Genomic DNA, 56832 nt, shown 5'->3' with positions numbered 1-56832 from the left:
AACGCCTGCGGCAAGGGATCGGCTTTTCAGACTGCTTAATTGACTCGCCGCGCCTTGCTGCACATGCAATCGGGTGTCATCAGCTAACTCCATTCCAACCCGAGTATAGACAGCACCTGCAACCTCGCAACGCGACGGCGTAAATCGTTTGAAACAGCCGGGGCTTGCGCTAGAGCCCATGAATGGAGAAGGATGCGAACTGAGTGATGGCAAACCGATATAACGGCGACGTATCAGGGAAGGGGCGGTTATGAAAAATAGGTCTTAGGAGTCAATGCGCGCCAGCTAAGTTATGTCATTCCTATTTCATTGCCTGTTGTTTCCTGGAGTTGTCATGAACACCGCCGCATTGCGCGAGCAGATCCAAAAAGCCCTGCAACATGAGGCCGAGACCGGCCTGTTGAGCCGTCAGTTGACGGCGCAGTTACCAACGCTGCACCCCGCCATTCAGTTGCCGGATGCGAACGCCAATGACGTCCTGGCGAGATTTGTCGCCGCCTACATCAACGAAGTGCCTGACCTGCTGGATGCAGCCAATGTCGTTGCCAGGGAGGCGGGTATCGAGTCGCAAATCAAACCCGTACTGAAAATTGCCGAGCAGTACTTTCTCCAGCCACCGACCATCACGGCCGGGCATGTCGGGCTCAACAGCCTGCTCGACGAAGCCTATCTGGCGCACCGGTTCGTCGAAGAGGTGAACGACCTCTACATCAAGCATTTCGGCCAGCCGCTGATTCCGTTGGACATGACGGTCGCCAACCTGATCGCCCACCAATTGATCGGTGAGGCATTTGCCAACCAGCTCGATGAAGTGGTGCATCACACGTTCGATGAGATGCTCAACGACGAGACGTTTGCGTTGGAGTCGGTGGAAGCCTATCGCGAGAAGCTCAGCAGCCCGGAGACCGGCGCGGCCTGGAAGCGCTGGCCGTGCATGTCCCGTCGCTTGGGCGTGGGCCTGGAGCTGGATCAGCCGGCGGCTTGATCTATCGGGAACACATAACTCCCCTGTGGGAGCGAGCTTGCTCGCGATTGCATTGGGTCAGCCACAGTGTAGTGGACTGACACGCCGCCATCGCGAGCAAGCTCGCTCCCACATTGAGTTTGTGGTCTTCAAGAATTATCTGCCCTACACCCAGCTCCTTTGGGAGTGAGCTGTCAGGCAGAGGCTGCGCCAACCCCCACCGTCGTGCGCAATCGCCCTTCCAACCGGCGCTTGAGCCCGCGGGATTCAATCAGCAGCTTCGAACCCTTGCTGGCGTTCGCCCGGCCCCATTCTTCGAGCAACTCCAGGCACGAGTGATCGATGTAGCTCAGGTTATTGAGCGGCACATGCACCGTCGCGCCTTCGGGAATGGTACCCAGTACCTGGGTCAAGGCCGGAACCTTGAGGAAGGTTGCCGCACCCACCAATCGCAGTTCCATCTCGCCTTCCTGCGGCAGGTCGATCAGGCTGATTTTCAGGCGCGAAGCTTTCCAGGCCAGCTTCACCAGGGTCAGGCCGAAACCGACCAGTACACCGGTCAACAGGTCGGTGAAGATGATCGCCAGTGCCGTTGCGGCATAGGTGAACATGGGCATCCGCCCATAACGACCGAGGCTGCGGAACGCCTTGATGTCCACCAGCTTGAAACCGGTATAGACCAGCACACCCGCCAGGCTCGCCACCGGAATGCTTTGCAGCACGCTCGACAGCAACAGCACGAACAGCAGCAACCACAAGCCGTGGAAGATCGTCGACATCCGCGTGGTCGCGCCGGCCTGGACATTGGCCGAGCTGCGCACGATCACGCCGGTCATGGGCAAGGCGCCGAGCAGGCCGCAGAGCATGTTGCCGATACCTTGCGCCGATAATTCCCGGTCGAAATCCGCCCGTTCGCCGCTGTGCATGCGGTCCACGGCGGCCGCCGACAGCAGGGTTTCGGCGCTGGCGATGAAGGCGACCGCGAAGGCCGCGATCAGCAGCGTTGGATCGGCCAGGCTCAGCAGATCCGCCGGGCGCAGCCAGTCGATGGCTTCGGCCATGTTTTCCGGGACTTCCACGCGCTTGACCTGCAACGCCAGCAGCAGGCTCGCGACGGTTGCCAGGCCGACGCCCAGCAGCGCGCCAGGAATGAAGCGCAGGCTATGGGGCCGGAACTTTTCCCATAGCCACATCACCGCGATCGTCGAAAGGCCCAGCAAGCCGGCCTGCCAGCCGAACGACGGCAAGGCCTGGGCGACTGCCGCAGGGAATGCCGCCAGGTTGTCCAGGCCGGAAGGCTTGGGCGCTGCGTCGAGCATCACATGGACCTGGGACAATACGATCAGCACGCCGATACCGGCGAGCATGCCGTACACCACCGCAGGCGCGGTGACCCGGAACCAGCACCCGAGGCGAAAGCGTCCGGCCAACAGTTGCAGAAGGCCGGCCAACAACAGGATCGGCCCGAGCATGGCCACGCCATGCTGGCGCACCAGTTCGAAAACCAACACCGCCAACCCGGCGGCCGGACCGCTGACTTGCAGCTTGGAGCCCGCCAGAAAACCCACCACCAAACCACCGATGATCCCGGTAATCAGGCCCTTGGCCGGTGGCAGGCCTGATGCGATGGCAATGCCCATGCACAAGGGCAGCGCCACGAGGAATACAACCACCGAAGCCAACAGCTCCCGTGGCAGAACAGCTTTTAATTGAGCAGCACGCATGGCGACTCTCCCGAAGTTTCTTCAGGCATGGCGAGGCCCTACCGCCTCAATAGCGGTAAGGCTGAACCATACAAGGATGATTAGGAGTGGTTTTAGAAGCGCGCTTTGGGCGTCGCCACCGGTATCGGATGGCTGCCATCGAGCGGCAGGAAACAGCCCCGGTCCGCGTCAAAGGCTTTGATCTCGCTGGTCTCGATGTTGTACACCCAGCCATGGATGAACAACTGGCCGCTGGCCATGCGAGAAGCCACCGAGGGGTGCGTTCGCAAATGCTGCAACTGCGCGATCACGTTCTCTTCGGTGAGGACGGGCATGGTCTGCTTCTCGTCACCGCACGGGCAGTTGTCATGGACCATGGTCTTGGCGACTTCGGCGTGGCGCAGCCAGGCCTTGACCGTCGGCATTTTTTCCAAGGTATCGGGGTTGAGCACGGCACGCATGGCGCCGCAATCGGAGTGGCCGCAGACGATGATGTGCTGCACGCCGAGGGCGAGCACGGCGTATTCGATGGCGGTGGAAACGCCGCCGTTCATCTGGCCGTAAGGCGGAACGACGTTGCCGACGTTACGGGTCACGAACAGGTCGCCAGGAGAGCTATGGGTGATCAACTCGGGCACGATGCGCGAATCGGCGCAGGTGATGAACATCGCCCGGGGCTTCTGGGCGGTGGCGAGTTTCTTGAAGAGCTCTTCCTGCTGGGGAAAGATCTCGTGATGGAAATGCAAAAAGCCGTCAACAATGTGCTGCAGCGCTGCATCGGCGGTTTCCGCCTGGGGTTGGGCTGAAGCCGACGCAGCCAACGGCTGTTTATCCTTGTCACTCATGATTCATCCTCTTTGAGACGCCAGTGGCTGGTTAAAAAACATCCAGGTCGAAAGGCTCGACCCGTCAGTCACTCGATGAACAAGGTAGCGGCCGAAACTTAACTCAAACTGAATGGAAGGCTCTAGAACGCATATTACGAGGCGTAAACAAAGCGCCAGGGATGTTTGCGCCGCGCCATCTTCAAAGATCAATTTAAAGCGAACTGTATTTAAATCAATGACATCTGTCGCCCCGGCGGACAGAAGGCATCGCAATCAAGATCGTAACCGTCGCGTCGATCCATTCCCAATCGCTTAATCGTTTTAGCGAAACGCTGCGCCAGCAGATCGGCAAACGGGCCTTCGCCGCGCATCCGTACGCCAAATCGGCTGTCGTACAGCTCACCGCCGCGACTCTGGCGCACCAGGCTCAACACATGGGCGGCGCGCTGCGGGTAGTGCGCCTGCAACCACTCCTCGAACAGCGGCGCCACCTCCAGTGGCAGGCGCAACATGACATAGGCGGCGGTCTGCGCGCCGGCGGCATGGGCTTCGGCCAGCAGGCTTTCGATCTCGCTGTCGTTGATCATCGGAATCATTGGCGCACACAGTACCCCCACCTTGATACCCGCCTCGCGCATGACCCTTATGGCCCGAAGCCGTGCGCTGGGCGCGGCCGCGCGGGGTTCGAGAATGCGCTTGAGCTCATCGTCCAGCGTGGTGAGGCTGATCATCACGTGTACGAGGCGTTGCTGGGCCAGTTCGGTCAACAGGTCCAGGTCCCGCAGGATCAACGAGCCTTTGGTGACGATGGTCACCGGGTGCCGATGACGCAGCAACACCTCGAGAATCCGCCGGGTAATGCGTTGCTCGCGTTCGATCGGCTGGTAGGGGTCGGTGTTGGAACCCAGGGCGATCGGCGCGCACTGGTAGCCGCGCCGGGCCAATTGTTGCTCCAGCACGTCGGCGGCGTTGGTCTTGGCGATCAGCTTCGTTTCGAAATCGAGCCCGGGCGACATGTCCCAGTAGGCATGGCTGGGCCTGGCATAACAATAGATGCAACCGTGTTCGCAGCCTCGGTAGGGGTTGATCGAGCGATCGAAAGGGATGTCGGTGGAAGTGTTGCGGGTGATGATGGTCTTGGCGGTTTCGATGCGTACTTCGGTGCCCTGGGTTGGCGGTACTTCCTGGTACCAGCCATCATCCTCGGCCACCGAACGGCTTGGGGCGAAACGGTTATGCGGATTGGTGGCGGTGCCGCGGCCACGGGGCGGAAGAGGGACGGACATGGGCAATACTCCGAAAGCTGTATGTGCATACAGTATTCGTTGATTGCCATTGCGGCCAGTGCCATTGGGCGGGTTCTATGGATAAGCGAATCGCCTCAGCGCAACCCATAGTCCAGCACAATCCCCACGAAAATCGCCAATCCGGCCCAATGGTTGTGCAAGAACGCCTTGAAGCAGCGCATCCGATCCTTGCTGCGGGTGTACCAGAACTCCCAGGCGAAACACGCGGCAGCGGCCACCAGCCCCAGGTGAAACCAGCCACCGAGCTTGAATGTCGACCCGGCCAGCAACAGGCAGGCCAGGGCCAGGCCTTGCAGCGTGAGGATGATCACCCGGTCGGCATCGCCGAACAGGATCGCCGTGGATTTCACGCCTATTTTCAAATCATCGTCCCGGTCGGTCATGGCGTAATAGGTGTCGTAGCCCACCGTCCACAGCAGGTTGGCGATGTACAGCAACCAGGCGGCCGCCGGCAGATGGCCGGTTTCGGCGGTGAAGGCCATCGGCATGCCCCACGAAAACGCCGCGCCCAGCACCACTTGGGGGTAATAGGTATAGCGCTTCATGAACGGGTAGCTGAAGGCCAAAGCCAACCCGCCCAAGGACAACAGAATCGTCGGCGCATTGGTGCACAGCACCAGCAGGAAGCTCACGCTCATCAGCACCGCGAAGAACACCAGCGCTTCCCTGGAGCTGATCTTGCCGCTCACCAATGGACGCTGTTCGGTGCGCTTGACGTGGCCGTCCACCTTGCGGTCGGCCCAGTCGTTGATCACGCAGCCGCCGGCACGGGTCAGTACCACGCCGAGAATAAAAATCACGATGTTGGCCAGGGATGGCGAACCCTCACCGGCGATCCACAGCGCCCACAACGTCGGCCACAGCAGCAGATAAATACCGATGGGCTTGTCCATGCGCGTCAGTTGCACGAAGTCCCAGGCCCGCGGATTGAGGCGGTTCAAGGATTTGAGCAGTTGCACGTACATCAGCAATTCTCCGAATAGGCGCGGGCGACTGTCCACAGGCTCGGCAGAAACACCTCCGCCACCAGTACGCTCAACGTGCCGCGATCAAAACGTGAACGACGGCCCCACAACGCGGTGGCGCGAACCTCTGCCGGCAACCATTCGCTCGGGTAGTGGCAGACCTCGATCGCCCGACGCTGGAACGCCTGGTCACAAAACAGCAGCTCGCCCAACGAGCGGCTGCCCAGTTCGTCCATCTGCAAGCCGTCGCCCTGCAACGCGCTGCGCGCCGCCACGCTGCGGGCAAACACCCAAGGCTGGCCGTGGCCGCGCAGGTACACCTCGCGCACCCAGCCCTCGCTGCCCTCGGCCAGGTCCAGCGCGGCACACTCATCGGCGCGCAACGGCTGCCAGCCTTCGAACAGCGGCGTCACGCTGAAGTGATCGTCCGACAGGCCGGTCAGGCGCCGGGTCAGGGAGCCTTGGTCAAACAGCCACTCCATGACGCACGCATCCGGGCGGGGCGACAGCAGGTGTTGGGGCAGCCATTGGAGTGTAGGAAATATCGAATTTGTAGGCGGCACAGGGGTCTTGAATGGCAGCAAATGAGGCCGCGAGCTTACCATGCCGGTCGGCGATTTTGGCCGAGCCAACCCGCCGTCGCGCCGATGCCGCTTGCATCTGTCGCGACCGATCAGTACAAAACGGCCCTGAGCCGGAAAATACCGGCCAAGCCTGACATCTTGAGGAAGTATTGGAATGAAGAAGTGGCAATGTATTGTCTGTGGCCTGATCTACAACGAAGCTGACGGTTGGCCTGACGATGGCATCGCGCCCGGCACTCGCTGGGAAGACGTACCGCAAGACTGGCTGTGCCCGGACTGCGGCGTCGGCAAAATGGATTTCGAAATGATCGAAATCAACTGATCGTTTCACCAAACGGAGAGCAACATGAGCGCACCTGTCGTTATCGTCGGCACTGGCCTGGCCGGTTACAACCTGGCCCGGGAATTTCGCAAGCTCGACAGCGAAACCCCGTTGCTGCTGATAACCGCGGACGACGGCCGCTCCTACTCCAAGCCGATGCTCTCCACGGGCTTCGGCAAGAACAAAGACGCCGATGGCCTGAGCATGGCCGAGCCAGGCGCGATGGCCGAGCAACTGAATGCCGAGGTACGCACCCACACGCGCATCAGCGGCATCGACCCGGGCCACAAGCGCCTGTGGATCGGCGAAGAAGCAGTGAGCTATCGCGACTTGGTGCTGGCCTGGGGCGCTGAAACCGTGCGCGTGCCGGTGCAAGGCGACGCGGCGGACCTGATCTTCCCCATCAACGACCTGGAAGACTACGCCCGCTTTCGCGCCGCCGCCGCTGGCAAGCGCCGGGTGCTGCTGCTAGGCGCCGGCCTGATCGGCTGCGAATTTGCCAACGACCTGATCCTGGGTGGCTATGAAGTAGAACTGGTCGCCCCATGCGAGCAAGTCATGCCGACGCTGCTGCACCCGGCGGCCGCCGCAGCGGTACAGGCCGGGTTGGAAAGCCTTGGCGCGCGGTTCCACCTCGGCCCGGTGCTCAATCGCCTGCAACGGGTGGCCGACGGCTTGGAAGCGCACCTATCGGACGGCCAAGTGATCGCCTGCGACCTAGTGGTCTCGGCCATCGGTCTGCGCCCGCGCATCGACCTGGCGGCCGCCGCCGGCCTGGTGGTCAATCGCGGCGTCGTGGTGGATCGTCATCTGAAGACTTCCCACGCCAATATCTACGCCTTGGGCGACTGCGCCGAAGTCGATGGCTTGAACCTGCTCTACGTGATGCCGCTGATGAGTTGCGCCCGCGCCCTGGCCCAAACCCTGGCCGGCAACCCCACCGCCGTAGGCTACGGCGCCATGCCGATCACGGTGAAAACCCCGGTGTGCCCATTGGTGGTTTCGCCACCACCACGGGGTAGCGAAGGCGTGTGGAGCGTCGAAGGGCAAGGCGCCGACATCAAGGCCCTGTGCCGCGACGCCCAAGGCAATCTGCTGGGCTACGCCCTGACCGGTGCGGCGGTGATGGAAAAACTGGCGTTGAACAAGCAGCTTCCAGCCCTGCTGGCGTAAATACTGGCCGTTCTGTCACAAATAACCTGCTTTTGAGGGCACAAACCCCCGCCGGCCACTGGCGCCGGTTGCGGCCCCGTGCCATCCTCACTCCCGTCTGCCGCAGAGTAGAGCCTGCGGCGCCTTAGGGGGTGTTCCGAAGAGAACAGCCCGGACATAACAACAAAAAAACCGTCAAAGGGGCTTCATTCATGCGTAAACCAGAACTCGCTGCCGCCATCGCGGAAAAAGCAGACCTCACCAAAGAACAAGCCAACCGCGTCCTCAACGCCGTCCTCGAAGAAATCACCGGCGCCCTGCACCGCAAGGACAGCGTCACCCTGGTCGGCTTCGGCACCTTCCTGCAACGCCACCGCGGCGCCCGCACCGGCAAGAACCCACAAACCGGCGAGCCAGTGAAGATCAAGGCCAGCAACACCGTTGCGTTCAAGCCGGGCAAGTCCTTGAAGGACAGCGTTAACCCGTAATCGCGGCGAGTACCTCTGACGAGGGAAGGAAGCGGCAACAAAAAAGGCATACCGATGGTGATCGGTATGCCTTTTTTTGTGGCTGGTGGATTGAAATCGTTCGTTAAGCCAACCCATGAATCCGTGGCGAGGGAGCTTGCTCCCGCTCGGCTGCGAAGCAGTCGTCGCTTTTGGAGCTGCCTCACGCTGGAGCGCAGCCCGGCCCAGCGGGAGCAAGCACCCTAGCCACAGCGATTGTGGTTTGGCGGCTATCGGGGATCGACGTTATCCAATGCACGGTTAGCCAGCAACGAACTCAGCTCGATCAATTGCTGGATGCCCAATAGGACATGGCGGTTGGACCCTTCCATATCGAAAGCCAGTTCATTGACCATCGCATCAGCTGAAGCGAGGGTTTCGCTGAGGTTGACCAGCAGGCATTCGTTGTCGATATCTTTTACGACGGTGAATAACTGGCCGGGTTGGATGGTTTCTTTAGGTCTTGGTGATTTGGGCTTTAGATGAAAATCCAATGCTCGCTTAGCGGCATCGTCGAGTTTTTTGGCGTTAAGGCCGTCCAGATAAGGAGAGTTGGGATCTGCTTCTGGAGGGTTTGGAGTGATTTTGAACATAAGCTGGAATCCTTGAGTTAGGCCGCGACCTTTCCCTACTAAAAGAAGGGTGGCGGCTGTGCGCAGGTTAGTAGACCGGGGATTCCAGCATTGCCGGCGCGCCGAAGCGCCCTGCGCACAGTCACCATCAAGGACAGGAATTGAGATACCTGCTTGTTGAGGACTCATGCATCTTGCGGAAAAACCTCGGGCTACTAAACCCGACCACTGATGGGCAGTGGCAGGGAAAAGATAGAGCTCGGGAGCAAGGCGCACAAGCCGGCGAATTCTGGCGTAGTTGTAGGCAAAGGCGCAAGGCTGCGTAGCCGGATTGAGGCTCGTAGGTCAGCGATTAAACCTAGTGGCACTCCGTCGGGATTTGGCTAGGAAATCTGCTTCCGGGTGTCGACGATTGGATCAATTTTGAAACAAGTTAAGCCCCATTCGACCTATCAAAAATAAAAGTAGTACAAGAAAAAACTTTCTTATGAAACCACTCCCGTAGCGTAGCGCTAAAAAAACTCCAGTGAGCGATCCAGCGATATTGCACAGAGCAATAACGCCACCCACGGCCCACAAAACATTTCCAGACGGAACAAAAAATACTAGCGCTGCGGTAAAAGTAACCAAGTTGACCAGCTTTGCAGATGCAGATGCATTTAAAAAATCGAAGCCGAAATATTTGACAAATATGAAAAGCAATAGACTTCCGCTTCCAGGGCCAAAGACGCCGTCATAAAATCCGACCAAACCCCCGAACAACACTCCTAATAGAATCTCCCTGGTTCTGCATTGTTTTCCGGTGTTTACTAGGCCGAGATTTTTTTCTTTGAAAATATATGCGGTCATCGCTATTAAAATAAAAAAAACAACAAACTCCATTATTTTCTTAGGTACTACAGATACCGAAGCCGCCCCTAAAAAGGCACATACAAATGCCGAGGCCATCGTCGGAAGCATGAGCCTCCATATAATTTTTATTCTTTTCAAATAGCTAAATACTGAGGAAAGGTTACCCGCCAAAACCGCTACTTTATTAGTCCCGAAAATTGTGGCTAGACTTTGCTGAGGTAAAGCATGTAAAAGCGCGGGAAGCTGTACGAGGCCGCCACCACCCACTGCCGCATCTATCAACCCTCCGCAGAAAGCGAAAAAGCCCAGCACTATCAAAGCGAATTCATAATCCATTCGTACTACCCTTTCGGAGCTTCCTTTCATAAAACATCTTATTTGTTCGCTTAGTTTAAATGCCGGGGTGCATTTATAATTCGCCGATTAGCATGATGCTGGGCATAAGAAACCAATCGGCGCGCTCCTGGTTGGGGCATGTTTTTGTGTGGTCGAATATTATGTTCGGTGCTAAATCTTATAATTTGCAACTGAGGGGTTTACGGGGCTGAGGTTAAAGCGCGATGCATAGCTTCAAAAGATCGTCCTACTCGTTCGTTGTAATTGAGCATAATACCTTTCAATCGCCCAATTTTAAAATTTAGGCCTACTGTGCGTCCATACGACTGCGCAGCGGCCAAGGCATGCAAACCATGCTTATTCTCCACGTCGCCAGAATGTCCCATTATGTACGCTTTTGCGTTACGAAAATCCTTAGCGTTAGTGCTCAGCGAAGGATCAATGCTGAATAGCTTGTCCTCTATTTTCTGAGCAATGTAGTTATACTCCTGCCCATTCCAAAGTTCTGATGCGATGGATACCATCATTGCATCCATAATGGATTCTTCATGTTCGACTGAATTCAGCGCCGATTTGTGTTCGGCCAATCCAGTTGCATATAGAAACTTCGAAAAATCGTTACACTCTTCAACTTTATATTGGTTTTCAACCCATGTTTTTGCGCCAAAGGCTTTGGCCATGTAATCATACATACCATCATGTCCCTGATGGCCGAGCCCAAAATCATCTTTAACGACTTCATGCATATGTGCCAAGACGTTGTGATAACCAGCTTGTTTCTCGATAGGAACCGATATCGCATCTGCTGATAATCGCATGATAATTTTGCCTGATACTAAGCTGGTGGTTCTGTGAGTTTCGTTCCACCCGTTAAAAAATTTCATAACCGAGGAATCGGCTGTGGTTTTGCATAGGAAAGCGTTAAAGGCATTTTCCGTATGAAATTGAGCTTCCTTTGTAATGGGGTGGAAAAGTACTTCAAGCATCGCGCCCTGCAGATCCGCTATGTCCGTAATCTGCGCCTGTATAGGTTCCCTTCTATGATCGTCACATATAGCTCGTCCAGGTATTTTCAGGTTTTTTACATGCTTTGGCAGCGCCTCAATAAATATCTCACCAAAATCTCGCATGTACTTATGCTTATTTGCCTCAAAACGAATTTGCGATAATGCTGAGCTCATGGCAGTGTTTTTCTCCTTGAAAATTTACTAAATGATTCCTGATCTAAGCGTCCTGTATAAACCAGAATGTAAACATTAAACGACTTGCTCGTTCCCAACAACTGACTTATAGTGATTCTCTATTTCACTTTTAATGAGCATTAGCATGGAGCTTTCGCAGCTAATTATGTTCAAGGCTGTCGCCGATCAAGGTAGTATTATTCGCGCCTCCGAAGTGCTGCACTGTGTTCCGTCAAACATCACAAACCGAATAAAGCTTTTAGAAAAGGAGCTTGGGGTCTCGTTATTCATAAGGAAAGGTAGAGGACTAATCATTAGCCCTTCAGGGCGTTTATTTCTTGGCTATACTAATAAAATATTGTCGTTGTGTCAGGAAGCCCAGAGGGCTCTAAGCGCTGACTCAGAACCAACCGGAAGTTTAAAAATTGGTGCTATAGAGTCGTCCGCTACAGGTAGGCTTCCAAAATTGTTATCAAAATATCACTACACCTATCCTTCTGTGCAGATGCAATTTAGCACGGGGGAGTGGCCCAAACTATTAGATGATGTGGTTAATCATAAGCTGGATGGCGCAGTCATTGCTGTTACTCACCAGCATCCCGAGATTGATAGTATCGAAATTTATAAAGAGGAGCTTGTATTGATAGCTTCTCCAGCGACGGGGTTAATACATGAGCCAGCAAATTTGAACGGAATCAATATGTTTATGTGGCCAGAGGGGTGCCCTTATAGAAAGGCTTTGATAACGTGGTTGAATGCTCATGGTGTGGCTAGCTCCATAACCAGTATAGCCAGTTATGGAACCATTCTTGGTTGCGTGAGTTCGGGGGCTGGTGTTTCCTTAGTTCCGAGGGGGGTATTCGAGCAATTTAATCAGATCGGGAATATTCGAGGCTACGTTTTTGACGATTTACCCTCTGTACCTAATTTTTTTATTTGGAATAAGAATCTTGGGTTCCATAGTGCTAAGGACGCATTCGCGGCTTTATTAAGCGAAGAGCTGGGAGATTTATAGCTATTAACCAAAATTAATGGTCCGTTCGTTCGCAGTCAGGTTGGGGTGACGCCAGAGCCTTGAGCGCGTTTCGCGCTCTAGAGTCAACAACTGCCGAGTTTTTCCACGTCGCTAAAACGCCACTTAATACCGCCCTCACGCTTGAACAGCGCCCCAAATGATAAATGCCAAAGGGGACAGATTTATTTCTCCACATCCATTACACGCTGATAAGCCAGCGCACCCGGAACCCTTTCGACATGGCCGTGCTGCTCACCTTCAGAGTGTTGACTTCAGAGCGTTGCTGGTCGGCATTACGCACAACGCTGGCCTTTGATCCAGCGCGGCGAAACCTCAGCGCCGCGCAGTTGCGTGAGGTTTGGGCCGGTGGTTCGTTTTGGTGGTAGAGGGGCTGGTTGGTATTCCCGGAATATGTACTGGCTGTTGGGCCGCGATCGCGAGCAGGCTCGCTCCCACCGGGGGGCTTGGCTGGGTTGAGGTTTTGGGCGTGCTTGCGATCAGGGCTTGTTCGTTTGCCGTCAATTGGTTGAGGCCAGCGCCTTCAGCGCTGCCTTGCGCTCTACGGTTGGCAAGCGGCCGAGTTTTTCCACCGCGCTGTAAAACGCCAGCCAATCCTCGCCCTCACGCTTGAATAACGCCCCGAACGCCGGCACCCATTGGTCGTACAGGCCGAACGGCAATATTCGGGCGTTGTTCAGGGGCGCGTAGATCCAGGCGTCGTAGCGTTTGTCGCCGGCCCATTGGCTGTCGCGTAGGTGCGCGTAGTCGGCGCGCAGGCGTTCGAATTCCTCGGCTTTGCGTTGGCGCATCTGCTCGGTCGGTAGGGGTTGAGCGTAGAGGGTTTCCAGCCGTTGGCGGGTGTCGAGGATCAACTGGATGAACTGGTCGCGCTGGCGCAATCGGTTGCCGTTGTCCGGCGCCAGGCCGCGATGGGCGCGCCATTGGCGGGTGCCTTCCTGCTCGACGAAGGTGGCGAATGATTCGTTGAACTCCGTGTCGTCCTTCACGTAGACGCGTTGGTGCGCCAGTTCATGAAAGATCAGCGTCGCCAGGCGTTCGTCGCCCCAATGCAGCATCGAACTGAGGATCGGGTCGTCGAACCAGCCCAGCGTCGAGTAGGCCTCTACGCCGGCAATCGACACATCCATGCCTCGCAAACGCTGCAAAGCGGCCTCGCCCCGGGCGGCGCCCTGGCTGTAATAGCCCCGATACGCTACGCAACCGGCGATGGGAAAACAGTGGGTTAGCGGGGCCAGGGAAAACTCCGGGGTGGCGAAGACGTTCCAGACGACGAAGGGGCGGCCGATGTCCGCGTACAGGCGATAGCTCTGGTTGTCGGGCAGGTGCAGGTGTGTGCTGGCGAACGCGCGGGCCTCACGGGCCTGAGCCAGATGGGTGCGCAATCCGGAATCACGGGTGGGGTCGGCAATGACCCGGTCGATGGGCTCGCGTGCTTGCAGCAGTCGCCATTGTCCGCTGGCGAGCTGGCCGTAATAACCGACGCTTGTACAACCGTTGAGTAACAAAAGCAGGAAGGCCGGAAACAAAATCCTGAAAACACGGTCGAGTAACCGATGGCGTGAACGCTGCCTGATCAATTTTGGAATCACCCTGGGAAGTCTGCCTCAAGACTATCTCGCCTGCCCGGAGCTTCGCTATGCGCGTGTTGATGCTGACAAGTGGCCTGTTGCTGCTGACCGGCTGTGCCGGTTTGCCCGATCCAGATCCCTCCCAGGCGTGGATTGACCTAGGTAACCATCGGGACACGGCGTTGCAAGCGTTGGAAGTCGATGACAAGGCATCCATCGACCGGCGTTATTTCGAGGTTCAACCGGGTAGCCATGAGCTGACGGTGCGTTATCAATTTGCCGTGGAGCCGGGCAACATCGGGCCAGATGCCGAGCCGCTGTGGCGCGATTGCCGGTTGAACGTAAAATTCAAGGATTTCAACGCGGGCCAGCGCTATCAGTTGCAAGCCGGCAGTATCGGGTTCCGGCCGTGGGCCAAGCTTTACGACCAACAGCGCAACGTGGTGGGCCAAGGCACGCCGGCAGGCTGCCAGCAAAGCTGATTGGCGCTATGCTCGGGGCCTGACTTCAGGAAATCATCATGCGCCTATCCACGTTGTTTTTGGCTCTTGCGACATTGAGCGGATGCGCGACGAGCCCATTGCCCGAGATGGACCCGAACATGGCCTGGGTCGACTTCGCCACCCCTATGCCGGGCGGCAAGCTGCTGATGGCTGAAAGCCTGGATGGCCAGCGGCTGCGGGACGGACGCTTTTTTCAGGTTTCACCCGGTAGCCACGAACTCAAGGTGCGCTTCGACTTCGAGGTGTTCGGCGCGGGCGGTGGGCTGGGCATGATGAACGACCCGAAGGAACGGCTGTGCTATCTGATCGTGCGCTACGACCATTTCGAGGCCGGCCAGCGTTACCGCCTGGAGGCTCGTAATCTGGCGTACTCCCCCAGTGCCCGGCTCTATAACGCCAAGCGTGAAATCGTTGCCGAGGATCGACAGGCCAATTGTTTGATGTAGCGCTGCCTAGCGGTCGTTCTTCTGGTAGATGATTTTCTTGGTGCCGTTATCGCAACTGCCTACCACCATGTTCTGGTCGTGGACTTCGTCGTTGGTGACGATTTCCAAGGTGTATGAGGACACGTTTGCGGCCTGGATCTTGGCTTCGATCTCTGCTTTCAATTCTTCGCAGGGCTTGGGTGCCGCGAGGGCCGATGTGGTCAGTGCGCAACCGATGACTGCCAAGGCCAAACGTTTCATGCTCGAACTCCTCAATACAGCGCGCACGCCTGTGCGCTGAAACTGCAGACCTGCATTCGACCACAGTTGCCTTCGGGTAAATAGCGGGTAAACCATAGAAGACCGCGGCCTCGGGAGACCGCGACCTTCTCGGTTCGTCAATTCACCAGGGTCGCGTCCAGGGTGATGTCGGCGTTGAGCACCTTGGAAACCGGGCAACCTTCCTTGGCCTTGTTGCTCAGCTCTTCGAATTGCTGTTGGCTGGCGCCGGGAATCTTGGCTTTGAGAATCAGCTTGATCGCGGTGATCGCAAAGCCGCCGTCGACCTGGTCCAGGGTCACTTCGGCGTTGGTGTCGATGCTGTCGGCCTTGAGCCCGGCGTCGCCAAGGATCATCGAAAACGCCATGGAGAAGCAGCCCGCGTGGGCCGCGCCGATCAGTTCTTCAGGGTTGGTGCCCTTGCCGCCTTCAAAACGTGCCTTGAAACCATAGGGCGCTTCGCGCAACACGCCGGTTTCCGTGGAGATGGAGCCTATGCCGGTCTTCAGGTCACCTTCCCAGTGAGCCGATGCTTTCTTGACGATAGCCATGTGTGCCTCCTCATGATTCGGCGCGAGGGTTCGCGCCTGGGTATTTTTCAGTGCCAGGATTGTGAGGATAGACCGGCCGATAAAGTTCACCCGGTCGATTAGTCGACTAATTTAGTAGGAAAATTCTTCGCTACTATTGAAACTCGGGTATATGCCCACATTCATAGGACACACCTAGAGAAACGGCAGGCTTTCGCCTACAGAAAAGCTCGTACGCCGTTGGAGATGCCGGCCCATGAAACAGCTGTCCGAAGTTAAATTTTCAACCCTCGACCTTGTGCCCGTCCGCGCTGACGGCAATGCAGCCCAATCCCTGCGCAATTCCCTGGATTTGGCGCAGCACGTGGAAAAGTTTGGCTACACCCGTTTCTGGGTGGCGGAACACCACAATATGGACGGCATCGCCAGCTCCGCGACGGCGGTGCTGCTGGGCTACCTGGCGGGGGGGACGTCGACCATCCGCGTCGGCTCGGGCGGGGTGATGCTGCCCAACCACGCGCCGTTGGTGATCGCCGAACAGTTCGGCACCTTGGAAAGTCTGTTTCCGGGCCGGATCGACCTTGGGTTGGGACGCGCCCCCGGTTCCGACCAGATGACCGCGCGTGCACTACGCCGCGAACGCTCCGGCAGTGCTGATGATTTCCCTGATGACGTGGCCGAACTGATGCGCTATCTCGGCCCGCGTACCCCTGACCAACGCATCATCGCCATGCCCGGCACGGGAACGAATGTACCGGTGTGGCTGTTGGGTTCTAGCCTGTTCAGTGCGCAGTTGGCCGGGGAGCGCGGTTTGCCCTACGCGTTCGCCTCCCATTTCGCACCGCGGTTCATGCACGAGGCGATTCGTGTTTATCGCAATCACTTCCAACCATCGGCCGTACTCGACAAGCCGTACGTGATGCTCGGGGTGCCTTTGGTGGCGGCTGACACGGACGAGCAGGCCGATTACCTGGCGACGTCGGTGTACCAGCGGATCCTGGCATTGATGCGCGGCCAGAGCCTGGTGCAGCGCCCGCCGGTGGAAACCATGAATGGTCTATGGCTGCCCCATGAGAAGGAAGCGGTGGGGGATTTCCTTGGCCTGGCCATGATTGGCGGTCCTCAGAAGATCCGCGCCAGGTTGGAGGTGTTGGTCGAACAGACTCAGGCCGATGAGCTGATCTTCACCAGCGACCTCTATGAGCACGCCGACCGCCTGCACTCGTATGAACTGCTGGCACAGGTCATGAAAGGCTGAGTCGCGGCCAATAAAAAGCCGACGCGATGCGTCGGCTTTGATCTGAGCGCGTTATCAGCCGCGTATGTAGACGATTTCTTTCGAACCGCCCTCACAGGTGCCGACGACTTTTCCGTCACCCGCTGCACCTTTATCGACGATCTCCAGCGAATAACCCGACACGCCGTTGGTATCGAGCTTCGCTGCGATTTCGCTCTTCAACTCCTCGCATGGCTTGCCGGCCGCAAACGCAGTACCCGCAAGGCTCAGCAAACCCAGGGCCACCATCAACTTCTTCATCGCTCGCACTCCTCGGTCGGATCAGATAGGGAGGTTTCGTAAAGACGTGATGCGCCCAATAGCGCATCGCCATTCCCTATGGCACTCCGCCAGCGTGCAAGTTCAAAGAACTCAGCTGTTGGCGATCCGGAACCCAACCTTGATGGTCACCTGGAAGTGCGCGGCCCGGCCATTTTCGATGTGGCCCCGGGTTTCCGTAACTTCGAACCATTCCAAGTGCTTGAGGCTCTTGCTGGCCTCGGCCAGGGCATTGTTGATGGCGTCTTCAATGCTGGTGGGAGACGAACCGACCAGCTCGACTTTTTTGTACGTGTGGTGATCACTCATGACGTTCTCCTTGGTTGTCTTAAACAGCCTAGCAGCGATTTTTCGCCTTACATGTGGCGCCGTTTACGCTTGGAAAGTTCAGATTTAGTGCACTTTCCCAAACGGTCGCAGTCCCAATCCACACACGCTACTCAACCACTGCAGGAGAGAGCCACCATGGCCAGCACTTCGTTACGCAAAGCCTCGTTGCAAAGCATGGAAGCGGAGATCGAGAGTCTGCTCAAGTCGTTGGAAAGCCTGAAGGACGACGCGTCGGACGAGTCGCGTAGGACGCTCAAGTCGCTTAAGGCAAATGCCGAAAGCGCACTGAAACATTCTCGGCATCTGCTCAGCGATGCGTATGAAGAGGTGAAGGTGAAAACCCGCGAAACCGGGATCGCCACGCGCGACTACGCTCAGGAACATCCATGGACCACCGCTGGCGTTGCCGTTGGCGCACTGGGTCTGTTGGCCGCTTACTTGTTGTGCAAGCGCGGTAACTAGTTCGATGGGTTCAGCTCATGCCTGAGCCACTGCGCCAATTGCCGGGCGCGCCCGTCTGCGGCGCGCTTGGGCAACCATAGCGCCAGTCGTGCGGGGGTTTCACCGAACCCCCATGGCGCGACCAGGCGACCAGCCCGCAGGTCCTCGGTCACCAGGGGCTCGGGAGCGATCGCCACGCCAAGCCCGGCCACGGCCGCCTCCAGCAAATAATACAAATGCTCGAAACCTTGCCCCAATTTCAATGCCTGGGGTTCCAGGGCATTTTGCCGTGCCCAAGTGGGCCAGGCCTGGGGGCGTGAGGTGGTGTGCAACAGCGGTTCGCTCAGCAGCGCAGTGGCGGATGCATTGCGCAAGCGGGCAAAGCCCGCGTAGTGCGGGCTCATCACCGGCCCGATCCGCTCGCTGGCCAGTTCATACACATGCATGTCTGCCGGCCAGGGTGGTTCGGCGAATACCAGTAGGGCGTCCAGCCCTGGGCGCCTCGGGTCGAGGTCGCCCTCACCTGCGGACAGGTGCAGGCGCAAATCAGGCAAATCGGCATTGAGCCTGCCCAGGCGGGGGATGAACCAGCGCGCCAACAAGCTTCCCGAGCAGCCCAACACGAACGGGGCGTTCGCTGTGCTTTGGGTCAGCTCGGCGCAAACGGTGCGCAGGCGCTCGAACGCATCGGCGCTGGCGTCACGTAGGCGCAGTCCCGCATCTGTGAGTTTCAGGCCTCGCCCATCCTTGACGAACAGGCTGATCCCCAAGTGCTCTTCCAGCACTTTGAGTTGTCGACTAACCGCGCCGTGGGTGACGTGCAGCTGTTCCGCCGCCTGGCTTACGCTATTCAGGCGGGCAGTGGCCTCGAAGGCACGCAGGGCGTTGAGCGGTGGCAAATCTTGGCTCATGGTATTTGTGAGTTTTTCTGACAGGTTGCGGCGATCTTATCGGTTTTCAGAGCGATATGTCAGGGGTAGAGTGGGCTCATTGTTTTTCTACGCATTCGCCTGGAGCGCCCGATGACCCAGCCTACGACCCCTTTCAACCTGCGCAGCGGTCCCGATGCCAACGGCCTGTTTGGCGCGTTCGGCGGCCGTTATGTCGCGGAAACTCTGATGCCGCTGATCCTTGATCTGGCCCGTGAATACGAAACGGCAAAGGAAGATCCTGCGTTCATCGAGGAATTGGCCTACTTCCAACGGGACTATGTGGGTCGTCCAAGCCCGCTGTATTTCGCCGAGCGCCTGACGGAGTTCTGCGGCGGCGCGAAGATCTACCTCAAGCGTGAAGAACTGAATCACACGGGCGCGCACAAGATCAACAACTGCATCGGCCAGATCCTGCTGGCGCGGCGCATGGGCAAGAAACGCATCATCGCCGAGACCGGCGCCGGCATGCATGGGGTGGCCACTGCCACCGTGGCCGCTCGTTTTGGCCTGGACTGCGTAATCTATATGGGCACCACCGACATCGAGCGCCAGCAGGCCAACGTGTTTCGGATGAAGCTGCTTGGCGCCGAAGTCATCCCCGTGATCGCCGGTACCGGCACACTCAAGGATGCGATGAACGAGGCGCTGCGTGACTGGGTGACCAACGTCGACAGCACGTTTTACTTGATCGGCACTGTAGCCGGCCCGCACCCCTATCCAGAGATGGTCCGCGACTTCCAAGCCGTGATCGGCAAGGAAACCCGTGACCAGCTGCAAGCCCAGGAGGGTCGTCTGCCGGACAGCCTGGTGGCGTGCATCGGCGGTGGCTCCAATGCCATGGGCCTGTTCCACCCATTCCTCGATGACAAGAGCGTTGAAATCATTGGTGTCGAAGCGGCGGGCTACGGCATCGAGACCGGCAAGCATGCGGCGAGCCTGAACGGTGGGGTTCCAGGCGTGCTGCACGGTAATCGTACCTTCCTGTTGCAGGATGAGGACGGCCAGATCATCGACGCGCATTCGATCTCTGCTGGCCTCGACTACCCCGGCATTGGCCCTGAACACGCCTGGTTGCATGACATTGGCCGCGTCCAATACACCTCCGTCACCGATGCCGAAGCTTTGGAAGCGTTCCATAAATGCTGCCGCCTGGAAGGGATTATTCCTGCCTTGGAGAGTGCCCATGCCTTGGCTGAAGTGTTCAAGCGCGCACCAAACCTGCCCAAGGATCACCTGATGGTGGTCAACCTGTCCGGCCGTGGCGATAAAGACATGCAAACCGTGATGCACCACATGGAACAGTCCCAGCAGGAGAAACACTGATGAGCCGCCTGCAAACCCGTTTTGCCGAACTCAAACAACAGAACCGTGCCGCCCTGGTGACGTTTGTCACGGCTGGCGATCCGGGCTACGACACGTCGCTGGCGATCCTCAAGGGCCTGCCTGCCGCCGGCGCCGATGTTATTGAGTTGGGCATGCCGTTCACCGATCCGATGGCCGACGGCCCGGCAATCCAATTGGCGAACATTCGTGCCTTGGGCGCCCAGCAGAACCTGGCGAAAACCCTGCAGATGGTTCGGGAGTTCCGCAAGGACAATACCGAGACGCCGCTGGTGCTGATGGGGTACTTCAACCCGATCCATCGTTATGGCGTGCAGCGTTTCATCGGCGAAGCGCTGGATAGCGGTGTCGATGGCCTGATCGTCGTGGACATGCCACCCGAGCACAACAGCGAACTGTGCGAGCCGGCCCAGGCTGCCGGCCTGGATTTCATCCGTCTGACAACGCCAACCACCGATGATGTGCGTTTGCCGACCGTGCTCAACGGCAGCTCGGGGTTCGTTTATTACGTGTCGGTCGCGGGTGTGACCGGTGCCGGTGCCGCGACGCTGGAGCATGTAGAAGAAGCGGTGGCGCGTCTGCGTCGGCATACCGATCTGCCGATCAGCATTGGCTTCGGTATTCGCACCCCGGAACAGGCGGCAGCCATCGCCCGGTTGGCCGACGGCGTAGTGGTCGGCTCCGCGCTGATCGACCATATCGCCAGCGCCGATACGTCGGAACAGGCGATTGATGGTGTGTTGAGCTTGTGCGCGGCCTTGGCTGATGGTGTACGTAAGGCGCGTCTTGGCTGATTTGGCTCGCGCCAATGAAAAAGGGGTTCGGAACTGGGTTCCGAACCCCTTTTTGTTATCGCTTCAAGGCTTGGCAGTCACGGCAACTCCAACCCACCTGCGGCTTTGTGCAGCTTGCGCAGATGTTCGCCGATCTCCTTCACATTGGCCTCGCTCGCGGCGATTTCAGCAGCGCGGCTCGGTTCAAGCAATGCCCTGACTTCCTTATCCAGGTCGCCGGTCAGCGTTTGAAGCTGTTTCTGGCGCAGGCTGCTTTCCGATTCCAATCGCTGCCATTCGCTGGGTTGTGGCAATCCGTAGCCGCTGCTGCCCAGCAGTTCGGCTGGACGGCTCAGGAAGCCGCTATTGGCGAGAATCTGTTGTAACGTCGCGTTGGCTCTCTCCATGCCACCGTTTTGAAGCTCACGCGCGCCAAGGTAGCGCTGTTTGACTTCATCCTGGGCGAGCAGCAATTGCCGACGGAAACTGGCCTGTTCCAGCAATAGCAATGCCGCGCTGGTGCGCAGGTCGGCCTGTTCAAACCAAACGCGGCGTTCGGCAGCGTCCAGCGCGAGCCAGTCTTCGACGGTTTGTTGCCGTATCGGCAGGCGTTTTTTCAGAACGTCGAACATGGCTTGGTAGCGTTCGCGGAATGAGTCGAAGCGGTAACCCAGGCGCAAGGCTTCCTTGGGATCATCCAGCACACTGGTGTCGGCCAAGCCACGGCCCTTGAGCACTTCCAGCAGACCGTTGGGCATGATGCTGTCCAGGCCTTTGAGCTGTTCGTTATTACTGCCGCTGCGCAGCAGCTTCAAGCTTTCTACCGCGCAATTATTGGAGAGGAAGTAATAGTTGCCGTCATAGCTCCAATGCATTTCGGCGGCGTGTTCGACCGTTTCTTCGATTTCGGTGCGCGACAGCTTGAGGGGCACCGACGCCAGGCTGCGCAGTTCGGTCTTGGTGTACTCGTCGATGACCTGGGCCAACGGCAGTACGAACAGACGCGACGGGTATTTGCCTACCAGGCCATCCCAACTCGACAGTTGAACGTCGCCTACGAAGGCGCGGTACGACAGCACCAGGTGTTGGTCCAGATCCAATCGGCAATCTGGCCCACGTGGACGGCCCGGTGCGCATATCACCAGGCGGAGCATGCTATGGCCCCAACGGCTGACCCAGTTCTGGTTGGCTTCAGCCAACAGGTAGTCGATGGCATAGACGCGTTCCGGATCGACCTTGCCCAGTGGTGTCTTGGCAAAATCATTGCCGGCATTGAGAAAGGCGAACGACGTGGAGCAGGTGTCCTTGGCGGCGGGCGCCCAGCCAAAGTGCTCACGGTAATAGCGATACAGCGCGGGACGTCGGCAGGCGTAGCTTGGATCGAGGAGGAAATACTCCATATTGACCGCGACGAACTCCTTGGGACTGCTCGTCTCATAAAGGTCCGGGCTGCGGGCAACCTGACGGTTGTGCTGCTCGCGTTCGCCGCGACGGCCCACATACTGCGGCCAGCCGGCGAGATCCAGCAGGCGAGGATCATCGCTGAGCGTGAAGCGCCGGTCGTTCTGGCCCCTGCACTCATCCGTCATGCCGATCAGCCCGGCGCTGCTGTTACGCCGAGTACAGCGTTGGATCAGCACACGTTCGGCATTTGGCCAAAGGCGCGAGCGGTCATAGATATGAGTCAGTTCGTGCAGCACGGTAGCGAGCATTTCGCGCCGCACGGTGCCGTGGGGGCGCAAGGTCTTTTGCTTGGCGGCGCTGCCATCGGTGAGGCTGTCCAGCAGGTTCCGGTTCAAGTCCAACTGCGACACCAGTGAAGCCTGGCCGTAGGCGTTTGCGGGCATCCGATCGGTCCAGCCGACATCGATGCGCCGGTCAAGTCGCTCGATGAAGCGTGGCGGCAATGCCTGCATGGCTTCATCGAGCAGTGCCTGGCTGGCCTGTTGTTGTGCCGGGCTCAAGCCATCGCTATTGAGATGTAACTGGAGACCGGCCTGGGCTGTGCCGCTCAGAAGCAGCACAACCCCGGCAGTCAGCCAGGCGGCCAGCCGCCTCACAATGCGAGGATAGCTTCGGCGAGAACCTGGTCGCTGGCGTCGCGGGCTTCCGGTACGCGGGTACGCAATGTCTGGAAGGCCGCTTCGAGATGAGCGCCACGAATCTCGCCGTTGCTGGCGACGAAGCTGGCAGCGTCATCGTGAGCTTCGCGGACAATCTTTGAGTCACGAATGGATGTGGTGGTGTCAGAGGTGAAATCAATCGAACGCTGGGAGGCGCGAACGATGATGTTACTGGTGGCTACCAGGGTATGTGCCTGGGCCACATCGGCCAACACCAGCAGGCCAAGGGCGGCAGCAATCAGCGGGCTACGCATGGAACGACTCCGGAGAATTAAAGATAGTTATTGGACGAGAATTGCCTGTGCCAGTTCAAGGTCGCTGGCGTGAAGTTTCGGCTGGTTCCGGCGCAGGTAGTCCAGGGCCGACTCCAATTGCGCACCTCGGAATTGTCCTTCGCTGGCAATGAACGCGGCGGCGTCATCACGAGCGGCGACGACCCGTTTATTGTCGAAGGGTGCGGAGGTCACCAGGCTCGTAGCGTAGCCACTGGCGACCACTTGTTGGGTGGACACATCGAAGGCATGGGCCGGGACAGACCAGCAAAAAACTGTGAATAAACAGGCGCTGTAAAGTTTTGAGTAAAAACGCATGGGACTCGACGGTTGTTGGCGAGCTTGAAGGCTAGCGCAAACCTGCGGGCCAGGGCCAGCGCGGAAACATCGGAGCACCCTTGGGTGCCCAATGTTTCATGTTGCATCAGATTACCAGGATGGCCTGTGCAAGCTGCGCATCGGTGGCGTTGAGCTGCGGTGCCTGCTGGCGGATGTAATCCAATGCACTCTCCAGTTTCACACCGCGGATAGCGCCTTCGCTGGCCACGAAGCTGGCGGCGTCGTCACGTGCGGCTTGAACGATTTTATTGTCACGCAGTGATGAGGTTGCATCGGAGGTTACGTCGGACGTGGCCTTGAGGGCGCCGACAATGGAGTCGGTGGTGACGATGAAGCTGCTGGCGTTGGACTGAGCAGCTACGGCCAACAGCGCTACTGCGCTGAGCAGGCGAAGACGGGACATGATGGAGCTCCTTGTATATGAGGTGATACCGGTGCCTGTAGCTGGAAGGGGAGACACATGCTCGACTCGCTTCGCCACGGTTGCATCAATATTAGGACAGATCGCGTTTGCTTACAGCTTTGCAATGGTCCTTGGCTCGTCCCAAGGCAAGATAATCCCCATCCAACAAACTGTACTGGTGCCTGAATAGTTTTTTTATAACTGTTCTACTTCCCGGTCTCAGACCGGTTCAGGCTCGAAAACGACAAGACCCGTCGCGGTTTCCCACGACGGGTCTTGTTTATTCAATTCGGTGCTGGCGATGGACCCGATGGGTCAGGGCCAGCGACGCTGAATTAGCGCCAGAACGGCTTGCTCAGCTCTTCGTAGCGCTGTGCTTCGCTGATACCGGCATCTGCCAGCAGGCGCGAATCCAGACGGGCCAATTGATGGCGGCTGGCAATGCGGCGCTGCCACAACATCAGGTTAGCGATAACGCGAAGAGGCATAGAAGCCTGGTTTTTTTCAGCTTTGTCTTCGAAAAACAGCTCGGAACTGAGTGTACGTTCCATGGTTGACATCCTTCCGCTTGTGGCGGGATTAGGTAGTGGTTTAACTGGTGCCCATGATCCTCCCGTTTGGCCAGTCCCTGTAGATACAGTTCATCTGTATTGTAAGAGACCAGTTAACTGTTAAAAGGCGGTGTACTGGTCAATCTTGAGGCAACTGTATCTATCGGCACTAAATTGGTGCGTTATTCAGTGTCTGGCTGTGTTTTGTGGGATATGACTGTAAGAAATCACCGGTACAGAAGTACAGTTTCTGCAAAGAATCTGCCGAGCCCTTTGGATTTATAAAACTGTTTTAGTCCTAACGGTGATCCAGCTGTATCAAACCGCAAGCATGCGTCCGGTTGCTTCCAGGTTCATGTGCCAGCTGAGTGCGTCCCGCAAAATATGCGGCGTATGTCCGCCCAAGGCGCTTGCCGCCTGGAAGTACTCGTTCAATGCCTGGCGATAGGATGGATGCACGCAGTTTTCGATGATCGCCCGCGCCCGTTCGCGTGGCGCCAAGCCCCGCAAGTCAGCCAGTCCAATCTCGGTCACCAGGATGTCGACATCATGCTCGGTATGGTCCACATGGCTAACCATCGGAACGACGCTGGAAATGGCGCCGCCCTTGGCAATGGATTTGGTCACGAAAATAGCCAAGTGTGCGTTCCTGGCAAAATCCCCCGAACCCCCAATGCCATTCATCATTCGCGTGCCGCATACGTGAGTCGAGTTGACGTTGCCATACAGGTCGAATTCCAGCGCCGTGTTGATGCCGATGATGCCCAGGCGTCGCACTACCTCCGGATGGTTGGAGATCTCCTGCGGGCGCAGCACCAGTTTGTCCTTGTATTTCGCCAGATTTCCAAAGACATCCGTGTTGCGCCGAGCGGACAACGTAATGGAGCTGCCAGAGGCGAAACTCAGCTTGCCGGCGTCGATGAGGTCGAATGTGGAGTCCTGCAATACCTCGGAATACATGGTCAGTTCTTCAAACGGAGAGTCGATCAATCCGCACATCACTGCGTTGGCAATGCTGCCGATGCCGGCCTGCAGGGGGCCAAGCTTGTTGGTCATGCGCCCGGCCGCGACTTCTTGCTTGAAAAAGCTGATCAGATGGTCGGCGATGGCCTGGGTGTCGTCGTCCGGCGGCAAGACCGTCGAAGGGGAATCTGATTGTTGGGAGATGACAATGGCGGCGATTTTGTCCGGTGGGATCGGGATGGCGGTGCTGCCGATACGGTCGTCAACCTTCACCAGGGGGATCGGCAGGCGAGTTGGACGATAGCTGGGGATGTAAATGTCGTGCAGGCCTTCCAAATCTGGATTATGGGCTAGGTTGATCTCCACGATCACTTGCTTGGCGAAGATCGCAAAGCTGGCGGAGTTACCTACCGACGTGGTCGGCACGATATGACCTTGCTCGGTGATCGCCACCGCTTCGATCACGGCAATATCTGGCAACGTGAGCTGGGCGTTACGCATCTGTTCGACGGTTTCCGAAAGATGCTGGTCGATGAACATCACCTCGCCTGCATTGATGGCCTTGCGTAGGGTGCTGTCCACCTGGAAGGGCATCCGTCGTGCCAGTACGCCAGCTTCGGTGAGCTGCTTATCCAGATCGTTGCCCAGGCTTGCTCCGGTCATCAGGCTGATTTTCAGCGGCGTGACCTTGGCGCGTTCGGCCAGTGCGTGCGGCACGGCCTTCGCTTCTCCGGCGCGGGTAAAGCCGCTCATGCCGACGGTCATTCCGTCTTCAATGAGCAAGGCTGCCTCGGCAGCGCTCATCACTTTATTCAATAACGAAGGCAGGCGGATGCGATCACGGTACATGAATGGTTTCTCGGGCTGGAAGCTGGATGCGCAGTCTAGAGAATTCGCGCCGAGCCCGACCCGCTACAAAAGTCGCATTTGAGGCCTCTATTACGGGCGTTTCAGGCAAAACATCATTACCGGATCGGTAACGCTTTGCCCTGATACAAATCAAAACGCCCCGACAAGTCGGGGCGTTTTGATAAACAACTGACGCTTATTCCACTGCTTTGACCATGTCTTCGATGACCTTCTTGGCGTCGCCGAACACCATCATGGTCTTGTCGAGATAGAACAGCTCGTTGTCCAGGCCGGCATAACCGCTGGCCATCGAGCGCTTGTTGACGATGATGGTCTTGGCCTTGAACGCCTCGAGAATCGGCATGCCGGCAATCGGCGACTTCGGATCGTTCTTCGCCGCCGGGTTGACCACGTCGTTGGCGCCCAGCACCAACACCACGTCGGCCTGGCCGAACTCGGAGTTGATGTCTTCCATCTCGAATACCTGGTCGTAAGGCACTTCGGCCTCGGCCAGCAGGACGTTCATGTGGCCGGGCATACGACCGGCAACCGGGTGGATTGCGTATTTCACCGTCACGCCGTGGTGGGTCAGCTTCTCGGTCAGTTCTTTCAACGCGTGCTGCGCCCGGGCGACCGCCAAGCCGTAGCCTGGAACGATGATCACCGTATCGGCGTTGGTCAGCAGGAAAGTCGCGTCGTCAGCCGAGCCGGATTTCACTGGGCGGGCTTCTTTGGAGCCTGCCGGGCCAGCAGCATCTGCGGCGTTGCCGAAACCGCCGAGCAGTACGTTGAAGAACGAGCGGTTCATCGCCTTGCACATGATGTACGAGAGGATCGCGCCGCTCGAACCCACCAACGAGCCTGCAATAATCAGCATCGAGTTGTTCAGCGAGAAGCCGATGCCTGCTGCGGCCCAACCGGAATAGCTGTTGAGCATCGAGACCACCACCGGCATGTCCGCACCGCCGATCGGGATGATGATCAGCACGCCCAGGACAAACGCCAGGGCCAGCATCAAGGCGAATGCGCCGAGGTTGCCGGTGAACATGAAAGCCAGGCCCAAGCCCAGTGTGGCGAGGCCCAGGATCAGGTTGAGCTTGTGCTGACCGCCAAACTGCACCGGAGCGCCTTGGAACAGGCGGAACTTGTACTTGCCCGACAGCTTGCCGAAGGCGATCACCGAACCGGAGAACGTGATTGCGCCGATTGCCGCGCCAAGGAACAGCTCCAGACGGTTACCCGCCGGAATCGAATCCCCCAATTGCTTGACGATGCCCAGCGATTGCGGCTCGACGACAGCGGCGATGGCAATGAACACCGCCGCCAGGCCGATCATGCTGTGCATGAACGCCACCAGCTCCGGCATCTTGGTCATCTCGACACGCTTGGCCATGATCGAACCGGCGGTGCCGCCGATCAACAAGCCAACGATGACATAACCAATGCCGGCGGTCGCCAGCTCGGCTCCCAGTTTGTAGATAAGTCCGACGGTAGTAAGCACCGCCAATGCCATGCCGAGCATGCCGAACAGGTTGCCGCGACGGGAGGTGGTAGGGTGCGACAGGCCTTTGAGGGCTTGGATGAAGCAGATGGACGCGATCAGGTAGAGCGTCGTTACCAGGTTCATGCTCATTACTTGGGCGCCTCTTCTTTTACGGCTTTCGGGGCTTTTTTCTTGAACATCTCGAGCATGCGGCGCGTCACCAGGAAGCCACCGAACACGTTCACCGCAGCCAGGGCTACGGCGAGAGTACCCATGGTCTTGCCCAGAGGCGTTACGGTCAGGGCGGCGGCGAGCATCGCGCCGACGATCACGATGGCCGAAATGGCGTTGGTCACCGCCATCAGCGGCGTATGCAGCGCAGGCGTTACGTTCCAGACCACGTGGTAACCGACATAAATGGCCAGCACAAAGATGATCAGGTTGTAGATACCGGGGGAGATAAGCTCTTCCATTGTCTGAATCCCTGCTTAGGCGTTTTTGCGGATGACTTGGCCGTCGCGGCACATCAGGCACGCTGCGACGATGTCGTCTTCCAGGTTCACGTCGAACTGGCCTTCCTTGGTGAAGACCAGCTTCAGGAAGTCCAGCAGGTTACGGGCGTACAGCGCCGAGGCATCGGCCGCGACTTCGCCAGCCAGGTTGGTCGGGCCGACGATGGTGACGCCGTTCTCGACAACCACCTGGTCGGCCACGGTCAGCGGGCAATTGCCGCCCTGGGCTGCCGCGAGGTCGATGACCACCGAGCCGGGTTTCATTTGCGCGACGGTTTCGGCGCTTAGCAGCGTCGGTGCCTTGCGGCCCGGAATCAGTGCCGTGGTAATGACAATGTCAGCTTGTTTGGCGCGCTCGTGCACAGCCTGGGCCTGACGCTGCATCCAGCTGGCAGGCATGGGCCGGGCGTAACCTCCAACGCCGACGGCGCATTCACGCTCTTCGTCGGTTTCGTAAGGCACGTCGACGAACTTGGCGCCGAGGGATTCGATTTGTTCCTTTACCGCGGGCCGCACATCCGAAGCCTCGATCACAGCACCCAGGCGCTTGGCCGTGGCAATTGCCTGTAGCCCCGCCACACCGGCGCCAAGGATCAATACTCGCGCCGCTTTCACGGTGCCCGCCGCTGTCATCAGCATCGGCATGAAGCGTGGATAATGATGGGCGGCCAGCAGCACGGCCTTATACCCGGCAATGTTCGCTTGAGACGACAACACATCCAGGCTTTGGGCCCGGGACGTGCGTGGGGCGGCCTCAAGGGCGAATGCGGTAATGCCGCGCTCGGCCAGCTTGGTAATGGTCTCGTTATTGAACGGATTGAGCATGCCCACCAGAACGCTGCCGCTCTTGATCAGCCCCAGTTCGCTATCGCTGGGGGCGACCACCTTGAGGATCAGTTCGGCCCCGAACGCATCGCTGGCGCTGCCAATAGTTGCGCCCGCCGCTTCGTAAGCACTGTCGACCACGCTGGCCTTGATACCGGCGCCGCTTTGAACAGTAACCTTATGGCCTTGGCCGATGAGCTTCTTGATGGTTTCCGGGGTAGCAGCAACCCGTGTTTCACCCGTTTGGGTTTCGAGGGGAACACCAATGTGCACGTCAAATCTCCTGCGTGATCTTATTGAGTAAACCCAGGCACTTCGGATGGTGCGGCTGGGGCGGCCGATCAGCACGACCTCGCCTCTTCAGGCGGGGCGCGGCATTTTGCAGGCGAAAATTCTGCCCTTCAAGGGATTATGACGTGTGACGAAAAATTAACTACAAGTCACCCTGTGACTAAGTGTCGCAACCATCAGGTTCATTGCCCGTGAAGCCTTGTTCTTAAAGGGATAGGCGGGGAATCGTCTTACTTTTTACATTGCCAAGGTGAATACGTAGGCATGCGTTGGAGAATGTGGCTCAAAGCCACGTATTTAGCCGGTTGTGGGACGATTGTACTTCGTCCATAACAGTTTGGTTTTATGCGACATAAACTTATATCTGTAGCGATCCTAATAAACTGACTACGTAGTCAAGATCGTAATTTTGCATTGCTATTCAAGGAGATAGCCCTTGGCCTGGTTTACTAGCCAGTCGCGAAACGCCTGAAGCGAAGCAGATTTCACCTTTCGTTCGGGAATCATCAGGTAATACGCCTTGATGCTCGACAATGCATTGCGATTGGCGATTACCAAACGACCCTCCGCCAGTTCGCGCTGGATCAGAAAAGGCGGGATCAACGCGATTCCCATGTCATGCATGGCTGCTTGGGCCAACATCGAGAATAGTTCATAACGCGGGCCTGTCAGGTCCCGTGCAATGTTCAGCTCCTGCGAGCTGAACCATTGGCGCCATGCATAGGGGCGGGTGGTCTGCTGAAGCAGTGGCAATTCAGCAATAGCCTCCGGTGTCAGCGCCTTTCGGTTTCCCAGTAATGCCGGGCTGCATACCGGCATCGGGTTTTCGCCCATCAACTTGTGGGATTCGGTACCGGACCAATCGGCATCGCCGAAATAGATGGCGGCATCAAAATCGGTGTCGGCAAAGAGGAAAGGGCGTGTTCGGTTGGTCAGGTTGACCGTAACTTCGGGGTGCTGCTTTTGAAAATCCTTCAGCCGTGGCAACAACCATTGCGTACCGAATGTTGGCACTACCGCCAGCTCGATGACGTTCGCGCCGGTATGGCCCATGACTGACAGAGTGTCACGCTCGACCGCGTCCAGCTGCATGGCAATTCGACGACTGTAGGAAAGCCCTGCTTCGGTCAGCTTTACGCCGCGCCTGGAACGTCGAAAGAGTTCCACGCTCAGAAACTCTTCCAGGCTGGCAACCTGTCGGCATATCGCGCCCTGTGTGAGCGAAAGCTCTTGCGCGGCCTTGGTAAAGCTTTCATGGCGGGCCGCGGCCTCGAAGCTGACCAGGGCGGCGGTGCTGGGAATCTTGCGGCGCATGTACGGAGACCTCACTCATGAAGGGCGTAAACGGCCTTTTAGCCTTTTACGGAGTGAGAAATTAGCACAAGAGCATGCGGAATCCTCGTTTGCTCTCGTAGGAAACCGCGCCTAGGATCAATCCACAAATTTTCATCTCATTGGCGAGGTTTCTCATGGCCGGTAAAGCGAGCTTCAATTGGATCGACCCACTGTTGTTGGATCAGCAGCTCACAGAAGAAGAGCGAATGATTCGTGACACCGCCGAACAATTTGCCCAGCAGAAGCTCGCGCCTCGAGTGCTGGAAGCGTTCCGTCATGAAAAGACCGACCCGGCGATTTTTCGTGAAATGGGCGAAGTGGGCCTGCTGGGGGCGACCATTCCCGAGCAATACGGTGGCAGCGGATTGAACTATGTCAGCTATGGCCTTATTGCCAGGGAAGTGGAGCGCGTCGATTCCGGCTATCGCTCGATGATGAGCGTGCAATCCTCGCTGGTCATGGTGCCCATCAATGAATTCGGGACCGAGGCGCAAAAACAGAAATATTTACCGAAGCTGGCTTCGGGCGAATGGATCGGCTGTTTCGGCCTGACTGAGCCAAACCACGGTTCCGACCCGGGCGCGATGATTACTCGCGCGCGGAAAGTGGAAGGCGGCTACAGCTTGACGGGTAGCAAGATGTGGATCACCAACAGCCCGATCGCTGACGTGTTTGTCGTCTGGGGCAAAGACGACGCTGGCGATATCCGCGGCTTCGTCCTGGAAAAAGGCTGGAAAGGCCTGAGTGCGCCGGCTATTCACGGCAAGGTCGGGCTGCGCGCGTCGATTACTGGCGAAATCGTCATGGACAATGTATTCGTTCCGGAGGAGAACATCTTTCCAGACGTCCGAGGCCTGAAGGGGCCGTTTACTTGCCTGAACTCGGCACGCTATGGCATCTCCTGGGGGGCGTTGGGGGCCGCTGAGTTTTGCTGGCACACCGCCCGCCAGTACACGCTTGATCGGCAACAGTTCGGACGCCCGTTGGCGGCAAATCAGTTGATCCAGAAGAAGCTGGCCGACATGCAGACGGAAATCACCCTCGCGCTGCAAGGCTGCTTGCGTCTGGGGCGCATGAAAGACGAGGGCTCGGCTGCGGTGGAGATTACCTCGATCATGAAGCGTAATTCTTGCGGTAAATCTCTGGATATCGCGCGCATGGCCCGTGACATGTTGGGCGGCAACGGCATTTCCGACGAATTCGGCATTGCTCGTCACCTAGTGAACCTGGAAGTGGTGAATACCTACGAAGGCACCCATGATGTCCATGCGCTGATCCTGGGGCGCGCGCAAACCGGTATTCAGGCGTTCTATTAATAGGAGACCGGCGATGGGCGCGCTTTCGCATCTGAGGGTATTGGATTTATCAAGGGTCCTGGCCGGGCCTTGGGCTGGGCAGATCCTGGCGGACCTGGGCGCGGATGTCATCAAGGTCGAGCGCCCTGGCAATGGCGATGATACGCGTGCGTGGGGCCCGCCCTTCCTTAAGGACGCTTACGGCGAGAACACGACCGAGGCGGCTTATTACCTAGCGGCCAATCGCAACAAGCAATCGGTCACGATCGATTTTACTCGCCCCGAGGGCCAGAAGCTGATCCTAGAGCTAGCGGCGAAGTCCGACATTCTGATCGAAAACTTCAAGGTGGGTGGACTCGCTGCCTATGGCCTGGATTACGACTCGATAAAGGCTATCAATCCGCAGTTGATCTATTGTTCGATCACCGGTTTTGGCCAGACGGGGCCATATGCCAAGCGCGCCGGGTATGACTTCATGATCCAAGGGCTGGGAGGCTTGATGAGCCTTACCGGTCGACCGGAAGGGGAAGAGGGAGCTGGGCCGGTGAAAGTCGGTGTTGCATTGACGGATATTCTGACCGGCTTGTATTCGACCGCTGCCATCCTGGCGGCGTTGGCTCATCGCGACCATGCCGGCGGTGGGCAGCATATCGATATGGCTTTGCTGGATGTTCAGGTGGCATGCCTGGCCAACCAGGCAATGAATTACCTGACCACAGGCAGTGCGCCGAAGCGGTTGGGGAATGCGCATCCCAATATCGTGCCTTACCAGGATTTTCCCACAGCTGATGGTGACTTCATCCTTACGGTGGGTAACGACGGTCAATTTCGAAAATTCGCCGAGGTCGCCGGCCAACCGCAGTGGGCCGATGATCCCCGGTTCGCGACGAACAAGATGCGAGTGGCGAACCGGGCGGCACTGATCCCGTTGATTCGCCAGGCGACGGTATTCAAGACGACTTCCGAGTGGGTGGTTCAGTTGGAGCAAGCCGGAGTGCCGTGTGGCCCTATCAACGATTTGGCGCAGGTGTTTGCCGATCCTCAGGTGCAGGCTCGCGGGTTGGCGATCGAGTTGCCCCACCTGTTGGCCGGTACAGTGCCGCAAGTAGCCAGTCCTATTCGCTTGTCCGATACGCCGATTGAATATAGAAACGCGCCTCCCTCATTAGGCGAACATACGATGGAGGTGTTGCAGCGGGTACTGGGGCTGGATATTGCAGCGATAGCGACCTTGCGGGACTCCGGCGTCCTGTAGCCTCCCTTCTATATAGAAGGGCGCTTGCGGTCATTTGGGTATCTGATTGATAGAAAACAAAATAAAGGGTTGACGGCAAATTCTGGATGTCTATAATTCGCCCCACTTCCGGCGCAGTCGAAACGGAAAACTCCTTGAGTTTCAACGAGTTAACCAAGTTTCGGTAAGTGCTTCGCTTCAGTTCATCGAGGCGCGGAAGGAGTGGATAGGCCGGTTTGTTGGGCGCTATCGACGGTTCGATCCTCTCGGTCGAAAGCGGTAAAAAAGAGGTGTTGACAGCAGCGAGTAACGCTGTAGAATTCGCCTCCCGCTAACGAGAGATCGAAAGCGCAAGTGGTTGAAGTTGTTAAGGATTTCCAAGCGAAACTTTGAAAACTTCTTAAAATAACCGCTTGACAGATACACGGGGCGCTGTAGAATGCGCGCCTCGGTTGAGACGAAAGGCTCAACCCACCGCTCTTTAACAACTGAATCAAGCAATTCGTGTGGGTGCTTGTGGAGTCAGACTGCTAGTCAACAGATTATCAGCATCATAAGTTACTCCGCGAGAAATCAAAGATGTAACCAACGATTGCTGAGCCAAGTTTAGGGTTTTCTCAAAACCCAAAGATGTTTGAACTGAAGAGTTTGATCATGGCTCAGATTGAACGCTGGCGGCAGGCCTAACACATGCAAGTCGAGCGGCAGCACGGGTACTTGTACCTGGTGGCGAGCGGCGGACGGGTGAGTAATGCCTAGGAATCTGCCTGGTAGTGGGGGATAACGCTCGGAAACGGACGCTAATACCGCATACGTCCTACGGGAGAAAGCAGGGGACCTTCGGGCCTTGCGCTATCAGATGAGCCTAGGTCGGATTAGCTAGTTGGTGAGGTAATGGCTCACCAAGGCGACGATCCGTAACTGGTCTGAGAGGATGATCAGTCACACTGGAACTGAGACACGGTCCAGACTCCTACGGGAGGCAGCAGTGGGGAATATTGGACAATGGGCGAAAGCCTGATCCAGCCATGCCGCGTGTGTGAAGAAGGTCTTCGGATTGTAAAGCACTTTAAGTTGGGAGGAAGGGCATTAACCTAATACGTTAGTGTTTTGACGTTACCGACAGAATAAGCACCGGCTAACTCTGTGCCAGCAGCCGCGGTAATACAGAGGGTGCAAGCGTTAATCGGAATTACTGGGCGTAAAGCGCGCGTAGGTGGTTCGTTAAGTTGGATGTGAAATCCCCGGGCTCAACCTGGGAACTGCATTCAAAACTGTCGAGCTAGAGTATGGTAGAGGGTGGTGGAATTTCCTGTGTAGCGGTGAAATGCGTAGATATAGGAAGGAACACCAGTGGCGAAGGCGACCACCTGGACTGATACTGACACTGAGGTGCGAAAGCGTGGGGAGCAAACAGGATTAGATACCCTGGTAGTCCACGCCGTAAACGATGTCAACTAGCCGTTGGGAGCCTTGAGCTCTTAGTGGCGCAGCTAACGCATTAAGTTGACCGCCTGGGGAGTACGGCCGCAAGGTTAAAACTCAAATGAATTGACGGGGGCCCGCACAAGCGGTGGAGCATGTGGTTTAATTCGAAGCAACGCGAAGAACCTTACCAGGCCTTGACATCCAATGAACTTTCCAGAGATGGATTGGTGCCTTCGGGAGCATTGAGACAGGTGCTGCATGGCTGTCGTCAGCTCGTGTCGTGAGATGTTGGGTTAAGTCCCGTAACGAGCGCAACCCTTGTCCTTAGTTACCAGCACGTTATGGTGGGCACTCTAAGGAGACTGCCGGTGACAAACCGGAGGAAGGTGGGGATGACGTCAAGTCATCATGGCCCTTACGGCCTGGGCTACACACGTGCTACAATGGTCGGTACAGAGGGTTGCCAAGCCGCGAGGTGGAGCTAATCCCACAAAACCGATCGTAGTCCGGATCGCAGTCTGCAACTCGACTGCGTGAAGTCGGAATCGCTAGTAATCGCGAATCAGAATGTCGCGGTGAATACGTTCCCGGGCCTTGTACACACCGCCCGTCACACCATGGGAGTGGGTTGCACCAGAAGTAGCTAGTCTAACCTTCGGGGGGACGGTTACCACGGTGTGATTCATGACTGGGGTGAAGTCGTAACAAGGTAGCCGTAGGGGAACCTGCGGCTGGATCACCTCCTTAATCGACGACAGCAGCGGCTCCATGAGCTCCCACACGAATTGCTTGATTCATTGAAGAAGACGATTGGGTCTGTAGCTCAGTTGGTTAGAGCGCACCCCTGATAAGGGTGAGGTCGGCAGTTCGAATCTGCCCAGACCCACCAATTTCATGGTGTACCCTGTAGCGATACGGGGCCATAGCTCACCTGGGAGAGCGCCTGCCTTGCACGCAGGAGGTCAGCGGTTCGATCCCGCTTGGCTCCACCATTACAGATTGGTTCCAACGTTTAAAGCTTAGAAATGAGCATTCCATCCGCGGGATGATGAATGTTGATTTCTAGTCTTTTGATTAGATCGTTCTTTAAAAATTTGGGTATGTGATAGAAAGATAGACTGAACGTTACTTTCACTGGTAACGGATCAGGCTAAGGTAAAATTTGTGAGTGGCTCTTAGAGCCAGATCGAATTTTCGGCGAATGTCGTCTTCACAGTATAACCAGATTGCTTGGGGTTATATGGTCAAGTGAAGAAGCGCATACGGTGGATGCCTTGGCAGTCAGAGGCGATGAAAGACGTGGTAGCCTGCGAAAAGCTTCGGGGAGTCGGCAAACAGACTGTGATCCGGAGATGTCTGAATGGGGGAACCCAGCCATCATAAGATGGTTATCTTGTACTGAATACATAGGTGCAAGAAGCGAACCAGGGGAACTGAAACATCTAAGTACCCTGAGGAAAAGAAATCAACCGAGATTCCCTTAGTAGTGGCGAGCGAACGGGGACTAGCCCTTAAGCTTCTTTGATTTTAGCGGAACGCTCTGGAAAGTGCGGCCATAGTGGGTGATAGCCCTGTACGCGAAAGGATCTTAGAAGTGAAATCGAGTAGGACGGAGCACGAGAAACTTTGTCTGAATATGGGGGGACCATCCTCCAAGGCTAAATACTACTGACTGACCGATAGTGAACTAGTACCGTGAGGGAAAGGCGAAAAGAACCCCGGAGAGGGGAGTGAAATAGATCCTGAAACCGTATGCGTACAAGCAGTGGGAGCCCACTTTGTTGGGTGACTGCGTACCTTTTGTATAATGGGTCAGCGACTTATTTTCAGTGGCGAGCTTAACCGAATAGGGGAGGCGTAGCGAAAGCGAGTCTTAATAGGGCGTCTAGTCGCTGGGAATAGACCCGAAACCGGGCGATCTATCCATGGGCAGGTTGAAGGTTAGGTAACACTGACTGGAGGACCGAACCGACTACCGTTGAAAAGTTAGCGGATGACCTGTGGATCGGAGTGAAAGGCTAATCAAGCTCGGAGATAGCTGGTTCTCCTCGAAAGCTATTTAGGTAGCGCCTCATGTATCACTGTAGGGGGTAGAGCACTGTTTCGGCTAGGGGGTCATCCCGACTTACCAAACCGATGCAAACTCCGAATACCTACAAGTGCCGAGCATGGGAGACACACGGCGGGTGCTAACGTCCGTCGTGAAAAGGGAAACAACCCAGACCGTCAGCTAAGGTCCCAAAGTTATGGTTAAGTGGGAAACGATGTGGGAAGGCTTAGACAGCTAGGAGGTTGGCTTAGAAGCAGCCACCCTTTAAAGAAAGCGTAATAGCTCACTAGTCGAGTCGGCCTGCGCGGAAGATGTAACGGGGCTCAAACCATACACCGAAGCTACGGGTATCACGTAAGTGATGCGGTAGAGGAGCGTTCTGTAAGCCTGTGAAGGTGAGTTGAGAAGCTTGCTGGAGGTATCAGAAGTGCGAATGCTGACATGAGTAACGACAATGGGTGTGAAAAACACCCACGCCGAAAGACCAAGGTTTCCTGCGCAACGTTAATCGACGCAGGGTTAGTCGGTCCCTAAGGCGAGGCTGAAAAGCGTAGTCGATGGAAAACAGGTTAATATTCCTGTACTTCTGGTTATTGCGATGGAGGGACGGAGAAGGCTAGGCCAGCTTGGCGTTGGTTGTCCAAGTTTAAGGTGGTAGGCTGAGATCTTAGGTAAATCCGGGATCTTAAGGCCGAGAGCTGATGACGAGTTGCCCTTTGGGTGACGAAGTGGTTGATGCCATGCTTCCAAGAAAAGCTTCTAAGCTTCAGGTAACCAGGAACCGTACCCCAAACCGACACAGGTGGTTGGGTAGAGAATACCAAGGCGCTTGAGAGAACTCGGGTGAAGGAACTAGGCAAAATGGCACCGTAACTTCGGGAGAAGGTGCGCCGGTGAGGGTGAAGCACTTGCTGCGTAAGCCCACGCCGGTCGAAGATACCAGGCCGCTGCGACTGTTTATTAAAAACACAGCACTCTGCAAACACGAAAGTGGACGTATAGGGTGTGACGCCTGCCCGGTGCCGGAAGGTTAATTGATGGGGTTAGCTAACGCGAAGCTCTTGATCGAAGCCCCGGTAAACGGCGGCCGTAACTATAACGGTCCTAAGGTAGCGAAATTCCTTGTCGGGTAAGTTCCGACCTGCACGAATGGCGTAACGATGGCGGCGCTGTCTCCACCCGAGACTCAGTGAAATTGAAATCGCTGTGAAGATGCAGTGTATCCGCGGCTAGACGGAAAGACCCCGTGAACCTTTACTATAGCTTTGCACTGGACTTTGAATTTGCTTGTGTAGGATAGGTGGGAGGCTTTGAAGCGTGGACGCCAGTCTGCGTGGAGCCATCCTTGAAATACCACCCTGGCAACTTTGAGGTTCTAACTCAGGTCCGTTATCCGGATCGAGGACAGTGTATGGTGGGTAGTTTGACTGGGGCGGTCTCCTCCTAAAGAGTAACGGAGGAGTACGAAGGTGCGCTCAGACCGGTCGGAAATCGGTCGTAGAGTATAAAGGCAAAAGCGCGCTTGACTGCGAGACAGACACGTCGAGCAGGTACGAAAGTAGGTCTTAGTGATCCGGTGGTTCTGTATGGAAGGGCCATCGCTCAACGGATAAAAGGTACTCCGGGGATAACAGGCTGATACCGCCCAAGAGTTCATATCGACGGCGGTGTTTGGCACCTCGATGTCGGCTCATCACATCCTGGGGCTGAAGCCGGTCCCAAGGGTATGGCTGTTCGCCATTTAAAGTGGTACGCGAGCTGGGTTTAGAACGTCGTGAGACAGTTCGGTCCCTATCTGCCGTGGACGTTTGAGATTTGAGAGGGGCTGCTCCTAGTACGAGAGGACCGGAGTGGACGAACCTCTGGTGTTCCGGTTGTCACGCCAGTGGCATTGCCGGGTAGCTATGTTCGGAAAAGATAACCGCTGAAAGCATCTAAGCGGGAAACTTGCCTCAAGATGAGATCTCACTGGAGCCTTGAGCTCCCTGAAGGGCCGTCGAAGACTACGACGTTGATAGGCAGGGTGTGTAAGCGCTGTGAGGCGTTGAGCTAACCTGTACTAATTGCCCGTGAGGCTTGACCATATAACACCCAAGCAATTTGTAGACTCGAAAGAGGCCAGATTGCGGTGTTGTGAAGACGAAACGAACCGAAAGTTCGAGATACTCACAAAGCAACACGCTATCACATACCCATTCGCTGGAACGTGACCGTAAGGCACGCGCTGGCTACCGAATTTCTTGACGACCATAGAGCATTGGAACCACCTGATCCCATCCCGAACTCAGAAGTGAAACGATGCATCGCCGATGGTAGTGTGGGGTTTCCCCATGTGAGAGTAGGTCATCGTCAAGATTAAATTCCGAAACCCCTATCTGCTGATGCAGGTAGGGGTTTTGTTTTAGTAGAAGTCTTCGATTTTCACCGACACGTTGTTCCTGAACGGGTTGGTCACAGAATTTCTTGACGACCATAGAGCATTGGAACCACCTGATCCCATCCCGAACTCAGCAGTGAAACGATGCATCGCCGATGGTAGTGTGGGGTTTCCCCATGTGAGAGTAGGTCATCGTCAAGATTGAATTCCCAAAACCCCTGTCTGCACCGCAGACGGGGGTTTTGTCGTTTCAGAGCCGGTAATCGGATCATCTCCCTAATTGCTGGCGCACCCCGGCAAACCCCCAGTCCATTGCTATGCTTGGGTTGTTGGGCGTTTGCAACGAGAGCCCGCGATGTGACTGGTCATGGGGATTCGAATAATGAAAAACCCTTATGCTCCCGGCTTCTGGTGCGCTATTGCGGCGTTGGTACTGCTTTCGGCCACCTATTTCTATGGCGTCATGCTGACTCATCAGCTCGATAAAGCGCTGATTTTCCTTGATAGCGCGTCCGCGCTGATCGGTGTCATATCCATCGCAGTTGTCGCCTGGGCCTCGATGCAAGGCCAGCGCATCAAGAAAAAACAGCTCGAGCAAGGCAAGACCCTGGTGTTGATATGGGACACCAAGGTCGCGCTGCGTCGGGTCGAGACGGTGTTTGATCGCTATTTCTGGGGCAGCTATTGGCAGCCAGGTCGCACGTTCCAAGAGGTCATGGGAGAGCTCACGGGTACACCATTGGAAAAAAGTCTCGAAGCCTTGAAAATCCAATGCGCGGCCTTGGACGAGCAGATCGCGCAAGATGATTGGCACTGGCTCAACAACGCTCGTGAACTGTGCGATGTCGCCAATGCCATGGCTAGGGAACGTTACCAGTTGGATTTCTGTGATGGGCGTGCCGACTCGTCGAGTACGGCGGTGATCAATCGTGATTTCGAGGTACTGGTATACACCTGGACGGCACGGCTCAAGACATTTGATCACCAACTGGACGAGATCGAAGTCCAATATTCGTAGACCATTTCTCAAGAACACGCTTTTTCCCCTTTAAACATTGGGCTTGCTGGCGTGCCTGGTGCTAATCTCCTCCACCACTTTTGCCGCGTCGAGCCACAGCCCTTTGCGGGTCAAGGAAGACGGCGACTTTTTCAACCATGGAATACGATCGGGTCTCTCATGAATAAATCAGCAAGCGTACTTCTCGGAATCGTTGTGGTTATTGGCGCTATCAGTGCGGGCGGCGCCTGGTATACCGGGACGAAGCTTGAAGGAGTCTTGAATACAGCCATTGCCGACAGCAACAAGCAATTGCAAACGGCTTTGGCCGGGTCCAACGGTACCGCTTCGATCGAGCTGGTTTCCTTGGATCGTGGAACATTCAGCAGCACTGCGCATTACCGCCTCAAAGGTGAAGGCGAAATGTTTGGTGGCGAATCCGTTGAATTGCTGTTTGTTGATAACATCGAACACGGCCCGCTACCGGTTTCCCGGCTGATGACGCTCAAATGGTTGCCGGTCATGGCTACCAGCCACACCGAACTTGAGCGGACTCCGCTGACCGAAAAATGGTTTGTTGCCGCCAAGGATAAATCGCCGCTCAAAGGCGTTTTCAACCTCGGCTACGATCAGTCCACAAACGGTACATTCGAACTGCTCCCGCTGGATACCAAGCTGGACGAACAATCCCAGCTCATCTTTTCCGGCCTGAAAATCGACGTGGCAGCCAGCGCCCAAGCAGAGAAGATCAAGGCCGACGGTTATATGGACAGTTTCAAACTGACCACCGTCGCCGAAGATCAAACACCGGTGCAAATCGAGCTCAGCGGTCTGACATTGGCCAGCAACCTGACCAAGAGCACCTACGGCTACTACATGGGTGATAACACCCTGCTGCTGAGTAACAGCAAGACCAGTTTCGGCGAACAGAAATCAGTGCTGGGCCTGAAGAATTTCGAAATGAAGAACAACAGCTCCGAAAAGGGTACCAGCGCTTCGGGGCGTGCCGACTACAAGATCGGTGAGTTGTCTTTCAACGATAAGGTCATTGGTTCGGCGCAGATGGCGGTAAGCCTGAAGAACCTGGATATTCCCGCAACCATGTCGCTGATGCAGGTCTACCAAGCCAAACTGCAGCCATACGAAAAAGCTGCTGCCGAGGCCGCTGAAGCGGGCGAGCCAGCGCCAGAGCTGAATTTGACCGAGGCCGAAGAGGCGCAGGTCAAGGCCGATCTGGAGAAACTCCTGGCGGGCGCCCCACAAGTGGCCCTGGAGAACCTCTCGTTTAATACGGCTAACGGTGAAAGCCGCGCGAGCCTTGTCGTAGACCTGGCCAAGCCACAATCGATGGATCTGCCGCCGGATGAACTAGGCCGTCAATTGCTCGCCCTGCTGGATTTCAAAGTGAAGGTGTCCAAGCCGATGCTTGTGGACCTGCTGACCGTGCAGGCGCAGATGGAAGGCCAGACAGACGCCAAACTGATCGCCGACCAGGCCACTGCCACCAGCGATATGTTCAGCGCCATGGCTGTGGGTACGGAGCTGGCGAAGCTGGAAGGCAACGACGTGGTCACCAACTTGCACTACGCCAACAATCAAGTGGATTTCAACGGACAGAAAATGACCGTTGAACAATTCTCGGCATTTGTGATGAGTAAGTTGGGCGGCGGCGTCGGCGTTCAGTAATACCCCTAAAAGCTCCCCTCCAAAAAACCGGCCCGTGCCCTGCGCACGAGCCGGTTTTTTTTCTCTTTGAAAACTTCGGCGCTGAAATCTGCATGGATTCTGAAGAATTATGGCGTTCCGAAAAATCACCCTTCGCGCGATGCCAGACTTAGCCCGTTAGAGCTTGGCTGGGTTCCTTTGACCCGGCCTCCTGTTTGATGGGCAAGGGGGCACTGCGACCCGGCTGGCCATGTAAGGATGCTGACGAATGCCGCGTACTGTGGGTCCCTTTATTCGATTCGGTTTGCGCCCGTTGTTTCGCGTCGCGCTGTGCAGCCAGTTGTGCTTGCCGCTGGCGGCGTTTGCCGATGCCGCCTATGACCAAATGGTGCTTGATGCCCGTTCGGGCGATTACACGCCCGCACTGGCCGTGTTGCGCCAAGTTCCGGCGGGGCAGGCCAGTACCGCGCAAATCAGCGATCACTTGCAGATCGCCAGCTGGGCTGGTCTCGATGCCGAGGTGGTGAAGGTCTACGAAACCCAAGGCCGTAACCGCGACTTACCGGTCCAGGCGCTGACCGCAGCGGCCCGCTCCTATCGCAACCTCCAGCGTTGGGATCCGGCGATTGAGTTGTATCGTCGAGCCCTGGCCATCGAACCACGAAATGCGGACCTGCAACTGGGCCTGGCCCTGACCCAGGCCGACGCCGGCAAACCCGACGAAGCCGTCAGCCGTGCCAAGGTCCTGGTTGCCGCCAAGCCCGAAGATCCGATGCGCCGTTTGGCGTTGGGCTATGCACTGACGCGCGCTGACAATCCCCACGAAGCCCTGTTCCAATACGATCAAGCCTTCATCCGTGCCGGTAGCAACAAGCCTGAAGTCGCGCGCGAATACATTCATGCGCTGCAGCGTGCCAGGTTGCCTGAACCGGCGTTGCGCCTGGCCCGTCTTCAGCCTGGGCTGATCGACCGCGGCGTGCAGCGCCGGCTTGAAGGCGACGTGGCGGCTGAACGGGTGCGTCTGGCGGATATGGCCAGCCGCAGCGAAAAGGAGCGCTTTGTCATCGCTGACCGCGCGTTGGCCGATTACGACAAACTGCTCGCCACCTGGACGCCAGTGGCCGAGGCCCATGAGGACGTGCTGCGGTGGCGAATCGACCGCATGGGAGCCCTCAACGCCCGCGCTCGCCGGGCAGAGGTGATCGCCGAATACCAGAAGCTGGTCGCTGAAGGTATCAGCATTCCGACTTATGCCTTGCGCTGGGTGGCCTCTTCTTATCTTGAGCAACGTGAGCCGGAAATAGCCGTCGAGCTGTACCGCCGTGTACTGACCGCGCCGGATGCCGACCCTGCGGACCGTTTCGAAGACAGCACCGCGCTCTACTACGCCTTGCTGGAAAGCGAAAAGTCCGAAGAGGCCCGCGCGCTGGCCGAAGATCTGGCTAAATCACAGCCGTCTCGGGTGGAGCTCAAGGGATTGCCAATCGGCAACCCCAACGACGAGTGGATGGATGCGCAGATGCTTGCCGCTCAAGCAGGCACTTATGGCGCTGACCTGCCCTCCGCCGAAACGCGTCTGGAAAGTCTCATCTACCAAGCCCCTGGCCACATCGGCCTGCGCCTGGCCCAGGCCGACCTGTATCAAGCCCGTGACTGGCCGCGGCGTTCAGAAAGCCTGCTCAAGGAAATCGAGACCACGACACCGCGCAATCGCGACCTGGAAGTCGCCCAGGCTCGCGCGGCGATGGACCTGCAGGAATGGCGGCAGATGGACGCGCTTACCGACGACGTGGTCGCCCGTTATCCGGAGAATGCCCACGTCAAACGCCTGCAACGTCAGCGTGACGTTCATGACATGGCTGAATTGCGCATCGAAGCCTACACCGGCAAAAGCTACGGCGGTGGCAACGGCGATGCCGGCGCGGTGACGGGTAGCCGGGACTTTGGTATCGAAACGTTGCTCTACAGCCCGCCCATTGACGAAGACTGGCGGCTATTCGGCGGTGCCGGCTACGCCACTGGCGACTTTGAGGAAGGCACCGGCCATCATCGCTGGCAGCGCTTGGGCGTGGAGCGGCGTACCCGCGACATGACTCTGGAAGCGGAAGTCTCCAACCACTCGTACGGCTCCGGCGACAAGCAAGGCGCGCGCGTGGCCGTGGCCCGGGACATCAACGATCACTGGCAGTACGGCGGCAGCCTGGATTACCTCTCGGCCGAGACACCGTTGCGAGCTCTCAACAGCGGTATTCGCGCCAATGGCGGGAGCGGTTTCGTCCGCTGGCGCGCCAATGAAAGCCGCGAATGGCGGCTGGCTGTGAGCCCGTCCCATTTCAGCGACGGCAACAATCGCCTGGAGACCCTGCTGACCGGCCGCGAGGGCATCTACAGCGCCCCACGCCTGCAGGTGGAGCTGGGACTGGAAGTGGGTGCCAGCCGCAACAGCGGTTCCGAAGAAGTGCCGTACTTCAATCCGAAGTCGGACTTCAGCGTCATGCCGACCGTGAGCGCCAATCACGTGCTGTACCGCCGTTACGAAACCACTTGGAGCCAGCAATTCCAAGTCGGCGCCGGCACCTACAGCCAGCGCGACTACAACACCGGTGCCATGGGGTTGCTCGGCTACGGCCAACGCGTGCTCTGGAACGATGTGCTCGAAGCCGGGGCCGCGCTGAGCTGGCTCAACCGCCCTTACGACGGCGATCGTGAAAGCGATCTGCGCCTGCTTGTCGACCTCACCTACCGCTTCTAGAAGAGTTTGAAAATGCCCGTCATTTCGCGATTCATCCTTCTGCTGGGAGTCTTGCTGATCAGCGCTTGTGCCCAGCAAGCCCCGGCGTTCGCGCCACCTTCGCAACGGCCGGTCGCGGCGAACGATGCCCCGTGGCCGAAAAACCATGTGCTGGGTATTGCCTACCATGATGTCGAAGACCGCGACCCCGACCAGGGCCTGGTAGCCGTGCGCACTGAGCGCCTGATTGAACAGCTGGCCTGGCTGCGTGAAAACAATTACCAGGCGGTCACGGTCGACCAGATCATCGCTGCCCGCAACGGCGGACCGCAACTGCCGCCGCGTGCGGTGTTGCTGAGTTTCGACGATGGCTACTCAAGCTTCTATACGCGCGTCATGCCGATCTTGCGAGCCTACAACTGGCCGGCAATCCTGGCCCCGGTCGGCAGTTGGGTCGACACGCCGATGAACCAGAATGTGGATTTCGCCGGTGTGCCGCGCAAGCGTTCCGAGTTCCTCACGTGGGAGCAGATTCGCGAGATTTCGAAATCGGGCCTGGTGGAAATCGCGGCCCACACCGACGCCAACCACAAAGGCGTGCTCGCCAATCCCCAAGGAAACCAACAGCCGGCGGCAACTACCCGGCTCTATGATGCCGTGACCGGTCGGTATGAGAGCGAGGCCGATTTCCAGGCGCGTATGCGCAAAGACGTGGCGGCTATTTCAGACAAGATCCGCAAGGTGGTCGGCTACAGCCCGCGTGTCTGGGTGTGGCCTTACGGCGAGGCCGACGGCACCGCATTGCAAGTGATCGGCAGCCAGGGTTACCAGATGGCCCTGACCCTGGAAGATGGCCTCGACAGCCTCGATAACCTGATGAGTGGACCGCGCTTCCTGGTCGCATCCGATCCGGATGGTGCTCACTTCGCCGAAAGTATCGCTTCAGTGCAGACGATCGACCCGATGCGGGTGGTCCACGTCGACCTGGATTACGTCTACGATTCTGACCCCGTGCAGCAGGAGGCCAACGTCGGCAAACTGGTCCAGCGCATCTATGACCTGGGCGCCAACACCGTGTTCTTGCAAGCGTTCGCCGATCCAAAAGGCGATGGCCTGGTCCACTCGCTGTACTTTCCTAACCGCCACCTGCCGGTGCGCGCCGATCTGTTCGACCGCGTTGCATGGCAATTGCGCACCCGGGCCAACGTCAAGGTCTATGCCTGGATGCCGGTACTCAGTTTTGCCCTTGATTCGAAGTTGCCGCGCGTACAGCGCTGGGATCCGGAGACCGGCAAGACGGGCGTCGCCCCAGACCAATATGTACGCCTGTCGCCGTTCGACCCGAACGTGCGAAAGATCATCGGCGAGATCTACGAGGACATGGCGCGGATGAGCTCGGTGGACGGCGTTCTTTATCATGACGATGCCGTATTCTCCGACTTCGAGGACGCCGGTCCCGCCGCGATGAAAGTGTACGCCGCCCATGGCTTGCCGCAATCGATCGCTGCCCTGCGCGATGACCCTGCCGCCATGCAGCGTTGGACTCGCTTCAAGAGCCGCTACCTGATCGACTTCACCGCCGAGCTCACCGCCAAGGTCCGGGCGATACGTGGCCCGCAGGTGCGCACGGCGCGCAACATCTTTGCCGAACCGATGCTCAACCCGGAAAGCGAAGCCTGGTTCGCCCAGAACCTTGACGATTTCCTCGCCGCCTACGACTGGACGGCGCCGATGGCCATGCCCCTGATGGAAAAACAGACCCGCGAACAGTCGGGGCCCTGGCTGGAGCGATTGGTGGAAACCATCAAGGCTCGCCCCGGTGCACTCAAGCGCACGGTGTTCGAACTGCAAGCCCGTGATTGGCACAGCAAGCCAGTGGCAGACATCGAGGGCGAACAACTGGCCGACTGGATGGGGCGCCTCAAGCGCCAGGGCGTGACCAGTTTCGGCTACTACCCGGACAATTTCATCGAAGACCAGCCCGCCGTGAAAGCCGTGCGGCCGGCGCTCTCCAACAAGTGGAATCCTTGACATGCTTGACAGACTGCTCGCCGTCCTGGTGCTGGCGATCGTCCTTGGGGTGCCCCTGGGCCTGATCTTCCTGGTTACCGGGCAATTCCTGATGGACTTCGTGTTCTTCTACCCGCTGTTCATGTCCGGCCTGTGGATCGCTGGCGGCCTGTATTTCTGGCTGCACTGGGAGCGTCACTGGCCGTGGAAGGACGACACGTTGCCGCCGCCCCTGGCCGGCGAGCCGCTGATCAGCATCCTGGTCCCGTGCTTCAACGAAGGCGACAACGTTGCCGACACGATTCACGCAGCGCTGGGCCAGCATTATCCGAACATTGAAGTCATCGCCATCAACGACGGCTCCAAGGACAACACCGCCGAGGTGCTCGATCGACTGGCCGTCGAAGACCCGCGCTTGCGCGTGCTGCACCTGGCGGAAAACCAGGGCAAGGCCGTGGCCCTGCGTATGGGCGCCATCGCCGCACGCAGCGAATACCTGGTGTGTATCGACGGCGACGCGCTGTTGGCGCCCAACACCTGCGCCTACCTGGTAGCGCCGATGCTGGACAACGCCCGCCTTGGCGCGGTGACCGGCAACCCGCGCATCCGCACCCGTTCGACGTTGGTGGGCCGGGTCCAGGTCGGCGAGTTTTCCTCGATCATCGGTTTGATCAAGCGCACCCAGCGGGTTTTCGGGCGGATCTTTACCGTGTCCGGCGTAATCGTCGCGTTCCGTCGCACCGCCCTGCACCGGGTCGGCTACTGGAGCCCGGACATGATCACCGAGGACATCGACATCAGCTGGAAGCTGCAACTGGACCACTGGAGCATTTTCTACGAGCCACGCGCCCTGTGCTGGATCCTCATGCCCGAAACCTTGCGTGGCCTGTGGCGGCAGCGGCTGCGTTGGGCCCAGGGTGGCGCCGAGGTGCTGTTCAAGAACATCCGCGGCATCTGGCAATACCGTCACCGCTACCTGTGGCCGCTGCTGTTCGAATACTGCCTGTCCACCGGTTGGGCGTTCACCTTCCTGCTGTCAGTGATCTTCTGGGGAGCCGGTAAATTCGTCGAGATGCCAGCCGCCATCGCCGTGGACCACTTGATGCCGCCGGCTTTCACCGGCCTGTTGCTGGCGGTGGTGTGCCTGATGCAATTCGCGGTGAGCATTCTGATCGACCGTCGCTACGAAAAGGGCCTGTGGCACATCATGTTCTGGGTGGTCTGGTACCCGCTGGTGTTCTGGCTGATCAGCTTGTTCACCACGCTGGTGAGTTTCCCCAAGGTGCTGTTCGGACAGCATCAGAAACGCGCGCGCTGGATCAGCCCGGATCGCGGGATCAAACCGTTCGATGACGAAGAAGAGGAAGTGATCCGATGAAAATTATCAGGACCCGCCAGCGGCCTTTTCTGGTGATCATCGACGTGCTCTTTACGGTACTGGCGTGGGTTGGACTGTTGTACCTGCTGGTGAACGGTCTGTGGCCGCTGTTTGACAGCCACGCGGGCCCGCGTCTGGGCGGTTCATTGTTCGACACCCTGGGGACGTTGCAGATCTACGGCTGGATCGCGTTGGTCAACGCAATCATCCTGATCAGCTGGGCGCGCTATCAACAGCGCAAGAGCCGTAGCTTCGCCCAGCGTAGGCTGCCAAGGCCCGCAGTGGACGACCAGGGGCTGAGTGCCAGTTTCAAATTGACTGGCGAACGTCTGGAAACGCTGCGCCAGCCAGGTTCGAAGATCATCCATAACAATCAGGACGGCGATATCAGCCACGTCGTGCCGCATTTCCACTTGTTGGGCCCGGACTTGCAACCGCCGCCCCTGGCGCCGCTGGAGCGACCGCAGATCATTCATCTGCCGGCGGATCATTCGGCGTAAGCGCAGCGGTGCTGCTTCATTGTGGGAGCAAGCTCGCTCCCACAGGCTTTGTGGCGTCTGCAAAGACAAGTTACATCGAAAAATCCCGGACCAGCCGCCAAGCTTCATCCACAGGCAGCGGTTGTTTCATGCGCTGGGCCAGTGCCGCCATCGCCCGGCCTTCATCGCAGGCCACGACCGCCACGACCAGGCCGTCCTTGCCGAGCAGCGCGATAAAGGGCGGATGCTCGGGCGTGCCCTTGAATTGCACTTCGTCCCATTCCTCGGCATGGCCCAGATAGTCGTAGCGTTTGCCGAAGTGATAGGTCCAGAAGAACGGCACGTCCAGGTAATGTTCTTCACCACCGAGCATGTTCGTCGCGGCGATGCGGGCCTGTTGCTGGGCCAGCCGCCAATGTTCGATGCGCTGGGGCTGGCCGTTGAGGGGGAAGGTCGCGATATCACCCACGGCCCAGACGCCGTCGGCCACGCGCATGCCGTCGTCGACAATCAACGATTGGTCTTTCTCCCGTGGCAGGTTGGCGAACGGCTCCGTGGCCGGGCGCACGCCGACGCCGACGATGACCAGGTCCGCCTCAAAGCGTTGGCCGTTATCCAGCACCACGGCGTGTACTTTGCCCGTACCCTCGATCCGCGCTGCTTCGCCGTCGGTGTGATACACCACGCCATTGGCCCGGTGCCGAGCCAGGATCGCCTTGCCGATACTGTCGCCGAACTGCGCCGCGAACGGCACTGGGTGACGAGCCAGGACGGTGACGCTGAGTTCGCGTTTGCGCAGGGAGGAGGCGACCTCCATGGCAATGAAACTGTCGCCGATGATCACCGCTCGTTGCCCCGGCTGCGCATGTTCGAGAATCCGCCGTGTATCGGCCAAGGAGCGCAGCATCAGGACTTGCGGCAAGTCGATACCAGGCAGATCCAGCGTCTTGGGTTCGCCGCCAGTGGCAATCAACAGGGCGTCGTAAGCCAGTGATTGACCGTCGGCGAGGCGGATCTGACGCGCATTGACATCAAGGCCGGTCACTTGGCCGTGGCGCCGTTCGATGCGTTGTTGGCTGAAATAAGTTTCATCGCGCAGAGGCGGAGTTTCGTCCGCAGCCATGTCGCCAGCCAGTACGTATTTGCTTAACACCGTCCGGTCGTAGCCGGCCTCGGCCTCGCGGTCGATCAGCTGGATCTGGCCGCCGAAACCCTTCTCGCGCAACGCCGCCGCGCATGCCGTGCCCGCCGCGCCGGCGCCGACGATGACAAACGTGCGCGGGTCATCGGCGGGGGGGACTTTTTCGGCCGGCAGTGGTTGGTCATCGACCCAGACTTCCTCGCCTCGCACCTCGACGTGATAACGCTCCAGGCTGTCGAGGGCCGGCGGCTCGCACAGGGCGCCGTCTTCAGCGCGAAACGCGGCTTTGTGCCAGGGGCAGATCAGCCTTCCGTGGCATACGGCGCCCTTGGCCAAAGGCGCCCCGGCGTGCGGGCACTTGCCTTGGAACGCCCGCACTTGCCCTCCAGCCCGTAACAGCAGGATGGGCGCGTCGTTGAGGGTGACTTCGAGGCCGCGATCTTCTCGCACATCAGCGAGGCGGGCGACTTGATGCATGGGCATGGTCGTTCTCCGGCAGGCGTTTCCCGTTGGAGTCGAGGGATTGGAACGAGGTTCAGCGTAATTGTCACTGCAACCGGGGCGGCGCTGCGGCTATAGTTCGCAGGCCGTCGTTGGCCTGAACCGCATTCAAGGTGCCCGGTATGACCCGATTGACTTCCTTTTCCTCCTGGCTCGCGGCCGTCACCCTCGTGCTGTGCGCACAGGGAGTCCAGGCAGAAGAGCGTTTTACCCTGAGCATTCCCGGCGTGTCGGACGACCGCCTCTTCACCGCAGCGGCCGCCAGCGACGCCAACCAATGTGGCGGCAAGAATATCTCCCCGGCCCTGAGCTGGAATGCCGGCCCGCCTGGCACCCTCAGCTACGCCATCGTCATGCTCGACCCCGACGGCCAGCGTGGACAAGGCGTAGATCATTGGGTCCATTATGGAATCAAGGCCAGCACCCGACAGATTCCGACAGGCGCGGGCACCAAATCCACGCTTGAGGGCATGAGCGGCATCAACAGCAAAAACACCCACGGCTACATCGGACCGTGCCCGCCCGTGGGTGACAGCGCCCACCATTACCTGATCCAGATTTTCGCCCTGGACCTGCCGCCCGACGCCCTGCCTGCCGGCCTCACACGGGCCCAATTGATGGAAAAACTCAAGGGCCACGTCCTGCGCAACAGCAGCGTGGTGCGCCGCTATCACCGTTGACCGGGCCTCGGCTCCGGGCGAGCAACCATGCACCCGCGGGGTTGCCCGGCAGCCCCAATCGTCACGTAAGTTGGCATCGCGCGCTAAAAACGAGCACTATCGAGCCCCTGTTCATTCATGCCGGAGGATGGCGATGACGCAGAAAACCGACGGCATCGCCCGCCTCAAGAATTGCCCCACCAAGGGCGACGAAATACGCCGGGCCATCGCCCAGAGCCGCAAGGATTTCTTGCCAGCTGACGAGGCCGCGGACGCCGAGCCAGGCCAATCGTCGGTGCAGCCCGCGGACAAGGGGCCCGCTGCCTGAACCGTCGCCTTCTTCCAATTCTTTTTCAAACTTGCCTATGACTGCCACCACTCATTTGCCAGACGCCCGGTTCAACCGATCCGACTACAGGACCCTGGGCCTCGCCGCCCTTGGCGGTGCGCTGGAAATCTACGATTTCATCATTTTTGTCTTCTTCGCCCTGACCCTCAGCCAGCTGTTTTTCCCACCGGAAATGCCCGAGTGGCTGCGCTTGCTGCAAAGCTTCGGAATTTTCGCCACCGGCTACCTGGCACGGCCGTTGGGCGGGATTCTCATGGCGCACTTTGCCGATCGCCTGGGGCGCAAGCGGGTGTTCAGCCTGAGCATTCTCATGATGGCGTTGCCCTGCCTGCTCATCGGCGTGATGCCGACGTACGCGCAAATCGGTTATTTCGCCCCGTTGCTGTTGCTGGCGCTGCGTATCCTGCAAGGCGCGGCGGTCGGCGGGGAAGTGCCCAGCGCCTGGGTCTTCGTCGCTGAACATGCGCCACTGAAACATCGAGGTTATGCCTTGGGCTTTCTCCAGGCGGGCCTGACCTTCGGCTATCTGCTTGGCGCCCTGACCGCCACGGCGCTGGCGCGGATTTATACCCCGGCGGAAATCCTTGACTACGCGTGGCGCCTGCCATTCCTGCTGGGCGGGGTATTCGGTGTGATTGGCGTCTGGCTGCGCCGCTGGCTGAGCGAAACGCCGATCTTCATGGCGCTGCAAGCCAATCGCGAAGGCGCGGCGGAATTGCCGTTGCGCACGGTCCTGCGCGACCATCGCCACGCCTTGCTGCCCGCCGCGATTCTCACCTGCGTGCTGACCTCTGCTGTGGTGGTATTTGTGGTCATCACCCCGACCGTGATGCAGAAGAGCTTCGGCCTGACCCCTGGCCACACTTTCGCCCTGAGCAGCCTCGGCATCGTTTTCCTGAACATCGGCTGCGTCCTGGCCGGCCTCATCGTCGACCGCATCGGCGCCTGGCGCACGGTGATGCTGTATAGCCTGCTGCTGCCCGTGGGCATCGGCGTGCTCTTCGCCAGCCTGATCAGCGGCAGCGCGTGGCTGGGCCTGGCCTACGCTATCGCCGGCTTGGGTTGCGGCGTAGTCGGCGCGGTGCCTTCGGTGATGGTGAGCCTGTTTCCGGCAAAAATCCGTGTATCTGGCATCTCGTTTACCTACAACATCGCCTACGCGCTGTGGGCGAGCATCACGCCGTTGGTGCTGATTGCTTTGGTGCCGTGGAGTCCTTGGGTGTGCGTGGGGTACTGCGTAGTGATGGGCGCGCTGGGCGTCGGCGCGGCGGCTTATTTTCCGAAACGGCACACGAAGTCTGTCCAGCCCTCGCTGGTGTGCGAATCGTGAGTCAGCGGACAGTGTGCCGACTCAACGGTGCTCGCTTAAACCATTGCGATGGCACGGATCCGCGCCGAGTAACGTCGGTGGTGGACTGAAGGAAACCGTCGTGGCGGTAACCTGAGGTAAAATCGCAAAGGCATCAGGGGCTAAGGAGGGGCTGCGAGCAGTCAGGAAATTATTTCCAAGCGATTAACCCGAACCACGCAGGCCTTACGTCTGACCTTGTGAACGAATCATCCATCCACGAGGTTCAGCCCATGTCCCGCCCACTGTCTTTTATGCGTCCTGCCGCCCAGGGTTTTGCTGTCACCATGCTGGTGACGTTGGCCGGTTGTGGGTTGTCTTCGTCTCACGAAGCGGCCAAGTCAGCCGAGCCGGTGGCCGTGGCGCCCAGTGTTGTACCGCAAGGCGAGATCGCCGAAGCGCGCCAGTCGACGGCCAAGCGCATGCTCATGAAACCGGCACCAATGCCTGCCCCAAGCGTGGCGAACGATGCCGTCGCCGCGGGTTACCGCGCCGAGTCGCGCGAGCAGTACGAAAAGCTGCCGGACAATCCCATCCATAGCGTTGCCGAAACGCCGGTCTCGACCTTCAGCGTGGATGTCGATACCGGCAGCTATGCCAATGTGCGACGTCTGCTCAACCAAGGCAGCCTGCCGCCCGAGGGCGCCGTGCGCTTGGAGGAGATGGTCAACTACTTCTCTTACCATTACGCCTTGCCCACCGATGGTTCGCCGTTTGGCGTGACTACCGAAGTCGCGCCGTCGCCATGGAATCCTCATACCCGTCTGTTGCGCATCGGCATCAAGGCATCCGACCGCGCCGTGGCGGAGCTGGCCCCGGCCAATCTGGTGTTCCTGGTGGACGTGTCCGGTTCCATGGACCGTCGTGAAGGGCTGCCGCTGGTCAAAAGCACGTTGAAACTGCTGGTGGATCAATTGCGCGATCAGGACCGCGTATCGCTGGTGGTTTATGCCGGCGAATCCCGCGTGGTGCTCAAGCCCACTCCGGGCAGCGACAAAGTGAAGATCCGCAACGCCATCGATCAGATGAACGCTGGCGGTTCAACCGCGGGGGCCTCGGGCATCGAACTGGCCTATCAAATGGCCCGGGAAAGCTTCATCGACAAGGGCATCAACCGCATCCTGCTGGCCACCGACGGTGACTTCAACGTCGGCATCAGTGATTTCGACAGCCTCAAGCAGATGGCGGTGGATCAGCGTAAGAGCGGCGTATCCCTGACAACGCTAGGCTTTGGTGTGGATAACTACAACGAACACCTGATGGAGCAATTGGCTGACGCCGGCGATGGTAACTACGCCTACATCGATAACTTGCTCGAAGCCCGCAAGGTCCTGGTGGATCAGCTCAGTTCGACGCTTGCGGTAGTGGCGCGGGACGTGAAGTTGCAGGTGGAGTTCAACCCGGCCCAGGTCAGCGAATATCGCTTGCTGGGTTATGAAAACCGCGCATTGAAACGTGAGGATTTCAACAATGACAAAGTCGACGCGGGCGAGATTGGCGCAGGGCACACGGTGACGGCGTTGTACGAAGTTGTTCCGAAGGGGGAGAAAGGCTGGCTGGAGCCGCTGCGTTATGGCAACGCATCGAAGTCGGATGGCAAGGCCGGCGAACTGGCCATGTTACGTGTACGCTACAAACCGGCCGAGGGCGGCAACAGTCGCTTGATCGAGCATCCAATCGCCAGCGCGCAAAGCGAAAAACAACCCAGCGATGACCTGCGCTTCGCGGCGTCCGTGGCGGCCTTCGCCCAGCAACTCAAGGGCGATGGACGCTACACAGGCGCGATGAGCCTGAAGGACACCGCACAACTGGCGCGGTCGGCCCGTGGCGATGACCCGTTCGGGTTGCGCGCCGAGTTTGTGCAGTTGGTGGAGCTTGCGCAGAGCCTTGAACCTGCGGCCAAGCGCTGATCCCGAGCGCAACGGGGATCAAAAATGTGGGAGCGAGCAAGCTCGCTCCCACAGGGTTCCCTTGTTGTCTGCCAGGACTGTGTTGCAATGACCAGAAAGGAGTTCGTCACCGACATGCCCGCTGCGCTTGATTCACCCAGCGACGAATCGCTGCTGGCCCGCTACCGAAATGGCGACGGGGCTTGTTTCGAAGCCCTGTATGCCCGCCATCGCCAAGGGCTTTATCGGTTCCTCGTGTCCTTGAGCAACAAGGCCGAACTGGCCGAGGAAATCTTCCAGGACACCTGGCTCAGCCTGATTCGCAGCACGACCCAGCCACAAGGACGGGCGAGTTTTCGTACATGGCTGTTCCAGATTGCCCGCAACCGCTTGATTGACCACTGGCGCAAGCATGGCGTCCACAACCCGTTGCACGACAGTTATGACGAGCAACTGCATGTCCAGCCCGACGACACCGGCGGCCCCGAGCAACAACTGAGCCTGAGTCGCGACCAGGCGCGTCTCGACGCCGCGTTGCAGGCCTTGCCCGAGGATCAGCGGGAAGTCTTCCTCCTGCGCCTGCATGGCGACCTGGAACTGCCGCAGATCGCCGCACTGACCGGCGCCCCACTGGAAACGGTGAAAAGCCGCTTGCGTTACGCCCAACAGAAATTGCACCGGCTGTTGGCCGAGGAGGTACCCGCATGATCGACCCCAAACACGCTCCGGATGCAGACGACAAAATATTGATCGAGCATTTGCGTCAGCACGCCAGCGGCGAACCGCCGGCCTCGCTAGACGCCTTTATCCTGGCCACCGCCCGACGCGAAGCTCCGGCGCCCGTGCCAAGCCTGTGGCAGCGCTGGTTGCAAGCTTGTCAGCGGCCACGTTGGCAGATGGCATTCGCCACGGTCGCCGGTGTGGCGCTGATGATCGGCCTGGCGCTGCGCTCACCCCTGCCTCACGATGAGTTGGCCGCACCCGCGTCGATCGAGTTTTCTGCCGACCAGCAAAAGTCAGCCGTCGCCGCCGCAGCACCGCCGGCCATGCCCGCCCCGGCCCCGATCGCCCGCATGGCGCCCCAGGGCGAGCTGGCCCGAGCCCCGGCCAGCCCTGTGCAATTGTTGGCGGAAAAGCCAGCGACGAGAATGAGCAAATCCGCACCCGCGGCACTGCCATCGCTGGAGCAGGGCTTGATGGAAATCCTGCAATTGCGGCAGGCAGGAGATAGCAAGGCCGCTGATGAAAAACTGCTGGCGCTGCACAAACGTTTTCCCAAGGAGGACTTGCCGGCGCGGTTGGAGGCTTTGCGTGAGCGTTGAAGAGATGCCAGCTCCCTCGCCACAGGCAGCAAAAACAAAAAACCCGCACGGGGCGGGTTTTTTGAAGCTCGTAGACTGTCCGGGACAGGTCTAGCTTTTGGTATGGCGCACCAGGCGGGATTCGAACCCACGACCCCTGCCTTCGGAGGGCAGTACTCTATCCAGCTGAGCTACTGGTGCAACGCGGGCGCCATGATACTCATAAGCATGGCGGGCGTCCATGCTGCTGATTTGCCGTTTGTTTCTGCCTCGCTCGGCGGCTGTTGGCTACGCTGATCAGAAAAAACAGGCAAATGCGGCTTTTTCGTTCTTTTTTTCGAACAGCCTATTGTCCTGCAACCCCATCGGCCCTAGGATTCGTTTGAGATTTCAAACGCTCTTGTCTGGGTGCTGAACCGCACGTCTATGCTTATGTGCGTTATTTCTGTGCTTCAGCCCGGTGGATGATTTCCCTGACGGCAGCCCCTAAGGCGCCTTTCTACAACTCTAATTCGCTCCGCGCGCGCGCGGTGCTGTTAAGGAAAGCCGACATGCAGCTTAAAGACACCCAGTTGTTCCGCCAGCAAGCCTTTATCGATGGCGCTTGGGTCGATGCGGACAATGGTCAGACGATCAAGGTCACCAACCCGGCTACGGGCGAAGTGCTGGGCACTGTGCCAAAGATGGGCGCTGCCGAAACCCGTCGTGCGATCGAAGCCGCCGACAAGGCGCTGCCGGCCTGGCGTGCGTTGACCGCCAAGGAGCGCGCCAACAAGCTGCGTCGCTGGTACGAATTGCTGATTGAAAACCAGGACGATCTCGGTCGCCTGATGACCCTTGAACAGGGTAAGCCGCTGGCCGAAGCCAAGGGCGAAATCGCTTACGCCGCCTCCTTTATCGAATGGTTCGCCGAAGAAGCCAAGCGCATCTACGGTGACGTGATTCCCGGCCACCAGCCCGACAAACGCCTGATCGTGATCAAGCAACCGATCGGCGTGACCGCTGCCATTACTCCATGGAACTTCCCGGCTGCGATGATCACCCGCAAGGCCGGCCCGGCCCTGGCCGCC

51 protein-coding genes, 3 tRNA genes and 4 rRNA genes (1 of these 58 cut by a window edge) are annotated in these 56832 nt (G+C 58.2%); 32 read left to right on the top strand and 26 right to left on the bottom strand.

Translation table 11 applies throughout. The features are described 5' to 3' along the window. The first annotated feature begins 334 nt into the window (after nt 1-334). The gene (locus J3P81_RS24395) at nt 335-985 is read left to right on the top strand and encodes a hypothetical protein (RefSeq protein ID WP_420765978.1); all 651 of its coding nucleotides are present in this window, start codon (nt 335-337) and stop codon (nt 983-985) included. A 173-nt stretch (nt 986-1158) separates the two neighbouring features. Here the strand turns inward: J3P81_RS24395 and J3P81_RS24390 are convergent, their stop codons facing one another. From J3P81_RS24390 to J3P81_RS24370, 5 genes are all read right to left on the bottom strand, one after another. After that, nucleotides 1159-2688, bottom strand: coding sequence for a SulP family inorganic anion transporter (locus J3P81_RS24390; protein ID WP_434561394.1), 1530 nt, complete (start codon nt 2686-2688; stop codon nt 1159-1161). Nucleotides 2689-2780: 92 nt separating this feature from the next. After that, the gene (locus J3P81_RS24385) at nt 2781-3512 is read right to left on the bottom strand and encodes a carbonic anhydrase (protein WP_420765976.1); all 732 of its coding nucleotides are present in this window, start codon (nt 3510-3512) and stop codon (nt 2781-2783) included. A 209-nt stretch (nt 3513-3721) separates the two neighbouring features. Beyond that, entirely contained in the window at nt 3722-4780 is a 1059-nt protein-coding gene (locus J3P81_RS24380) for a PA0069 family radical SAM protein (RefSeq protein WP_434561392.1), read from the bottom strand. Nucleotides 4781-4875: 95 nt separating this feature from the next. After that, nucleotides 4876-5766: a 4-hydroxybenzoate octaprenyltransferase gene (gene ubiA, locus J3P81_RS24375; RefSeq protein WP_434561390.1), complete on the bottom strand. Its 891-nt coding sequence runs from the start codon at nt 5764-5766 to the stop codon at nt 4876-4878. Continuing rightward, nucleotides 5766-6329, bottom strand: coding sequence for a chorismate--pyruvate lyase family protein (locus tag J3P81_RS24370; RefSeq protein ID WP_434561388.1), 564 nt, complete (start codon nt 6327-6329; stop codon nt 5766-5768). The genes ubiA and J3P81_RS24370 overlap by 1 nt, the downstream gene beginning before the upstream one ends. Before the next feature lie 175 nt (nt 6330-6504). Here J3P81_RS24370 and J3P81_RS24365 point away from each other — a divergent pair, with 175 nt between their 5' ends. The 3 genes from J3P81_RS24365 (at nt 6505) to J3P81_RS24355 (ending at nt 8312) form a co-directional block, all read left to right on the top strand. After that, nucleotides 6505-6672 (top strand): rubredoxin, encoded by a 168-nt coding sequence (locus J3P81_RS24365; protein ID WP_420765972.1) that lies wholly within the window; start codon nt 6505-6507, stop codon nt 6670-6672. Between the two features lie 24 nt (nt 6673-6696). Then, on the top strand, nt 6697-7845 hold the full coding sequence (locus J3P81_RS24360) for an NAD(P)/FAD-dependent oxidoreductase (RefSeq protein ID WP_434561386.1): 1149 nt from the start codon (nt 6697-6699) through the stop codon (nt 7843-7845). Between the two features lie 191 nt (nt 7846-8036). Further along, nucleotides 8037-8312 carry an HU family DNA-binding protein gene (locus J3P81_RS24355; protein ID WP_003213368.1) on the top strand — a complete coding sequence of 92 codons (276 nt, stop codon included), beginning with the start codon at nt 8037-8039 and terminating at the stop codon, nt 8310-8312. Nucleotides 8313-8560: 248 nt separating this feature from the next. On the opposite strand, the gene J3P81_RS24350 is transcribed toward J3P81_RS24355, so the two are convergent. The 3 genes from J3P81_RS24350 to J3P81_RS24340 form a co-directional block, all read right to left on the bottom strand. Next, the gene (locus J3P81_RS24350) at nt 8561-8923 is read right to left on the bottom strand and encodes a DUF6124 family protein (RefSeq protein WP_434561384.1); all 363 of its coding nucleotides are present in this window, start codon (nt 8921-8923) and stop codon (nt 8561-8563) included. A 396-nt stretch (nt 8924-9319) separates the two neighbouring features. Beyond that, nucleotides 9320-10090, bottom strand: coding sequence for a sulfite exporter TauE/SafE family protein (locus tag J3P81_RS24345; protein WP_434561382.1), 771 nt, complete (start codon nt 10088-10090; stop codon nt 9320-9322). Between the two features lie 200 nt (nt 10091-10290). Then, nucleotides 10291-11271 (bottom strand): hypothetical protein, encoded by a 981-nt coding sequence (locus J3P81_RS24340; protein WP_434561380.1) that lies wholly within the window; start codon nt 11269-11271, stop codon nt 10291-10293. Nucleotides 11272-11416: 145 nt separating this feature from the next. Between J3P81_RS24340 and J3P81_RS24335 the strand changes: the two genes are divergently transcribed. Beyond that, nucleotides 11417-12286, top strand: coding sequence for a LysR family transcriptional regulator (locus J3P81_RS24335; RefSeq protein ID WP_434561378.1), 870 nt, complete (start codon nt 11417-11419; stop codon nt 12284-12286). Between the two features lie 518 nt (nt 12287-12804). Here the strand turns inward: J3P81_RS24335 and J3P81_RS24330 are convergent. Next, nucleotides 12805-13884 carry an aminopeptidase gene (locus tag J3P81_RS24330; RefSeq protein WP_420765949.1) on the bottom strand — a complete coding sequence of 360 codons (1080 nt, stop codon included), beginning with the start codon at nt 13882-13884 and terminating at the stop codon, nt 12805-12807. A gap of 59 nt (nt 13885-13943) precedes the next feature. Between J3P81_RS24330 and J3P81_RS24325 the strand changes: the two genes are divergently transcribed. Continuing rightward, nucleotides 13944-14357, top strand: a complete 414-nt coding sequence (locus J3P81_RS24325; protein WP_420765948.1) for a hypothetical protein — start codon at nt 13944-13946, stop codon at nt 14355-14357. Between the two features lie 38 nt (nt 14358-14395). Continuing rightward, nucleotides 14396-14824, top strand: coding sequence for a hypothetical protein (locus tag J3P81_RS24320; RefSeq protein WP_434561376.1), 429 nt, complete (start codon nt 14396-14398; stop codon nt 14822-14824). 6 nt (nt 14825-14830) lie between these two features. Here the strand turns inward: J3P81_RS24320 and J3P81_RS24315 are convergent, their stop codons facing one another. Together J3P81_RS24315 and J3P81_RS24310 are read right to left on the bottom strand one after the other, a co-directional pair. After that, on the bottom strand, nt 14831-15064 hold the full coding sequence (locus tag J3P81_RS24315; protein WP_420765946.1) for a DUF1161 domain-containing protein: 234 nt from the start codon (nt 15062-15064) through the stop codon (nt 14831-14833). 137 nt (nt 15065-15201) lie between these two features. Beyond that, nucleotides 15202-15633, bottom strand: a complete 432-nt coding sequence (locus tag J3P81_RS24310) for an OsmC family protein (RefSeq protein ID WP_434561374.1) — start codon at nt 15631-15633, stop codon at nt 15202-15204. Nucleotides 15634-15868: 235 nt separating this feature from the next. Between J3P81_RS24310 and J3P81_RS24305 the strand changes: the two genes are divergently transcribed. Continuing rightward, a complete protein-coding gene (locus J3P81_RS24305; protein WP_434561372.1) occupies nt 15869-16870 on the top strand; it encodes an LLM class flavin-dependent oxidoreductase in 1002 nt (333 codons plus the stop codon). A 54-nt stretch (nt 16871-16924) separates the two neighbouring features. Here J3P81_RS24305 and J3P81_RS24300 read toward each other — a convergent pair whose 3' ends face one another. Together J3P81_RS24300 and J3P81_RS24295 are read right to left on the bottom strand one after the other, a co-directional pair. Then, nucleotides 16925-17149 carry a DUF1161 domain-containing protein gene (locus tag J3P81_RS24300; RefSeq protein WP_434561370.1) on the bottom strand — a complete coding sequence of 75 codons (225 nt, stop codon included), beginning with the start codon at nt 17147-17149 and terminating at the stop codon, nt 16925-16927. Nucleotides 17150-17260: 111 nt separating this feature from the next. Beyond that, a complete protein-coding gene (locus tag J3P81_RS24295) occupies nt 17261-17476 on the bottom strand; it encodes a dodecin (protein ID WP_003177209.1) in 216 nt (71 codons plus the stop codon). 156 nt (nt 17477-17632) lie between these two features. On the opposite strand from J3P81_RS24295, the gene J3P81_RS24290 reads away from it, so the two are divergent. Next, nucleotides 17633-17959, top strand: a complete 327-nt coding sequence (locus J3P81_RS24290) for a DUF883 family protein (RefSeq protein WP_420765942.1) — start codon at nt 17633-17635, stop codon at nt 17957-17959. Here J3P81_RS24290 and J3P81_RS24285 read toward each other — a convergent pair. After that, entirely contained in the window at nt 17956-18849 is an 894-nt protein-coding gene (locus J3P81_RS24285; RefSeq protein ID WP_434561368.1) for a LysR family transcriptional regulator, read from the bottom strand. The genes J3P81_RS24290 and J3P81_RS24285 overlap by 4 nt on opposite strands. Before the next feature lie 111 nt (nt 18850-18960). Here J3P81_RS24285 and trpB point away from each other — a divergent pair, with 111 nt between their 5' ends. Both trpB and trpA read left to right on the top strand, forming a co-directional pair. Continuing rightward, nucleotides 18961-20193, top strand: coding sequence for a tryptophan synthase subunit beta (trpB, locus tag J3P81_RS24280; RefSeq protein WP_434561366.1), 1233 nt, complete (start codon nt 18961-18963; stop codon nt 20191-20193). Beyond that, nucleotides 20193-21005, top strand: a complete 813-nt coding sequence (gene trpA / locus J3P81_RS24275) for a tryptophan synthase subunit alpha (protein ID WP_434561364.1) — start codon at nt 20193-20195, stop codon at nt 21003-21005. The genes trpB and trpA overlap by 1 nt, the downstream gene beginning before the upstream one ends. Nucleotides 21006-21082: 77 nt before the next feature. On the opposite strand, the gene J3P81_RS24270 is transcribed toward trpA, so the two are convergent. From J3P81_RS24270 to J3P81_RS24225, 10 genes are all read right to left on the bottom strand, one after another. Further along, the gene (locus J3P81_RS24270; RefSeq protein ID WP_420765938.1) at nt 21083-23044 is read right to left on the bottom strand and encodes a DUF4105 domain-containing protein; all 1962 of its coding nucleotides are present in this window, start codon (nt 23042-23044) and stop codon (nt 21083-21085) included. After that, nucleotides 23041-23361: a DUF2388 domain-containing protein gene (locus J3P81_RS24265; RefSeq protein ID WP_420765937.1), complete on the bottom strand. Its 321-nt coding sequence runs from the start codon at nt 23359-23361 to the stop codon at nt 23041-23043. Before J3P81_RS24265 ends, J3P81_RS24270 begins: the two co-directional genes overlap by 4 nt. Nucleotides 23362-23388: 27 nt before the next feature. Then, nucleotides 23389-23697: a DUF2388 domain-containing protein gene (locus tag J3P81_RS24260; protein WP_420765936.1), complete on the bottom strand. Its 309-nt coding sequence runs from the start codon at nt 23695-23697 to the stop codon at nt 23389-23391. Nucleotides 23698-23803: 106 nt separating this feature from the next. Beyond that, nucleotides 23804-24121, bottom strand: a complete 318-nt coding sequence (locus tag J3P81_RS24255; protein WP_420765935.1) for a DUF2388 domain-containing protein — start codon at nt 24119-24121, stop codon at nt 23804-23806. 335 nt (nt 24122-24456) lie between these two features. After that, the gene (locus tag J3P81_RS24250) at nt 24457-24672 is read right to left on the bottom strand and encodes a DUF1127 domain-containing protein (RefSeq protein WP_181288343.1); all 216 of its coding nucleotides are present in this window, start codon (nt 24670-24672) and stop codon (nt 24457-24459) included. Between the two features lie 318 nt (nt 24673-24990). Continuing rightward, complete coding sequence (locus tag J3P81_RS24245) at nt 24991-26484, bottom strand: acetyl-CoA hydrolase/transferase family protein (RefSeq protein WP_420765934.1); 1494 nt, start codon at nt 26482-26484, stop codon at nt 24991-24993. A gap of 196 nt (nt 26485-26680) precedes the next feature. Further along, complete coding sequence (locus tag J3P81_RS24240; protein WP_434561362.1) at nt 26681-28117, bottom strand: NAD(P)(+) transhydrogenase (Re/Si-specific) subunit beta; 1437 nt, start codon at nt 28115-28117, stop codon at nt 26681-26683. Further along, nucleotides 28117-28440: an NAD(P) transhydrogenase subunit alpha gene (locus J3P81_RS24235; protein WP_003187010.1), complete on the bottom strand. Its 324-nt coding sequence runs from the start codon at nt 28438-28440 to the stop codon at nt 28117-28119. Before J3P81_RS24235 ends, J3P81_RS24240 begins: the two co-directional genes overlap by 1 nt. A gap of 15 nt (nt 28441-28455) precedes the next feature. Next, nucleotides 28456-29577 carry a Re/Si-specific NAD(P)(+) transhydrogenase subunit alpha gene (locus tag J3P81_RS24230; protein ID WP_434561360.1) on the bottom strand — a complete coding sequence of 374 codons (1122 nt, stop codon included), beginning with the start codon at nt 29575-29577 and terminating at the stop codon, nt 28456-28458. Nucleotides 29578-30012: 435 nt separating this feature from the next. Continuing rightward, nucleotides 30013-30909, bottom strand: a complete 897-nt coding sequence (locus J3P81_RS24225; RefSeq protein WP_434561358.1) for a LysR family transcriptional regulator — start codon at nt 30907-30909, stop codon at nt 30013-30015. A gap of 155 nt (nt 30910-31064) precedes the next feature. Between J3P81_RS24225 and J3P81_RS24220 the strand changes: the two genes are divergently transcribed. From J3P81_RS24220 to pgaD, 14 genes are all read left to right on the top strand, one after another. Next, the gene (locus J3P81_RS24220; protein ID WP_039593369.1) at nt 31065-32246 is read left to right on the top strand and encodes an acyl-CoA dehydrogenase; all 1182 of its coding nucleotides are present in this window, start codon (nt 31065-31067) and stop codon (nt 32244-32246) included. Between the two features lie 13 nt (nt 32247-32259). Next, nucleotides 32260-33480, top strand: coding sequence for a CaiB/BaiF CoA transferase family protein (locus J3P81_RS24215; RefSeq protein WP_434561356.1), 1221 nt, complete (start codon nt 32260-32262; stop codon nt 33478-33480). A gap of 615 nt (nt 33481-34095) precedes the next feature. Then, nucleotides 34096-35634, top strand: a 16S ribosomal RNA gene (locus J3P81_RS24210). A 65-nt stretch (nt 35635-35699) separates the two neighbouring features. Next, a tRNA-Ile gene (locus J3P81_RS24205) sits at nt 35700-35776 on the top strand. Between the two features lie 27 nt (nt 35777-35803). Beyond that, nucleotides 35804-35879 (top strand) — tRNA-Ala (locus J3P81_RS24200). A gap of 250 nt (nt 35880-36129) precedes the next feature. After that, nucleotides 36130-39021: ribosomal RNA gene (locus tag J3P81_RS24195) — 23S ribosomal RNA — on the top strand. Between the two features lie 155 nt (nt 39022-39176). Next, a 5S ribosomal RNA gene (rrf, locus tag J3P81_RS24190) occupies nt 39177-39292 on the top strand. Nucleotides 39293-39399: 107 nt separating this feature from the next. After that, nucleotides 39400-39515: ribosomal RNA gene (gene rrf, locus J3P81_RS24185) — 5S ribosomal RNA — on the top strand. The 16S, 23S and 5S rRNA genes sit together here with 2 tRNA genes alongside, the layout of an rRNA operon. A 181-nt stretch (nt 39516-39696) precedes the next feature. After that, on the top strand, nt 39697-40332 hold the full coding sequence (locus J3P81_RS24180) for an NADH:ubiquinone oxidoreductase subunit N (protein WP_434561354.1): 636 nt from the start codon (nt 39697-39699) through the stop codon (nt 40330-40332). A 159-nt stretch (nt 40333-40491) separates the two neighbouring features. Further along, nucleotides 40492-41997, top strand: a complete 1506-nt coding sequence (locus tag J3P81_RS24175) for a YdgA family protein (protein WP_434564168.1) — start codon at nt 40492-40494, stop codon at nt 41995-41997. A gap of 247 nt (nt 41998-42244) precedes the next feature. Next, nucleotides 42245-44728 (top strand): poly-beta-1,6 N-acetyl-D-glucosamine export porin PgaA, encoded by a 2484-nt coding sequence (pgaA, locus tag J3P81_RS24170; protein ID WP_434561352.1) that lies wholly within the window; start codon nt 42245-42247, stop codon nt 44726-44728. 12 nt (nt 44729-44740) lie between these two features. Beyond that, entirely contained in the window at nt 44741-46738 is a 1998-nt protein-coding gene (gene pgaB / locus J3P81_RS24165; RefSeq protein ID WP_434561350.1) for a poly-beta-1,6-N-acetyl-D-glucosamine N-deacetylase PgaB, read from the top strand. A 1-nt stretch (nt 46739) separates the two neighbouring features. Further along, the gene (pgaC, locus tag J3P81_RS24160) at nt 46740-48095 is read left to right on the top strand and encodes a poly-beta-1,6-N-acetyl-D-glucosamine synthase (RefSeq protein WP_420767740.1); all 1356 of its coding nucleotides are present in this window, start codon (nt 46740-46742) and stop codon (nt 48093-48095) included. Continuing rightward, nucleotides 48092-48595 carry a poly-beta-1,6-N-acetyl-D-glucosamine biosynthesis protein PgaD gene (gene pgaD, locus J3P81_RS24155; protein ID WP_420767741.1) on the top strand — a complete coding sequence of 168 codons (504 nt, stop codon included), beginning with the start codon at nt 48092-48094 and terminating at the stop codon, nt 48593-48595. Before pgaC ends, pgaD begins: the two co-directional genes overlap by 4 nt. Before the next feature lie 70 nt (nt 48596-48665). Here pgaD and J3P81_RS24150 read toward each other — a convergent pair whose 3' ends face one another. Continuing rightward, nucleotides 48666-50198, bottom strand: coding sequence for an FAD-dependent oxidoreductase (locus tag J3P81_RS24150; RefSeq protein ID WP_434561348.1), 1533 nt, complete (start codon nt 50196-50198; stop codon nt 48666-48668). 140 nt (nt 50199-50338) lie between these two features. On the opposite strand from J3P81_RS24150, the gene J3P81_RS24145 reads away from it, so the two are divergent. The 6 genes from J3P81_RS24145 to J3P81_RS24120 all read left to right on the top strand — a co-directional run bounded on the left by J3P81_RS24145 (nt 50339) and on the right by J3P81_RS24120 (nt 55783). Continuing rightward, nucleotides 50339-50896, top strand: coding sequence for a YbhB/YbcL family Raf kinase inhibitor-like protein (locus J3P81_RS24145; protein WP_420767743.1), 558 nt, complete (start codon nt 50339-50341; stop codon nt 50894-50896). Nucleotides 50897-51029: 133 nt separating this feature from the next. Further along, nucleotides 51030-51203 (top strand): hypothetical protein, encoded by a 174-nt coding sequence (locus J3P81_RS24140; protein WP_420767744.1) that lies wholly within the window; start codon nt 51030-51032, stop codon nt 51201-51203. A 37-nt stretch (nt 51204-51240) separates the two neighbouring features. Then, the gene (locus J3P81_RS24135; protein ID WP_434561346.1) at nt 51241-52554 is read left to right on the top strand and encodes an MFS transporter; all 1314 of its coding nucleotides are present in this window, start codon (nt 51241-51243) and stop codon (nt 52552-52554) included. A 251-nt stretch (nt 52555-52805) separates the two neighbouring features. Then, nucleotides 52806-54482: a vWA domain-containing protein gene (locus J3P81_RS24130; protein WP_434561344.1), complete on the top strand. Its 1677-nt coding sequence runs from the start codon at nt 52806-52808 to the stop codon at nt 54480-54482. A 114-nt stretch (nt 54483-54596) separates the two neighbouring features. After that, entirely contained in the window at nt 54597-55169 is a 573-nt protein-coding gene (locus J3P81_RS24125) for an RNA polymerase sigma factor (RefSeq protein ID WP_420767779.1), read from the top strand. Then, nucleotides 55166-55783 carry a hypothetical protein gene (locus J3P81_RS24120; RefSeq protein WP_434561342.1) on the top strand — a complete coding sequence of 206 codons (618 nt, stop codon included), beginning with the start codon at nt 55166-55168 and terminating at the stop codon, nt 55781-55783. Before J3P81_RS24125 ends, J3P81_RS24120 begins: the two co-directional genes overlap by 4 nt. A gap of 103 nt (nt 55784-55886) precedes the next feature. On the opposite strand, the gene J3P81_RS24115 is transcribed toward J3P81_RS24120, so the two are convergent. Beyond that, nucleotides 55887-55963 (bottom strand) — tRNA-Arg (locus J3P81_RS24115). A 350-nt stretch (nt 55964-56313) separates the two neighbouring features. Here J3P81_RS24115 and gabD point away from each other — a divergent pair. After that, nucleotides 56314-56832, top strand: the 5' end (the start) of a protein-coding gene (gene gabD / locus J3P81_RS24110) for an NADP-dependent succinate-semialdehyde dehydrogenase (RefSeq protein ID WP_420767748.1). Its footprint extends 924 nt past the window's final position; only the first 519 of its 1443 coding nucleotides appear in the window; it begins with the start codon at nt 56314-56316; the stop codon falls past the right edge of the window.

It is taken from the genome of Pseudomonas sp. R1-6 (genome assembly GCF_051132115.1).
In the GTDB taxonomy this organism is placed as follows: domain Bacteria; phylum Pseudomonadota; class Gammaproteobacteria; order Pseudomonadales; family Pseudomonadaceae; genus Aquipseudomonas.
Note: the sequence above shows the minus strand (reverse complement) of the source record. Positions and strands in the feature narration are given on the sequence as shown.

Coding starts and splice junctions, on each gene's coding strand:
- J3P81_RS24395 (WP_420765978.1), top strand. CDS start 335: ATGAACACCGCCGCATTGCGCGAGCAGATCCAAAAAGCCCTGCAACAT.
- J3P81_RS24390 (WP_434561394.1), bottom strand. CDS start 2,688: ATGCGTGCTGCTCAATTAAAAGCTGTTCTGCCACGGGAGCTGTTGGCT.
- J3P81_RS24385 (WP_420765976.1), bottom strand. CDS start 3,512: ATGAGTGACAAGGATAAACAGCCGTTGGCTGCGTCGGCTTCAGCCCAA.
- J3P81_RS24380 (WP_434561392.1), bottom strand. CDS start 4,780: ATGTCCGTCCCTCTTCCGCCCCGTGGCCGCGGCACCGCCACCAATCCG.
- ubiA (WP_434561390.1), bottom strand. CDS start 5,766: ATGTACGTGCAACTGCTCAAATCCTTGAACCGCCTCAATCCGCGGGCC.
- J3P81_RS24365 (WP_420765972.1), top strand. CDS start 6,505: ATGAAGAAGTGGCAATGTATTGTCTGTGGCCTGATCTACAACGAAGCT.
- J3P81_RS24360 (WP_434561386.1), top strand. CDS start 6,697: ATGAGCGCACCTGTCGTTATCGTCGGCACTGGCCTGGCCGGTTACAAC.
- J3P81_RS24355 (WP_003213368.1), top strand. CDS start 8,037: ATGCGTAAACCAGAACTCGCTGCCGCCATCGCGGAAAAAGCAGACCTC.
- J3P81_RS24350 (WP_434561384.1), bottom strand. CDS start 8,923: ATGTTCAAAATCACTCCAAACCCTCCAGAAGCAGATCCCAACTCTCCT.
- J3P81_RS24345 (WP_434561382.1), bottom strand. CDS start 10,090: ATGGATTATGAATTCGCTTTGATAGTGCTGGGCTTTTTCGCTTTCTGC.
- J3P81_RS24340 (WP_434561380.1), bottom strand. CDS start 11,271: ATGAGCTCAGCATTATCGCAAATTCGTTTTGAGGCAAATAAGCATAAG.
- J3P81_RS24335 (WP_434561378.1), top strand. CDS start 11,417: ATGGAGCTTTCGCAGCTAATTATGTTCAAGGCTGTCGCCGATCAAGGT.
- J3P81_RS24325 (WP_420765948.1), top strand. CDS start 13,944: ATGCGCGTGTTGATGCTGACAAGTGGCCTGTTGCTGCTGACCGGCTGT.
- J3P81_RS24320 (WP_434561376.1), top strand. CDS start 14,396: ATGCGCCTATCCACGTTGTTTTTGGCTCTTGCGACATTGAGCGGATGC.
- J3P81_RS24315 (WP_420765946.1), bottom strand. CDS start 15,064: ATGAAACGTTTGGCCTTGGCAGTCATCGGTTGCGCACTGACCACATCG.
- J3P81_RS24310 (WP_434561374.1), bottom strand. CDS start 15,633: ATGGCTATCGTCAAGAAAGCATCGGCTCACTGGGAAGGTGACCTGAAG.
- J3P81_RS24305 (WP_434561372.1), top strand. CDS start 15,869: ATGAAACAGCTGTCCGAAGTTAAATTTTCAACCCTCGACCTTGTGCCC.
- J3P81_RS24300 (WP_434561370.1), bottom strand. CDS start 17,149: ATGAAGAAGTTGATGGTGGCCCTGGGTTTGCTGAGCCTTGCGGGTACT.
- J3P81_RS24295 (WP_003177209.1), bottom strand. CDS start 17,476: ATGAGTGATCACCACACGTACAAAAAAGTCGAGCTGGTCGGTTCGTCT.
- J3P81_RS24290 (WP_420765942.1), top strand. CDS start 17,633: ATGGCCAGCACTTCGTTACGCAAAGCCTCGTTGCAAAGCATGGAAGCG.
- J3P81_RS24285 (WP_434561368.1), bottom strand. CDS start 18,849: ATGAGCCAAGATTTGCCACCGCTCAACGCCCTGCGTGCCTTCGAGGCC.
- trpB (WP_434561366.1), top strand. CDS start 18,961: ATGACCCAGCCTACGACCCCTTTCAACCTGCGCAGCGGTCCCGATGCC.
- trpA (WP_434561364.1), top strand. CDS start 20,193: ATGAGCCGCCTGCAAACCCGTTTTGCCGAACTCAAACAACAGAACCGT.
- J3P81_RS24265 (WP_420765937.1), bottom strand. CDS start 23,361: ATGCGTAGCCCGCTGATTGCTGCCGCCCTTGGCCTGCTGGTGTTGGCC.
- J3P81_RS24260 (WP_420765936.1), bottom strand. CDS start 23,697: ATGCGTTTTTACTCAAAACTTTACAGCGCCTGTTTATTCACAGTTTTT.
- J3P81_RS24255 (WP_420765935.1), bottom strand. CDS start 24,121: ATGTCCCGTCTTCGCCTGCTCAGCGCAGTAGCGCTGTTGGCCGTAGCT.
- J3P81_RS24250 (WP_181288343.1), bottom strand. CDS start 24,672: ATGGAACGTACACTCAGTTCCGAGCTGTTTTTCGAAGACAAAGCTGAA.
- J3P81_RS24245 (WP_420765934.1), bottom strand. CDS start 26,484: ATGTACCGTGATCGCATCCGCCTGCCTTCGTTATTGAATAAAGTGATG.
- J3P81_RS24240 (WP_434561362.1), bottom strand. CDS start 28,117: ATGAGCATGAACCTGGTAACGACGCTCTACCTGATCGCGTCCATCTGC.
- J3P81_RS24235 (WP_003187010.1), bottom strand. CDS start 28,440: ATGGAAGAGCTTATCTCCCCCGGTATCTACAACCTGATCATCTTTGTG.
- J3P81_RS24225 (WP_434561358.1), bottom strand. CDS start 30,909: ATGCGCCGCAAGATTCCCAGCACCGCCGCCCTGGTCAGCTTCGAGGCC.
- J3P81_RS24220 (WP_039593369.1), top strand. CDS start 31,065: ATGGCCGGTAAAGCGAGCTTCAATTGGATCGACCCACTGTTGTTGGAT.
- J3P81_RS24215 (WP_434561356.1), top strand. CDS start 32,260: ATGGGCGCGCTTTCGCATCTGAGGGTATTGGATTTATCAAGGGTCCTG.
- J3P81_RS24180 (WP_434561354.1), top strand. CDS start 39,697: ATGAAAAACCCTTATGCTCCCGGCTTCTGGTGCGCTATTGCGGCGTTG.
- J3P81_RS24175 (WP_434564168.1), top strand. CDS start 40,492: ATGAATAAATCAGCAAGCGTACTTCTCGGAATCGTTGTGGTTATTGGC.
- pgaA (WP_434561352.1), top strand. CDS start 42,245: ATGCCGCGTACTGTGGGTCCCTTTATTCGATTCGGTTTGCGCCCGTTG.
- pgaB (WP_434561350.1), top strand. CDS start 44,741: ATGCCCGTCATTTCGCGATTCATCCTTCTGCTGGGAGTCTTGCTGATC.
- pgaC (WP_420767740.1), top strand. CDS start 46,740: ATGCTTGACAGACTGCTCGCCGTCCTGGTGCTGGCGATCGTCCTTGGG.
- pgaD (WP_420767741.1), top strand. CDS start 48,092: ATGAAAATTATCAGGACCCGCCAGCGGCCTTTTCTGGTGATCATCGAC.
- J3P81_RS24150 (WP_434561348.1), bottom strand. CDS start 50,198: ATGCCCATGCATCAAGTCGCCCGCCTCGCTGATGTGCGAGAAGATCGC.
- J3P81_RS24145 (WP_420767743.1), top strand. CDS start 50,339: ATGACCCGATTGACTTCCTTTTCCTCCTGGCTCGCGGCCGTCACCCTC.
- J3P81_RS24140 (WP_420767744.1), top strand. CDS start 51,030: ATGACGCAGAAAACCGACGGCATCGCCCGCCTCAAGAATTGCCCCACC.
- J3P81_RS24135 (WP_434561346.1), top strand. CDS start 51,241: ATGACTGCCACCACTCATTTGCCAGACGCCCGGTTCAACCGATCCGAC.
- J3P81_RS24130 (WP_434561344.1), top strand. CDS start 52,806: ATGTCCCGCCCACTGTCTTTTATGCGTCCTGCCGCCCAGGGTTTTGCT.
- J3P81_RS24125 (WP_420767779.1), top strand. CDS start 54,597: ATGCCCGCTGCGCTTGATTCACCCAGCGACGAATCGCTGCTGGCCCGC.
- J3P81_RS24120 (WP_434561342.1), top strand. CDS start 55,166: ATGATCGACCCCAAACACGCTCCGGATGCAGACGACAAAATATTGATC.